The organism is Streptomyces sp. NPDC089424, assembly GCF_044749345.1.
Taxonomy (GTDB): domain Bacteria; phylum Actinomycetota; class Actinomycetes; order Streptomycetales; family Streptomycetaceae; genus Streptomyces.
Genome location: NZ_JBIVHU010000015.1, coordinates 1 through 41,898 on the forward strand (window position 1 = coordinate 1; position 41,898 = coordinate 41,898).

The window sequence follows — 41,898 nt, forward strand, 5'->3', positions numbered from 1 at the left end:
GCCCGCAGCGGTTGGCGCGTCAACACGGGTGCGTCGGTGAGTGACCGATTTCGCGCCGTTCCGAGGACGGACACCCCCCGACCCGCCCCCGACGAGACAACGACGCGCCGCGCGCCACAGGCACCCCCCGCCCACCCGAGTGGCACCCACGCCACACCCACCCACCTACCGCCCGGTTTGTCTGATTAGCGCGTATCGTCGCCGCATGCCCACGCCACACGGATCCCGCGGCGGCATGGCGTTCGGTGCGGCGGAGCTGCGTGTGCTCCGACGCGCTCTCGCCCTCGCCCTCCACCCCGGCCAGACCTCGGCAGAGGACGTCCAGGACTGCCACCGCCTGGCCGAGTCGCTCGACGAGGCAATGCGCGAGGGCGCCCGCCTGAGGGCCTTCCTCGTGGCCGACCTGGCCCGCTACCGCGCCGCCCTCCCCGGCACCGCGGCCGGCTACCTCACGCTCCTGGAGGAGGCCCTCCGGGCCGGCCACCGCCCCCACCCCGACGACCTGGCCGCTCTGCGCGCCCTGCGCGGCAACCCCGAAGCCGCGGCGCTCCTCGACAGCTGCCAGGCGACCGCCCCCCACACCGCCCCCCACACCGCCCCCCTCACCGCCCGCATCCCGGCCTCCCGCACCCACCTCCACGCCCTCCCCGGCGGCCGGGCGGCCCTCCCGTCCCCCCACGCCGACGCGGAGAAGCCGGAGCGCAAACCCGAGAAGCGCCCGGCGGAGAAACCCGCCCCGCCTTCCCCGGCCGGCCCCGCCCCCAGTCCCACCCCCACCCCCACCCCCGGCTCCGCCCCGAAGCCCGCCCGCCGCCCCATCCCCACCCCGGGCGAGGTCTTCCCCCGCCGCAAGCCACCCCAGCCCCCGGCGACGCCTTCACAGCACCTCGCGGCCGTCTGAGACCCAGGGCGCGGCCCCGCGCACCCGGCCCGGCCGCCCGCCACTACCCTGGACCCATGGACTACGTCTCCGCGCTTCTCCCCCCGGTCGTGATGGCCGTGTTTTTCATCGGCGTGATCCGGGTGATCGTGAAGACCCAGGGCGGCGCCAACAAGGCCAAGGAGGACGCGGCGGTCGACGCCGCCCTCGCCCGCACGGAGGGCCCCCCCCGGTCCTCCGCCACGGGCGACGCCTGACAGCCACGGCGGCCCCGGACCGAAGGCGCACGACTCCCACCCCGAGTCGTGCGCCCTTTTTGTGCCGCTTGGCAACCGTTTTGGCAAGATCCGTAAGAAAAGTCCCTGTCCAGCACGCCATAACGCGGTTTTCCCACTATTGTGCTGAACTGTGCCTCGCCCCTTGGGAGAACTCGAAGACTCGGTCATGACGCGGGTGTGGAAGTGGAACCGCCCGGTGACCGTTCGAGAAGTCCTGGAAGATCTTCAGCAGGAACGGTCCATCGCCTACACCACGGTGATGACGGTTCTGGACAATCTCCATCAGAAGGGCTGGGTGCGCCGCGAGGCGGAGGGCCGGGCCTATCGATATGAGGCGGTCTCCACCCGAGCCGCGTACGCCGCGGCCCTCATGAACGACGCCTGGTCGCAGAGCGACAACGCCGCGGCCGCGCTCGTCGCCTTCTTCGGCATGATGAGCGAGGAACAGCGCCAGGCACTGCGCGACGCCGTCCGCATCGTCGGCATCCCGGAAACGCCGCTCCCCCCGGAGCCGGCCGGGAGCACTGAACGAGCCGAACGAACCGAACCGCGGGCCGAACGAACCGAACCGTCCGAAGCCACGAATACGGCCCCCGATACCCGCGACGAGAACCGTCCCGGCAACGCGAAGCGCAAGACACCGGACAACGCGAAGCGCGACATCTCCGCCGAGAACCCCGGCTCCGCCCCGGAGGCCTCCGGGCGATAGCGTCCGCTCATGTCCGCAGAGCGCCCCTCCGCCGAGAACCCCGAAGTCACCGCTAAAGCCCTCACCGTCCGCCGGGCCCGGACCAGCGATGTCCCCGCCGTCCGCCGACTCCTCGACTCCTTCGTCCGCGGCGGCATCCTGCTCGACAAAGCCACGGTGACGCTTTACGAGGACATCCAGGAGTTCTGGGTCGCGGAACGGGACGACAACGCCGAGGTCGTCGGCTGCGGCGCACTGCACGTGATGTGGGAAGACCTCGCGGAAGTCCGCACTCTCGCCGTGAAGCCCGGCCTCAAGGGCGCCGGCGTCGGCCATCAGTTGCTGGAGAAGTTGCTGCAGACCGCCCGGTGGCTCGGCGTTCGCCGGGTTTTCTGTCTGACCTTCGAAGTCGACTTCTTCGGCCGGCACGGCTTCGTCGAGATCGGCGAGACCCCGGTGGACACCGACGTCTACGCGGAGCTGCTGCGTTCCTATGACGAGGGCGTCGCCGAGTTCCTGGGTCTCGAACGAGTGAAACCGAACACCTTGGGCAACAGCCGGATGCTTCTGCATCTGTGATCGCCGGGGTATGCCGAAGGTTTGCCGGGGAGTATGCCAGGGGGATGTCGGCGGGCTATGTCGGGGAGGTATGCCCGGGGGTATGGCCGACCGTATGCCCGGAGTATTCAGCCCGGGCCCGCTGCCCAGGTTCCCTATGTCCGAAACGCGTATGTTTCCGGGCGAGGGCCGTCCCCCGGCCTCTCCCGGGGGTTTGTGTTTTTCCAGCAAAAGCGGTTTGCTTTCCGACGTACTGCAGTACTGCATATAACAGGGGGCGGCGAAACGGCGGACGCCGCAGACCCTCGGCCCTCAACGTTATCGATGAAAGGAAATGCGGTGGCACAGAAGGTTCAGGTCCTTCTTGTCGACGACCTCGACGGCGGCGAGGCGGACGAGACGGTGACGTTCGCGCTGGACGGTAAGACGTACGAGATCGATCTCACGACCTCCAATGCGGACAAGTTGCGCAGCCTTCTTGACCCCTATGTGAAGGGTGGCCGACGTACTGGTGGCCGTGCTTCCGGAGGGCGTGGAAAGGCGCGTGCGGCGTCCGGTGGCAGCCAGGACACCGCTGCCATCCGTGCGTGGGCGAAGGAGAACGGTTACGAGGTCAACGACCGTGGCCGCGTTCCCGCGTCCATTCGCGAGGCTTACGAGAAGGCCAACGGCTGAGTACGAGCGCGTCGCAGCCGGATTCGGTGGCAGTGGGTCGCCACCGTGTCCAGCAGCCGTACGAGATCGGGGGCGCCCCCAACGCCCCCCATGGCCGACAGCGTCGGCAGCGAGGCCTCGACCTCGCACCCCGGCACGGGGGGCCGCAGCCATACAGCGGCCCCCTGCACGAACTCCGGACAGCCCCCGGAACAGCTCAGCGAACGGCCACCGGAATCCCCGGCCCCCCCGCCCTCCGCGGCACCTGAGCCCCCTGAGTCACTCGCGCCTCCCGCGCCTCCCGCGCTTCCCGCACCCCTCAGGCCCCCCGCCCCATCCCCGGTGAGCCCCTCGCCGCCCCGGCAGCCCGCGCCGGCGTCCGGCGGAAGCGGAGCCTCGGTGGAGGCGCCGTCCTCCCCGCCGACGGCGCGCAGGTCCAGCGCCAGGCCGCCCCACTCCAGCCAGTCCAGCACCCCCGGCAGCTCCGCCGCGCTCCCGGCCGCCACCAGCAGCCTCATCCGGTCACCCTGGACGGCCACCGGAGAGCCCGGAACGAGGTGCCGCAGGCCCGCGAGGCCCGCCTCGGCCGGTACGTCCAGGACATCGAAGCGCGAGCCCACCGACAGGTGGAGCGGGGTGCCCGGCACGGTCGCCCACCCCAGCTCGTGCTCGTACCACCGCCTCACCCGATCGCACTGATCGAGAGGGCGCCGTGGGGGCGGAACCCAGGGCATTGCGCCAACCATGCCAAGCGCAACCGTCAGAACAGCGTTCGAGTTACGCTGGGTGTTGCTGTTGATGCACAGAGTGGCGAAAAAGGGGGCGTGTGGGGGTGCGGGGTGGCGCAAGGTTGTTCGCCCGTAGCGGAGGGAACGGGGGCGCACGGCATGGACTGTCCGTGCGAGCGGGTAAGACATCCCTAGTGAGAGGGGGCGACACGCAGGCAAGGCCGTCTCGCGTTCGCCATCGGCGTACTGATGGTGGGGGTAACTGCCTGGCCTGCGGGAACATCGTCTCGCACCATCGGGTTGGAGCAGATGTCGGCGTTCGGGGTCAGGAGGCCATCGACGGTGTCGGCAGTTGGAATGAGCGGTCCCCGCTTGCGGGACTAAGCTGCGGAAGGACAGGGAGGGGAAGTTCCCCCCACTGCCTGACCGCTCTGAGGAGCGATTAACGATGTTCGAGAGGTTCACCGACCGCGCGCGGCGGGTTGTCGTCCTGGCTCAGGAAGAAGCCCGGATGCTCAACCACAACTACATCGGCACCGAGCACATCCTCCTGGGCCTGATCCACGAGGGTGAGGGTGTCGCCGCCAAGGCCCTTGAGAGCCTCGGGATTTCGCTCGAGGCGGTCCGCCAGCAGGTGGAGGAGATCATCGGCCAGGGCCAGCAGGCCCCGTCCGGGCACATCCCCTTCACCCCCCGTGCCAAGAAGGTCCTGGAGCTGTCGCTCCGCGAGGCCCTTCAGCTGGGCCACAACTACATCGGCACGGAGCACATCCTGCTCGGCCTGATCCGTGAGGGCGAGGGCGTCGCCGCCCAGGTCCTGGTCAAGCTGGGCGCTGATCTGAACCGGGTGCGGCAGCAGGTGATCCAGCTGCTCTCCGGCTACCAGGGCAAGGAGACCGCCACCGCCGGCGGGCCTGCCGAGGGCACCCCCTCGACGTCCCTGGTCCTCGACCAGTTCGGCCGGAACCTCACCCAGGCCGCTCGTGAGTCCAAGCTCGACCCGGTCATCGGGCGCGAGAAGGAGATCGAGCGGGTCATGCAGGTGCTGTCCCGCCGTACCAAGAACAACCCGGTCCTGATCGGTGAGCCCGGCGTCGGCAAGACCGCCGTCGTCGAGGGCCTCGCCCAGGCCATCGTCAAGGGCGAGGTGCCCGAGACCCTCAAGGACAAGCACCTCTACACCCTGGACCTCGGCGCGCTGGTCGCCGGCTCCCGCTACCGCGGTGACTTCGAGGAGCGCCTGAAGAAGGTGCTCAAGGAGATCCGCACCCGCGGCGACATCATCCTGTTCATCGACGAGCTGCACACGCTGGTCGGTGCGGGTGCCGCCGAGGGCGCCATCGACGCCGCGAGCATCCTCAAGCCGATGCTGGCCCGCGGTGAGCTGCAGACCATCGGTGCCACCACGCTGGACGAGTACCGCAAGCACCTGGAGAAGGACGCGGCCCTGGAGCGCCGCTTCCAGCCCATCCAGGTCGCCGAGCCCTCGCTCCCGCACACCATCGAGATCCTCAAGGGTCTGCGCGACCGCTACGAGGCGCACCACCGCGTCTCCATCACCGACGAGGCACTGGTCCAGGCCGCCACCCTGGCCGACCGGTACATCTCGGACCGCTTCCTGCCGGACAAGGCGATCGACCTGATCGACGAGGCCGGTTCCCGGATGCGCATCCGCCGGATGACCGCTCCGCCGGACCTGCGCGAGTTCGACGAGAAGATCGCCGGTGTCCGCCGGGACAAGGAGTCCGCGATCGACTCGCAGGACTTCGAGAAGGCGGCCTCCCTGCGCGACAAGGAGAAGCAGCTCCTCGCCGCGAAGGCCAAGCGGGAGAAGGAGTGGAAGGCCGGCGACATGGACGTCGTCGCCGAGGTCGACGGCGAGCTGATCGCCGAGGTCCTCGCCACGGCCACCGGCATCCCGGTCTTCAAGCTGACCGAGGAGGAGTCCTCGCGCCTGCTGCGCATGGAGGACGAGCTCCACAAGCGGGTCATCGGCCAGGTCGACGCCGTCAAGGCGCTGTCGAAGGCGATCCGCCGTACGCGTGCCGGTCTGAAGGACCCGAAGCGTCCGGGTGGCTCGTTCATCTTCGCCGGCCCGTCCGGTGTCGGTAAGACCGAGCTGTCCAAGGCGCTCGCCGAGTTCCTCTTCGGTGACGAGGACGCGCTGATCTCCCTCGACATGTCGGAGTTCAGCGAGAAGCACACGGTGTCGCGCCTCTTCGGTTCGCCCCCCGGTTACGTGGGCTACGAAGAGGGTGGCCAGCTGACCGAGAAGGTCCGCCGCAAGCCGTTCTCCGTCGTCCTGTTCGACGAGGTGGAGAAGGCCCACCCGGACATCTTCAACTCGCTGCTGCAGATCCTGGAGGACGGTCGCCTGACCGACTCCCAGGGCCGGGTCGTGGACTTCAAGAACACGGTCATCATCATGACGACCAACCTCGGCACCCGGGACATCTCCAAGGGCTTCAACCTGGGCTTCGCCGCCGCGGGTGACACGAAGTCGAACTACGAGCGCATGAAGAACAAGGTCTCGGACGAGCTCAAGCAGCACTTCCGGCCCGAGTTCCTCAACCGCGTCGACGACGTGGTCGTCTTCCCGCAGCTGACCCAGGACGACATCCTGCGGATCGTCGACCTGATGGTCGGCAAGGTGGACGAGCGCCTGAAGGACCGGGACATGGGCATCGAGCTCTCCCAGTCCGCCAAGGAGCTGCTGGCGAAGAAGGGCTACGACCCCGTGCTGGGCGCCCGGCCGCTGCGCCGCACGATCCAGCGCGAGATCGAGGACTCCCTGTCGGAGAAGATCCTCTTCGGCGAGCTGCGTCCCGGCCACATCGTGGTCGTGGACACCGAGGGCGAGGGCGACAGCAAGACCTTCACCTTCCGCGGCGAGGAGAAGTCGGCCCTGCCGGACGTCCCGCCGATCGAGCAGGCCGCCGGTGGAGCGGGTCCGAACCTGAGCAAGGACGCGTAACACCGCAGACGTGAGGGGCCGGTGCCGTCAGGCACCGGCCCCTTTCGCATGTCCGGGTGCTACGAGAGCTGGCCGTCGTAGTCCGGGAGCTTGTACGTCTTCTCGGCGTGGCCGCCCGACAGGTCGGTGGTGTTGTTGCCGATGTTGGCGATGATCGTGTAGCCCTTGGACTCGATGTTCACCCGCTGGGCCGTCTTGTAGTCCGCGACGTTCTTGAAGAGGTCGAAGAAGCCGCGCACGTAGAGGCCGTCGACCTCGTAGCCGACCTGCTCCAGGTTCCACTCGGTGGGCAGGTGGATGATGCCCGGGCGAGCGGTGACGAAGAAGATGTCGACGCCGTGCTCCTGCGCGTACCTCGCGACGTTCAGCGCGGGCTTGTTGGCCGGCTGTGGGAAGCTGAAGCCGAAGTCGGTCTCCAGCGTGGTGTTGTCGATGTCGAAGACGATCGCCTGCTTCTCGCCCGGCGTGGCCTGGGCGATCCGCTGCTTCAGGTACGGCAGTGCCTGGTCCATCACGGCCTGGCAGTCCCGCTGCCAGGTGGCGTAGTCGACGTCCGCGGCGGCGGTGGAGGTGGAGGTGGCCGCGGTGGTCGAGGCGGTGCTGGTGGCGGCCTCGGCGGGGGCGGCGACGGCCACGAGGGCGGCCGCGGCGACGGCGGTGGCGGCGGTGCGGCTGGCCCAAGGGCTGCGTCTGGTCATGGGGGGTCCCTTCACGTCCGTACGCGGTGCGTACGGTGACCGGCATGTCGTGTGCATGTTCGTGCGTGAGGGTGGCGCGAGAGGAACCGTAGGGTTACTGAACGGTAGGTGTACAGGGGCGTGCGTCACACAACTGCGCGGATTCTCGCCAGAGTTGGCCGCACCGGGAACGCCCCGAGGACGTGCTCGGGTACGTCGGTGACCCCCGCGGCGAGATGGAGGGTGACCTCGCGCAGGTCCGGGAGCAGGGCCGGGAGGTCCGAAAGGTCCTCGGTGCCCTCGAAGTCGTGCAGACGCAGGCCGGTGACGCCGGGCAGGGACGGCCCGCGCCCGCCGACCGCCCGCCAGTCGAGGCGCAGTTCCTCCAGGGCGGGCAGGCGCGCGATCTCCTCGAAGTCCTCGGACGTCAGCGCCGCGGACGGGCTCGCGAGGCTCAACTGACGCAGTGACCCGAGATGGTGCAGGCCACGCAGTCCGGTGTGCCGGGTGGCGTTCCCGGTGAGCCGCAGGTACCGCAGGGGCAGGCTTTCGGGCAGCGCCGCGTCGAGGGAGTCCGCCGGCAGCGCGATGCCGACGTCGAGCTGGTCCAGCGTCGCGGAGCCCGCCAGCTCCCGCAGGGCTCCCGGCCGTTCCAGTCCCGGCAGCAGGTGGAGCGAGAGCCACCGCAGGGGCAGGCGGGCCAGCGGGGCGACGCTCTGGACGTGCGGGCACCGGGAGAGGTCCAGATGGCTGAGCCGGTGCAGCTCGGCGAGGCGTTCCAGGCCGCGCAGCCGCTCGTTGCCCTTGACGACCAGCTCGGCCACGTCGTCGGGCAGCGCGGCCGGGTCGAGGTCGCCCACCAGCTGCAAAGCCCGCCGTCCACCCAGTTCGCGCAGGATGCGCAGGTGTTCCGCGGAGTGCGCCGCGAAGAAGAGGCCGTCCTCGCGCAGCCGGGCGACGACCTCCGTGCCGTACCGCCGGGCCGGGAAGCGGTGCCAGGTCCAGCTCAGCTGGGCCCGTACCTCCAGGGCGGGGTGGGCACGGTAGCGGGCCAGGACCGGCAGCGCGGCCTCGGTGCCGATGAGCGACGCCGTGACGACCACGGCACGGGCCTCGGCGTCGTCCAGCCCGTCCGGGCCGGGCAGCAGCTCCAGGGCGAGCGGCCCCACCGACGCCAGCGCGCGGGCCTCCTGCGTGGTCCGGGGCGGGATCAGGCTGGCGGCGCTCCGCTCGACCTCCTCGCGCACCCCGGGATCCAGCTGCGTCGCGTGCTCCAGTGACGCCAGGGCGAGCAGCCGCACCCGCGCGCGGGCCGCGCCCTCAAGGCGGTCCGCCGACGCCAGCAACTCCCGTAGCAGTTCGGCCCGTTCCCGGGGGCGGGCATGGGCCACCGCCATCCGGATCACGTCCGCCCACTGCGCGTCCGCCGCGCCCCGCACCAGCAGGCCGAAGTCCCCGTCCTCCACCGCCGCCTTCGCGCCCAGGTAGTCCTGGAAGGTGCGGTGGACGAACTCCAGCGTGCCGGGGGACGGTTCGCGCAGCAGGCCGCTGCGGACCAGGAGATGGCGCAGCACGGCCGGGGCGTCGCCCTGGGAGGCGGCCGCCGGGAGGGACGGGAGGACGTCGGCGATCAGCCGCTCGGCACGCGCGCGGTCCATCTCCGACTGGCCGTTGCGGATCAGCCAGTACGCGAGCCGCTGGAGCAGCTGGATCTGGGGGAGCTCGGTGAGGTGGACGCCGTCGGGTCCGGCCATGTCCCGCTCCTCGTCCCGCCGCGCCAGCAGCATCGCCAGCGCGGCGTCGTACAGCTCCTGGCGGCCGTGCGGGAGGTAGCCCCTCCGGTCCCGGTGCAGGGCGCAGATCAGACCGCACATCAGAGGGTTGGTGGCGAGGTGCCCCAGGTCGGGCTTGGTGCGGACGGCGTCGAGGAGGGAGCGCTCATAGACGTCGAGACGGTCGCGGTCCTCGGGGGCGCCGGTGCGGGCGGCGCAGTGCCAGCGCGTGACGAAGGCGGCCACGTCGTCCGTGGTCATCGGGGTGAGCGTGAGCTCCGTGAAGCCCTCGGGGGCGAGCCAGTCCTCCCGTACGGCGGAGGGGCGGGAGGTGACCAGCCACTGGTTGCCGGGATAGACGTCCAGCAGGTCGCGCAGCCAGCGGCGGGCGCCTTCGCGCTCCCGTTCGGGGATCTCGTCGATGCCGTCCACCAGGAGCAGCCCCCGGCCCGCGCCGAGCACGTGGTCCGCCCAGCCGTCCGGCTGGTTCGCGTGGAAGGGGACGCGTACGGCGGACAGGAAGGCGTCCGGTGCGGGAAGGCCGTCGGGGCGGCGGACCAGGGTGCGCAACGGGAGGACGAACGGGACCCGGTCGCCCCGCGCGCCGCGGGCCGCGGTGACGGCGAGCCACTGGACGAGCGTGGTCTTGCCGGAGCCGGCCACCCCGCGCAGCAGCACGCGGTCGTGCTGGGCGAAGGCCTGTTCGGCGGGGAGCGTGTCGGCGGCGGAGGGCAGGCCGGGGCCGGCCGCCTCGCCGTCGGCGGCCGGGTGCAGGGCCTGGAGGCCGAGGTAGGCGGCGTCGAGGGGCCAGCGGTCCGGGGAGTCGGCCAGGTCGATGCCGTAGATGGTGAGGTGGCCGTGCTTGGTGGTGACGTATGTCATATAGCGCTGCTCGAAGGCGCTGTCGGACGCCGGTGCGGTGCGGGTGAGCAGGGCGTCGATCTTGCCGACCAGTTCGTGCTGGCGGCGGGACTGCTCGACCAGGGTGCGGGTGACGAAGGTCGAGCGCTGCGTGAAGAAGTGCAGGATGTGCAGGCAGGCGGTGGTCAGCGTGCCGAGGTAGAAGTGAGCCGCGTCACGGGAGAGGTCGCGGTCCGGCGTGCCGCTCGCGGCGCGCAGCCGTGCGGCCAGGGCCTCGTGGCCGAGTTCCACCGCCTGTACGTCGGTCATGTCCAGCGCGCCGAGGGCGTACAGGGTGTCGGCGAGGGCGTGCGCCACGGGCTCTTCCTCGCCCGGCGGCAAGGGGCGCTCCCCGCCCCCCTTCAGCGCCTGCCGGACCAGTTCGGTGGCGAGACGGGCGAGGTCTTCGCGCTCCAGCCGCCGCTTCTCGCCGCGGAACGAGACGTACGAGGAGATCCGCACCGGCCGTTCCACCAGCCCGGCGCCTGCGCCCTCGCTCACGAACAGCCTCTTCACGAGCGGCGCGGCCACTGCCGACGCCAGCCGCACGCCGATGACCGACGGTTCCACCCGGCCTCCCCCTGAGCCCTGTTGGCAGGAAACAGCAGAGTAGCGCCGGTCACATTCAGGGGGGCGCGGAGCCGCTCCGCCGGTGACATGCCGCACAGGCGATTTGTCCGGTACTAGCCGGATTAGGAGACGGATAGAGCTGGACAAAAGGGACTTACTTCGCACAACTCGCGTGTCGGATACGCAGACTTGTGCTGTCTTCTCCTGAATGGGTGCTCTGTCAAGAGTTCCGGCTATATGCCGGTAATTACTAGCTTCCGTAGTACATCACACGTTTTGGCCGGACCGGCTGCGACAGGTACCAAGGGATGGCCCGCCCGGCAGAAGGCATATGCGCCGAGCGGTCCTTCTGCCCCCGACCCATGAGGTTTCGCATGTTCTCGCGTGTCACGTCCCGTTCTTCCCGTACGTCCCAGCTCCGCACCCGCGCGGCCGTGCTGGCCGCCGGATTCGGCGCCTCGGTCGTCCTGGGGGCCGGGGTCGCGGCCGCCGCCAACACCTCCACGGCCGCTGCCACGACCGCCACCACGGGTGTCGCGCACGCCGTCGAGGCGCAGGCCGCGGCCCAGGCGAAGGCGGCCACGGTCGCCGCCGCCAAGAAGGCGAACGCCACCTCGGTCGCCGCGAAGAAGGCCGTCGGCTGGACCACCCCGGTCAAGGGCTACAGCCTGAGCGCCAGCTACGCGCAGGCCGGCGGCATGTGGCAGTCCACCCACAGCGGGCAGGACTTCGCCGTCTCCACCGGCACCAAGGTCATGGCCGCGCACGGCGGTACGGTCGTCAAGGCCGGCGGCAACGGCGCCGGTGACGGCCCCGCGTACGGCAACGCCGTCGTCATCAAGCACGGCAACGGCACTTACTCGCAGTACGCCCACCTGTCCCGCATCGACGTGCGGGTCGGCCAGGTCGTCGCGACCGGCCAGAAGATCGCCCTGTCCGGCAACACCGGCAACTCCAGCGGCCCGCACCTGCACTTCGAGATCCGCACCTCCGCCAACTACGGCACGGCGATAGACCCGGTCGCCTTCCTGCGGACCAAGGGCATCACCCTCTGATCCACGGTGACCTAGGACACACCCCTGTGTGCCTGCGTCACCATGTCGACGGCGACTTCGAGGATGGCTTCACGCTTCTCCTCGGGGTCGCCGTCGAGTTCCTGCATCACGAACACCATCCCGGCGTGCAGCGTGAAGATGGCGCTCACGCACCGGACCTGGTCGGCCAGGGTGGCGTCCCGGTCGATGATGATGTGACGCAGGCCCTTCATGCGCTCCTTGAACAGGTCGCCGATGCGCAACTCCCGTACCGTCGCCTGGTTCTCGTGCATGAAGCGGAACAACGGCCCGGCGGCGGTGAGGTACTCGCTGTAGCGCCGTACGATCTCGTGCTTCGTCTCCAGGGTGTGCGGCTGATGGCGGCCCCACTCGATCAGTTCGTCGATCGGCTGCATCACGTCGTCGAAGATGCCGACCAGGATCTCTTCCTTGGTCTTGAAGTGGTAGTAGAGCGCCGCCTTGGTCACGTCCAGGCGCTCGGCGATCTCGCGCAGCGACGTCTTCTCGTAGCCCTGCTCGGCGAAGAGGTCCAGGGCCACGTCCTGGATGCGCTGGCGGGTGTCGCCCCGTCGGCGCTGCTTGGTGCCGTCCATCCTGCCGCCCGTCCTCGCGCTTCCCTGGCCACTCCCTGGCAAAGAAAAACTTACTTGACGCCCGGCTAGTTGGCGAGCTACGTTCTCGCGGTAACTAGCCGGGCGGCAAGTAAGTTGGGGGAAGCGGTGCAAGAGGGGAAGCAACCGAGGAGCGTGCGGGTGGTCCTGCTCGCCCTGATGATCGCGATGATGCTCGCGATGCTCGACAACATGATCATCGGTACGGCGATGCCGACGATCGTGGGCGAGCTGGGCGGTCTGGAACATCTGTCCTGGGTGGTGACGTCGTACACCCTGGCGACCGCGGCCTCCACCCCGATCTGGGGCAAGCTCGGTGACATGTACGGGCGCAAAGGCGTCTTCCTGAGCTCGATCGTGATCTTCCTGCTGGGTTCGGTGCTCAGCGGCATGGCCCAGGACATGGGCCAGCTGATCGCGTTCCGGGCCGTGCAGGGACTGGGCGCCGGCGGTCTGATGGTCGGCGTCATGGCGATCATCGGCGATCTGATACCGCCCCGGGAGCGCGGCAAGTACCAGGGCATGATGGCCGGCGTCATGGCGCTGGCGATGATCGGCGGACCGCTGGTCGGCGGCACCATCACCGACCACTGGGGCTGGCGCTGGACCTTCTACATCAACCTGCCGCTCGGCGCGGTCGCGCTGGTCGCCATCACCGCCGTGCTGCACCTGCCGAAGAAGCGGTCCGAGGCGCGGATCGACTACCTGGGCGCCGCGCTGCTGACCGTCGGCATCACCGCGATCGTGCTCGTGACCACCTGGGGTGGCACGGAGTACGACTGGACGTCGGCCGTGATCCTCGAACTGATCGGGATCGGGGTCGCCGCGCTCGTCGGGTTCGTGTTCCGGCAGACGCGGGCCGCCGAGCCGATCCTGCCGCTGCACATCTTCCGCAGCCGCAACTTCACCCTGATGTCCTTCATCGGGTTCGTCGTCGGCTTCGTGATGTTCGGCGCGACCCTCTTCCTGCCGCTCTACCAGCAGTCCGTGCAGGGCGCGTCGGCGACCAACTCCGGGCTGCTGCTGCTCCCGATGCTGGGTGCGATGCTCGTCACGTCGATGGTGGCCGGACGGGTGACCACGCAGACCGGGCGGTACAAGCTGTTCCCGGTGGTGGGCGGCGCCCTGCTGGTCGTCGGCCTGTATCTGCTGTCCCTGATGGACACGGAGACCTCGGAGCTGACGTCCGGCGTGTACATGGCCGTCGTCGGGCTCGGCATGGGCTGCCTGATGCAGATCACCATGCTGATAGCCCAGAACAGCGTGGAGATGAAGGACATGGGCGTCGCCTCCTCCTCCACCACGCTGTTCCGCACCCTCGGCTCCTCCTTCGGAGTCGCGATCATGGGTGCGCTCTTCAACCACCGCGTCCAGGACGAGATGGCCCGGCGGGCCGGCGCGCTTGGCTCCAAGATGACCGAGCAGTCCGCCCAGCTGGACGCCGCGAGCCTGGCCAAGCTGCCGGACGCGGCCCGCGAGGCCTATCAGTACGCGGTGACCTCCGGGACGCACGGGGCGTTCCTGCTGGGCGCGGCGGTGGCCGTGCCGGCGCTGATCGCCGCGGTCTTCGTGAAGGAGGTCCCGCTGAGGGGCGCGGGACCGAAGGAGGACGGCGCGCCGGCCGTCGCGCCGGTGGCCGAAGCGGTCTGAACGACCGGGGGCGAGCGGCCGGGGCGCCTGGAGCGCCCCGGCCGAGCGGGTCTGAGCGATCGAGGCGGCGCCGACGTGCCGACCGAGGCGGTGCCGGCGATTGGCCGAGGCGGTGCGAGTCACCTGGTCGTGGCGGTGCGAGTCACCTGGTCGTGGCGGTGCGAGCGAGCGGTCGAGGCTCCGGTCTGAGTGACCCGGTCCAGGCGGTTCGAGCGAGCGGACGCGGCGGTCGGAGTGAGCGGCTGCGGGGGTGAGAACGATCGGTCGAGGCTCCGGTCTGAGTGACCCGGTCCAGCCGGTCCGAGCGAGCGGACGCGGCGGTTCGAACGATCGGTCGAGGGTCCGAGCGGCCCGGCGGAGGCTGTCCGAGCGACCCGGGGCGAGGCGTTGCGAGCGCCCCGGCCGACGCGGTCCGAGGAGAGGGCCGTGCGGAGCCGGCGCCGGTCGCGGGCGGGGGAGTGCGGGACCCGGGGGCGATGTCGGTGCCGCGTGCCACCATCGGTCCATGGACAAGATGCGTCAGCTGCGGCTGGCGAAGGACGCGATGGACCGGGACTGGGCCGACCCCGCACTCGACCTCGCCGCGGTCGCCGCGCACGCGGGCTACTCGCGGTTCCACTTCGTCCGCGCCTTCCGGGAGGCGTACGGCGAGACGCCCGGCCAGTACCTCACCCACCGCCGGATCGAGCGGGCCGAGGAGCTGCTGCGCGCGGCCGACCTCACCGTGACCGAGATCTGCCACCTGGTCGGCTTCAGCAGCCTCGGCACCTTCTCCACCCGTTTCAAGGCGCGGACCGGCCTGACCCCGAGCGAGTACCGGAGCAGGTACGTCCGCGCCGGGGCGGCCCTGATACCCGGGTGCTACGCGATGCTCTGGGCCGGCGGGTTTCCGCGCCGCACCCAGGGCGTCGTGCGAACCACCAGTCGGGCGGCGGGAGTTGTGGGCACCGGCGACGGCACGAGCGGGCCGTGACACGCGCGCGAGGCGCCACGGCCGGGCCCCGTGGCGCCGGGCACCCGGCCCGTCAGCGCGGGACCTCCGTCGCGCGCAGCGCCAGCGCCCAGCCCAGGCGGGCCTCCCCCGACTCGGACGGCCAGCCGGTGAGTTCCACGACACGGATGATGCGGTTGAGGACCGTGTTGCGATGACAGTAGAGCTGCTCGGCGGCCCGCAGGGCCGAGCAGCCCGCGTCGAGCCACACCCGCAGGGTCCGCAGCAGCACGGGAGCCTCGGCACCGCAGCTCAGCACGCCGTCCAGATACCGGGTGACCAGGCGGCCGGCCAGCTCCGGGTCGCCGGCCAGCACCGCCTCCACCAGGCGGTCGTCGAGCTCTGCCACCGCCCCGCTGCCCGGCGGCAGCGTACGCAGGGCGCGTTCCGCGAGCCGCAGCGCCGCGTGGGCCGCGGCAAGTTCCTCGAACGGCGGGGAGATTCCCGCCGTCCCGCCCAGCTCACCGCGCAGCACCCGCGCCACCTCGTACGGCTCGGCGGACCCGAGCCGTACGAGTCCCGCGTACCGCGCCGCCCGAGGACGCCAGAACGACCACACGCCGGCCGCCCGGAGTGCCGGTCCCGGGTGCGGCGGTGCCGCCGGGTTCTGATCGGCGACCACCACGGCGAAACGGTCGCGCGGCGGCAGGCCGAGCGCCGCGGCCGCGGCGGCCGCCACCGCCGGATCGCTGCCGCGGCCGTCCAGCAGGGCCTCGAAGAGGGCGCCGCGCCGGGAGTCCTGACGGTGCTGGAGTTCCAGCTGGGTGAGCCGGTACGCCTGCGACATCACCGCCGAGAAGCGGTCGATGGTCTCCCACAGCGCCCCGGCCACCTCGACGACCAGATCCTGGTCGGCCGCCACCGGGCCCCGCAACGGCACGGCCATCGCCTGCCACAGCACCCGCCCGCCGCGCCGGTACGCCTGGAGCACGCTGTCCAGCGGCATGCCCTGCTCGGCCCGTCGCCGCCCGGTCTCGGTGGCGGCGGCCTCGATGTCACCGGCGCTCGCCGGCAGTCCGCCGAAGTCCTCCAGCGCCAGTACGAGGTTGTCACGGCAGACGGCGCGCAGGTCGGCGAGCGGGACGGGATGGCCGCAGGCGTACGCCGGGCTGTGCGCGCGGATGTCCGCCACCACCGTGCCGGTGAGGCGGTCGATGTCCGCGAGCAGCGTGTGCGCCAGCCGGGAGCGCAGCGCCGGTTCCCCATCGGTCATGGCGGCACATTAGGCGTCCGCATCGGCCGGGGAGGGCCGGACGTGCCCCCGCCCACGTCGTGCGCTCCGATGCTGGGCAACCGCACAGGGACCACCCGGGGCAGGGGCAGGGGCAGGGGCCGTGGCTGAGGCGCAGAGCAATTACGGAGAAGCGCCCCGGCCCCCGCGCTGCCTACCGTGACGGGAGAAAGCCGTACCCGACGCAGGAGAGCAGAGCCATGATCACCGGCCTGGGCATCACCACCGTGTGGACCTTCGACCAGCAGCGCACCAAGGCCTTCTTCACCGAGAAGCTGGGCTTCGAGGTGCGCAGCGAGGTGCCGATGGGTGACATGAGGTGGGTCACCGTGGGTGCCAAGGATCAGCCCGACGTGGAGCTGGCCCTGATGAGCCTGGACGGTCCGGGTCTGGACGCCGAGTCGGCCGAGGCGCTGAAGAAGCTGGTCAGCAAGGGGGTCATCGGCGCGGGCGCGCTGCGGACCGACGACTGCCGGGGCGACTACGAGACGTTCCGGGGGCGCGGGGTGGAGTTCCTCCAGGAGCCGCAGGAGCGGCCGTACGGCATCGAGGCGATCTTCCGCGACGACAACGGGAACTGGTACTCGCTGACTGAGCGCAACGAGGAGCTCGACTTCTCGAAGGACTTCGGCTGCTGAGCCGACCCGGGGCCCGGCCGGGCGCCGGTGCGCCTATTCGGCCAGCACGGGATAGCTGCCCGTGTTCGTCGGCGCGTGCTCCGGCAGCCAGAGGACGGCCACCGCGCCCTCGGCCGGTATGTGGTCGGCGGCGCCCGGGGGACGGACGTTGCGGAAGGTCAGCCGGGCGCCCAGCACCCGCGCCTGGCCGGCCGCGATCGTCAGGCCCAGGCCGTGGCCGACCCCGGCCCGGTCCATGCTGCCGGTGCGGAACCGGCTCGGGCCCTCCGCCAGCAGGTCCTCGGGGAAGCCCGGCCCGTGGTCGCGGACCCGGATCACCCGGCCCTCGACGGTGACCTCTATGGGCGGCCTGCCGTGCCGGGCGGCGTTGGCGAGCAGGTTGAACAGCACACGCTCCAGGCGCCGCGGGTCGGTCGTCACCTCCGACTCGTGCACCACCTGTACGGCGATCCCCGCGTCCTTGGCCGCCACCCGCCGGGCGACGAACTCGCCCAGCATGATGTCCTGCAGCTCGGCCCGCTCGGAGGCCCCGTCGAGCCGGGCCACCTCCAGCACGTCCTCGACCAGCGTGCGCATGGCCTTCGCCCGGTCCAGCACCAGCTCGGTCGGGCGGCCCGGCGGCAGCAGCTCGGCCGCGGTCAAAAGGCCTGTCACCGGGGTGCGCAGCTCGTGCGCGATGTCGGCGGTGACCCGCCGCTCCGCCTCCAGCCGCTGCTGCAACGCGTCCGCCATCGCGTCCACCGCCCGCGCCAGGTCGTCGGTCTCGTCCCGGACGACCCCGCCGATGGCCTCGCGCACCCGCACGTCCGGCTCGCCCTTGGCGACCTGGTTCGCCGCGGAGGCGGCCTTGCGCAGCCGGCGCGACAACTGCCCGCCGACGAGCACACCGAGCGCGCTGCCGCCGAGGACCACCGCGATGGAGCCGATGACCAGCGCCTGGTCGAGGTCCTTGAGGATGTCCGTGCTGCGGTCGGTGAACCCGGTGTGCAGGGACAGCACATGCCCGTCCTTGAGCGGCACCGCCGCCCAGATGTCCGGTCCGCCACCGGGCCGGTCGGCCACGTACGTCGCCCGGCGGCCGGCCTCGACCTTGCTCCGCAGGGCGGACGGCAGCGCGGGGTCGTCGATCTTGATGTCGGGGAAGTTGGGCCGCCCCGACAGTTCGTAGTTGCGCTGGGCGATCTGGACCCGCTCGTCGGCGAGGTCGCGCGCGTTGTCCAGCATCGAGACCCGGGCGGCGTTGTGCACGACCAGACTGAGCACGACGGCGATCAGTGCGCCGACCAGCGCGATCGCCGCGCTCAGCTTCCATCTGAGTCCCGTACGGATGCCCGTACGCCGTACGCGCGCCCCTACCAGGCGCCGGGTGATCCCCCGCATCGACCTGTCCCGTCCCGCCCTCAGGCCCTCAGCTTGTAGCCGAAACCGCGGACCGTCTCGATCCGGTCCTGACCGATCTTCGTCCGCAGCCGCTGGACATGGACGTCGACGACGCGGGTGTCCCCGCCCCAGCCGTAGTCCCACACCCGCTCCAGCAGCTTGTCCCGGGACAGCACGGTGCCCGGCGCCGAGGAGAACTCCAGGAGCAGTCGCATCTCGGTCGGGGTCAGTGCCACCGGCCGGCCCGCCTTGCGCACCTCCATGCCCTCGGTGTCGACCTCCAGGTCGCCGAAGGTCAGCACGCCGCCGTTCGCCGAGGAGGCGGCGTCCTCGGGCCGGCCCGCCGTACCGCCGCTCGCGTGCCCGAAGCGGCGCAGCACCGCCCGGATGCGCGCCACCAGCACCGCGCCGTCGAACGGCTTGGTCACGTAGTCGTCCGCGCCCGCCTCCAGGCCGAGCACGACGTCGATCGAGTCGGCCCGGGCCGACAGCATGATCACCGGTACGGTCGACTCGTCGCGGATCCGGCGGCACAGACTGACCCCGTCGAGGCCCGGCACCATCACGTCGAGCAACGCGATGTCGGGCCGGTTCGCGCGGAACGCCTCCAGCCCCGACAGCCCGTCGGGCATCGCGGTCACCGCGAAGCCGTCCCGCTCCAGGGCGAGCTGGGTGGCCTCGCGGATGACGTCGTCGTCCTCGACGAACAGGACGTGGGTCTGGTCTGCCATCCGTGCTCTCAGTCCGTATCCGTGACGTGGTACTCGGTATGCGGTATGCGGTATGCGGTCCTGGGCGCCGGTGCCCGGTCGGGTCAGTTGCTCTCGGGCGCCGGGCTCGGTTCCGCGCCGACGACCGTGCTGTAGTCGTTGCGGGTGCGGTACTCCTCGGTGAAACGGCCCGCCGTCCAGCGGTACGTGATCACGTTCTCGCCGGACGGGCTCGACACCGGGTCGCCGCGCTCGTACACCTGCTTGGTGACCACCAGGTCGCCGCGGTCTATCTCGGCGTAGACGGGCGGCTCCTCGGCCTGGAAGACGTTCTCGTAGGCGCCGTTCTCCTCGCGATACACGTACGAGCCGATGCCGACGACGTCACTGCAGGTCACGACGTTGACGACGACGTCCTCGGCGCTGCCGCCGGTCAGGTCGCCGTAGGAGAGGTCGACCGGGTACTCGTCGGCGACGCACGGCTTCAGGACGCGTTTGACCGCCGCCGAGACCTGCGGATCCGACTGCAGCAGCTTGACCGCCGTGGCCCGGGTCAGGGTGCGGGACGGCGGCACGGCGGAGGCGGGGGCGACGGGGCTCACCGCGGTGCCCGCCACCGGCTCGTCGTGCGCCGGGCCCTCGTCCCGGGCGCCGGTGCCGCCGGTCGCACAGGCGGACAGTGAAAGGCTCAGGGCGGTGAGCACGGACGCCGCCGTGGTCACCGCCTGGAAGGTACCTCGGGCCGGGGTGTGCCCGGGGCCGGTGTCGACACCGGCCCTGCCGGTCAGGCCGCGCAACGCTCCCGCTCCTCACGCTCCAGCGCGCGTGCGTCCAGGTCGCGGGCCTCCAGCTCCTCGCGGAGCCGGGCGAGCGCCCGGTGCAGCGTGCTCTTGACCGTTCCGGCCGACATGCCGAGGGCGGCGGCCGTCTCCTCCGTGGACATCTGCTCCCAGTGTCGCAGGACGACGACACTGCGCTGCTTGGGGGCCAGCACCTTCATGACGTCCATCAGCAGGGCGCGGTCCGCGTGCTGCTCCGAGGAGTCGTCCACGCACGACTCGGGGAGCTGCTCGGTGGGGACCTCCTCCAGCTTGCGGGCCCGCCACCACTCGGTCCGGGTGTTGATCATGACCCGGCGCAGATAGGCGTCCGCGAGCCGCTTGTCGGCTATGCCGTCCCAGCGGCCGAACGTCCGCGCCAGCGCCGTCTGGAGCAGGTCCTGGGCGTCGACGGGGTCCGGGACCAGCCGCCGGGCACTGCGCAGCAGCGCGTCCTGCCGGGTGCGCACGTACTCCTCGAAGCCGAGCACCTCGCCGACGTCACCCTGCGCCATGATCAACCGCCTCCATCCCCGTTTTCCTTGGCTGTGCCCCCCTGCCGGGCACGGAAATGAAGCTACGGAGGGGTTGTCACGGGGCTGTGCGAAGCAGCCTGCGGTGAACGCTCGGCTGTCCGTCGGTTGTGTAACGGAAGTAGGAAACGGTTAAATCCACAGGGTAGTTGAGGATGGTATGGGGTGATTTGCGTGGCGGGAGAAGCGGCCGGCACCGTGACAGGGAGGTGCGCCGGGCCGTGACCCTGCTGCGGGTCAGCTCAGCGGCAGCCGGTACAGACCGCCGGGCAGCGGCTCCACCAGACCGTCGGAGACCAGACCGTCCAGGGCACGGGCACGCTGGACGGGCTCGTGCCACACGCGGTCCAGCCGCGCCTGCGGGACGGGCGCGTGCGCCTCGCGCAGCACGGCCAGCAGCTTGCCCCGCACCTGGCGGTCCGTGCCGGCGTACGTCTGGGCGCGCCGCGGCGGCCCTTCGTGCTCCGGCTTTCCCGCCAGCCGCCACGCGCACTGCGCGGCGATCGGGCAGTGGTGGCAGCCCTCGTTCTTGGCCGTGCAGATCAGCGCGCCCAGTTCCATCGAGGCGGCGGCCCAGCGGGCGGCGACGCCCTCGTCGTCCGGGAGCAGCGCCCTGGCCAGCCTGCGTTCGGCGGCCGTCGTGGCGTTCGGCGGGTACTGCGCGCCGGTGACCGCGCGGGCGAACACCCGGCGGACGTTGGTGTCGAGCACGGCGTGCCGCTGCCCGTAGGCGAACGAGGCCACCGCGGCCGCGGTGTACTCGCCGATGCCGGGCAGCGCGAGGAGTTGTCCGTGGTCGGTGGGTACGTCGCCGCCGTGCCGTTCCGTTATGGCCACGGCGGCGCCGTGCAGCCGCAGCGCGCGGCGCGGGTAGCCGAGCCGGCCCCAGGCGCGGACGGCCTCGCCGGGGGCCTCCTTGGCGAGGTCGGCGGGGCGCGGCCAGCGGGCCAGCCACTGCTCGTAGATCGGCAGCACGCGGTTGACCGGGGTCTGCTGGAGCATGAACTCGCTGACCATCACGCCCCACGCGCCGGCCTCCGGCCGCCGCCAGGGCAGGTCGCGCGCGTGCTCGTCGAACCAGGCGATCACGGGGGAGTGGAGGTCGTCCCCGCTCGGGGAGCCGGCGACGGCCTCGGCGGGGCTGGTGTGCGGGGGCTTCGTGGGAGCAGTCATGGCAGTTCCGATCCTGCCATGCCGGTGCGGATAGGCCGTGCTGCTGCGAAGCGTTTCGCGGGCCGGTGGACGACGGCCGGGGACGCCGGGCCGGGGCGCCCGGACGCCTCCGCGTGCCCCGCGCAGCCAACTGTCGTACGCATGCGCGGCGTTTCCGGGATGATGATCCGGAAAAGTTGTGGCTCCAGGCGGCGGGTGGGGCCAGTGACGGCACCGATCTCTCGTACAGTTTGCGCCGTGGGATCACTGCGCAATCCGGTCGGGCCGCTTCCCTCCTCCATCTACTGGCGACGGAGGGTGATCATGCTGTCCGTGGTCGCCCTGCTGGCCCTGCTGGTCACCTGGGTCGTGACCTCCGGTGGCGGCGGGGGGCGCGACAACGGCGCAGGGGGCTCCGACGGCAAGAATCCCGCGCCCTCCATCACTCCGGGACCGTCCGGTTCCGGCCCCGCGATCAGCGAAGCGCCGGGCGGGCGCGACGAGTCGGACGACGAGGGCTCCGGCGGGAGCGACGCCGGCGACGGTTCGGACGACGGTACGGGCGGCGGCGCCGGCGACGGTTCGGACGAGGGTTCGGGCGGCGGCGCGGGCGCCGGAGGCTCGCAGGGCTCGGACACCGGCGGTTCGGGTGCGGGTTCCTCCGGCGGTGGAGTCGGTACGGGCGACGCGCTGCCGGCCGGGTCCTCGCTGCCCGACTGCGCCCCGGGCAAGGTGACGTTGACCCTGCGCAGCGTGCGCAACTCGTACTCGCCCGACGAGACGCCGGCGTTCCGGCTGACCGCGAAGAACACCTCCGGCGGTGACTGCAAGGTCGATCTCGGGCCCAAGGGCGCGGTGCTGACGGTCACTCAGGCCGGTGGGGACGACGACGCGTACTGGTCGTCGGCCGACTGTCCCAAGGGCTCAGGGAATTTGCTGTACCGGGTGCCGGCAGGGCAGAGCATCACGTACACCGTGGAGTGGGACCGCAAGCCGAGCGCCTCCTCGTGCGGGACGCCTCCGGCGGGGGTGGCCGGGCCGGGAACGTATCTGCTGGAGGGCAAGGCGGCGGGGTACGGGACCTTGCGGGCCTCGTTCGTGCTGGACGCGGACTGAGCGGTGCGGCATCGCCGGAGGGCGGCGGTGGGGGCGGGGTGGCCCGGGCCGCGGGGTGCCTTCGGGTGCGGGTCCGTCGTGGCCGGTCGCGCAGTTCCCCCGCCCCTTTACGGCCGGGTGCGGCAGGGGGTCAGACGTACCGTTCCAGGATGGACGACTCCGCCAGGCGGGACAGGCCCTCGCGGACGCTGCGGGCGCGGGCCTCGCCCACGCCGTCCACCGTCTGGAGGTCGTCGACGCTCGCGGCGAGCAGCTTCTGGAGGCCGCCGAAGTGCTCCACGAGCCGGTCGATGATGGCGCCCGGCAGCCGCGGCACCTTGGCCAGCAGCCGGAAGCCGCGCGGTGAGACCGCGGAGTCGAGGGCCTCGGGGGATCCCGTGTAGCCCAGGGCCCGCGCCACCGTCGGCAGTTCGAGCAGCTCGGCGTGGCTGAGCGCGTCCAGCTCGGCCAGTGCCTCGTCGACCGTGCGCGAGCGCTTGGCCGTGGGCTCGGGGACGTAGTCCCGTACGACCAGTTCCCGCTCGGGCTCGACGCCCGCGATCAACTCGTCCAGCTGGAGCGCGAGCAGTCGCCCGTCGGTGCCCAGCTCCACGACGTACTCGGCGATCTCGGTCGCGATGCGGCGCACCATCTCCAGGCGCTGCGCGACGGCCGAGACGTCCCGGACCGTCACCAGGTCCTCGATCTCCAGCGCGGACAGCGTGCCCGCGACCTCGTCCAGGCGGAGCTTGTAGCGCTCCAGGGTGGCGAGCGCCTGGTTGGCGCGGGAGAGGATCGCCGCCGAGTCCTCCAGGACGCGCCGCTGCCCGTCGACGTAGAGGGCGATCAGGCGCATGGACTGGGAGACCGAGACCACCGGGAAGCCGACCTGCTTGCTGACGCGGTCCGCCGTGCGGTGGCGGGTGCCGGTCTCCTCGGTCGGGATCGTGGGGTCGGGGAGCAGCTGCACGCCCGCCCGGAGGATCTTCGACAGGTCGGAGGAGAGCACGATGCCGCCGTCCAGCTTGCACAACTCGCGCAGCCGGGTCGCCGTGAACTCGACATCCAGGACGAATCCACCCGTACACATGGACTCGACGGTCTTGTCGGAGCCGAGCACGATGAGGCCGCCGGTGTTGCCGCGCAGGACGCGCTCCAGGCCGTCGCGCAAGGGCGTGCCGGGGGCGACGGCGCTCAGCGAGGCGCGCATCAGGCCATCGGAACCGGCACTCCCGCCGTACTTTCCGGGAGCTGCTGCCCGGTCGTTGGCTGCCACTGCACTCCTCCGGTCGCAGGATCTGGGGCGCTCCCGGATCCGCACGCGGTTCGTACGGACGGGCGAGACCAGGGCAAAGTCTACCGGCGGTCCTCCGCGTCCTGGGGGGCCTCTCGACGACGGGAGCGGGGCAGCACCCTCAGGGCGTCCCCTATGTCCGCGACTTCCAGCACCTTCATACCGGTCGGAACCTTCCCGGGGTCGCCCGGCACGAGGGCGTGCGTGAAGCCCAGCCGGTGCGCCTCGGCGAGCCTGCGCTGCACGCCGGTGACCCGTCTGACCTCGCCCGCGAGACCGACCTCGCCGATCGCGACGAGGTTCTTCGGCAGCGGGGTGTCGCTGGCGGCGGAGGCCAGCGCGAGGGCGACGGCGAGGTCGGCGGCCGGCTCGGAGAGCTTCACCCCGCCGACCGTCGCGGAGTAGATGTCCCGCTTGCCGAGGGCGCTGATCCGGCCGCGCTGTTCCAGCACCGCCAGCATCATCGAGACGCGGGAGGTCTCGAGACCGGACGTCGTGCGGCGCGGGGAGGGGATCTGGGAGTCGACCGTGAGCGCCTGGACCTCGGCCACCAGGGGGCGGCGGCCTTCCAGGGTGACGGTCAGACAGGTGCCCGGGACCGGTTCGGCACGACGTGTCAGGAAAAGTCCGCTCGGGTCCGCAAGGCCCGTGATGCCCTCGTCGTGCAGCTCGAAGCAGCCGACCTCGTCCGTGGTGCCGTAGCGGTTCTTGACACCCCGGACGAGCCGCAGGCGTGCGTGCCGGTCGCCCTCGAAGTGCAGCACGACGTCCACGAGGTGCTCCAGCAGGCGGGGGCCCGCGATCGTGCCGTCCTTGGTGACATGGCCCACCAGGAGCGTGGCCATGCCGCGTTCCTTGGAGGCCCGGATCAGGGCGCCGGCCACCTCGCGGACCTGCGCCATGCCGCCGGGCGCGCCGTCGATCTCGGGAGAGGCCACCGTCTGCACCGAGTCCATGATCAGGAGCGACGGCTTCACCGCGTCCAAGTGCCCCAGCACGGCGGACAGATCGGTCTCGGCGGCCAGATAGAGGTGGTCGTCGATGGCGTTGATGCGGTCGGCGCGCAGCCGGACCTGGCTCGCCGACTCCTCGCCGGTCACATACAGGGTGCGGTGCTCGTCGCTCGCCGCCTTGGCCGCCACGTCCAGCAGCAGCGTCGACTTGCCGACGCCGGGCTCGCCGGCGACCAGCACCACCGCGCCGGGCACCAGGCCACCGCCCAGCACCCGGTCCAGCTCGGGCACCCCGGTCGACCGCGCGGTCGCCTGCCGGCCGTCGACCTGGCCGATGGGCAGCGCGGACGTCGTGACCCGGCCCGGCGTCGTGGTCCGCACCGCGGGCGCGCCGTACTCCTCGATCGTGCCCCAGGCCTGGCACTCGGGGCAGCGGCCGAGCCATTTGGCCGTCTGCCAGCCGCATTCGGTGCAGCGGTAGGACGGACGGTCCTTGGTGGACTTCGTACGGGCAGCCATGGACGAAACCGTAGCCGCCGGTACTGACAACCGGGGCGCGGGCCTCGCGAAGCGGTGCGTTGCGGGCCCCCTCCGCACGCCCGGTCGCGCGCCGGTGCGCACCCCCCGCCGGGGGGCCCGTCACGAACGAGCAATGGAATACGGGGTTCCTGTCCCCTTATGAGGGATCGTTTCACCCGTACGGATTAAATGTGCTCAACGGGGCGGAAGCGGCCACTCGCGGCCGCCTACGGTCGCCGGGTGATGAGCAGCAGCCCGGACACCACGACCCGCACCACCGGCGCACATCGTGCGCGCCGTGAGGCGCGTGACCGCGCTGCGGCGCGCACCCTGGTGCAGCGTCCGCCCGCGCGCTACGAGCCTTATGTGGACGGCCTGTTCACGTACTGCCTGTCCGTGCTGTGCGACCACGAAGCCGCCACCGCCGCCCTGGGGGAGGTCCTCGCGCTCGCCGAGCGCCGGGGCCAGCGTGCCCCGGATGCCGCGGGCGACCGCAGGGCCTGGCTCTACGCGCTGGCCCGCTGGGCCTGTCTGCGCAAGCTGGCCGAGGCCAAGCAGAAACGTCAGGCCACCCACGCGGCGGGCCGCCATGGCCCCGACCGGGGGCGCGGTCCGCAGCCCGGCCGGCCCCCCGTCTCCGAGCCCGTCCAGGAACAACGCAGACGCGAACTCGCCCTGCTCGCCTGGCCGGAGGCCGCCGGCACCACGCCCGAGCAGCGCGAGGCACTCGAACTGGCCGTGCGCCACCAGCTGTCCGCCCACGAGGTCGCCGCCGTCCTCGGCATGGACCTCGCCGCCGCCCGCGACCTGCTCTCAGCGGCCGCCTGCGAGGTCGAGCGCACCCGCGCGGCCCTCGCCGTCGTGGAGACCGGTGCCTGCCCGAGCGTGGCCCGGCTCACCGGCGACCACCAACTGGTGCTCAGCAGCGCCCTGCGCCGCGAACTGGTCCGGCACGTCGACGACTGCCCCCACTGCCGCCGCACCGCCGAGCGCGCCCTCCCGGGCAACTGGCCCGGCGGCGGCCCCGCCCCCACCCAGCTGCCCGTCCTGGAGGCGCCCCGCGCGGCCCTGCACATGGCCATGGCGCACCACCCCCGCGCGCGGGCCGCCGCGCCCCGCTTCGACCGGCGCGGCTTTCCGATGGACCCCAAGGACCGCGCCGCCCGGCGGGACCGCCTGCGCGCGCGTGCCGTCACGACGACGGTCGTCGCCACCGTGGTGGCCGCGCCGGTGCTCGCGCTGTGGTCCGCCTACCGGGGCGCGCCGCTCACCGAGGGCGCGGGCGGCCGCGGGACCACCGCAAGCCGGGACGACGGCCACGGCACGTTCGACGGCGAGAGCGCGGACGGCGGCTACGAGAACGCCGGCAACGCCAGCACCCGCCCGGGCGGTCGCTTCTCCCAGGGCGACAAGCCCGACGTGTCGGTGGAGGTCATCAGCGTCGCCGGGGCCGGTCGCAAGGGCGCGGGCCGGCTCGCCGTGACGGCGGACAACAGCGGCGACACCACCTTGATCACCCTCACCGCCTCCGGCTCCGGGCCCGTGCGCTGGTCCGCGACCACGGCCGCCCCCTGGCTCTACATGAGCCGTTCCTCCGGCACGCTACGCCCCGGCGAGACGTCCACGATCAAGGTGTACGTCGACCCGCTGCGCGAGCCTTCCGGGTTCTGGAGCGCACGGGTCGCGATCTCACCGGCCGGCGCGATCGTCTCCATCCAGGGGTACGGCAACGTGCCCACCCCCTCCGACCCGGGCCCAGGCCCGGACCCGGCGCCCAGCACCCCGGGCGGTTCCGGCGAGCCCACCCCGCCCGACCCGGACCCGACGCCCACGACCTCCGCGCCGACCGATCCAACGCCGACCGATCCGACGACGCCGCCGCCCGACCCCGAGCCGACACCGACCGCGTCCAACCCCTCGGCGCCGGGCAGCCCGTCGCCGCCGCCCAGTGACAGCGGCGACCCGAGCCCCAGCACCTCCTAGGGCCTGTCGCGACCGTGGCGTCCGCCGGGTCAGCGCGCGGGATCCGCCGGATGCGGCGCCAGCAGCGGCAACTGCGAGGCGAGCCGCTGCTCGCAGAGCTCGGCCAGCCGGTCGTAGCCCGCCTTGCCCATCAGCTCGGTCAGCTCCGGCCGGTAGGAGACGTACACCGGCTCGCCCGCCCCGTGCGCCGAGGTCGCCGACGTGCACCACCAGTGCAGGTCGTGGCCGCCCGGGCCCCAGCCGCGGCGGTCGTACTCACCGATCGAGATCTGCAGCACCCGTGTGTCGTCGGGCCGGTCGATCCAGTCGTACGTCCGCCGGATCGGCAACTGCCAGCACACGTCGGGCTTGGTCTCCAGCGGCTCGCGGCCCTCCCGCACGGCGAGGATGTGCAGCGAGCAGCCGGCGCCGGCCGCGAAGCCGGGGCGGTTCTGGAAGATGCAGGAGCCCTGGTAGGGCCGGGTCTGGCGGGAGCCCTCGTCGTCCTCGGAGACCCAGCCGTTCCGGGTGCCCTCGGCGTGGTTCTGCCAGACCTCCGGCGTGAGCCTCGCCACATGCTCGGCGACCCGCTGCTCGTCCTCCTCGTCGGAGAAATGGGCGCCCAGCGTGCAGCACCCGTCGTCCGCGCGGCCCGCCTGGATGCCCTGGCAGCCGCTGCCGAAGATGCAGTTCCAGCGAGAGGTGAGCCATGTCAGATCGCAGCGGAACACCTGCTCGTCGTCCGCCGGATCCGGGAACTCCACCCACGCGCGCGGGAAGTCGAGGCCCTTCTCGTCGTCTGCCGGGACGGCCGGGGTCTGCTGTGACGTCTTCGGTGCTTTCGCCTGCGAAGAATCCTGGGAAGAACCCTTGGCCGATTCGGCCTTCTTGTTCGCCTTGTCGGCCCTGTCGACCTTGTCGGTCTTGCCAGTCTTGTCGTTCTTCGCCTTTTTCGTCTTTGGCACCCGTCCAGGGTAAGTCGACCGCGGCCCTTCCCGGGACCGCCTCGGGGGCGGCGCGCGGCGCGACGGGCAGTAGCGTTCCGTACATGAGACTCGGTGTCCTCGACGTGGGAAGCAACACGGTGCATCTGCTGGTGGTGGATGCGCACCCGGGTGCGCGCCCGCTGCCCGCGCACTCGCACAAGGCGGAACTGCGCCTCGCCCAACTCCTCGACGACGCCGGTGCCATCGATGCCGAGGGCGTCGACAAGCTGATCGCGGTGGTCCACGACGCGCTCCAGGCCGCCGAGGACAAGGGCGTCGAGGAGCTCCTGCCGTTCGCCACCTCCGCCGTGCGCGAGGCCACCAACGCCGACGACGTCCTCGCCCGCGTCCAGGAGGAGACCGGCGTCGCCCTCCAGGTGCTCACCGGCGCCGAGGAGGCCCGGCTGACCTTCCTCGCCGCCCGCCGCTGGTTCGGCTGGTCCGCGGGCAAGCTGCTGGTCCTGGACATCGGCGGCGGCTCCCTGGAGATCGCCTACGGCATCGACGAGGAGCCCGACGCGGCCGTCTCGCTGCCGCTCGGCGCGGGCCGGCTCACCTCCGGCTGGCTGCCCGGCGACCCGCCCGCCACCGACGACATAAGGGCGCTGCGCCGTCACGTCCGCGCCGAGATCGCCCGCACGGTGGGCGAGTTCACGCGCTTCGGCACGCCCGACCACGTGGTGGCCACGTCCAAGACCTTCAAGCAGCTCGCCCGCATCGGCGGAGCTGCCCGCTCCGCCGAGGGCCTCTACGTCCAGCGCGAGCTCAAGCGGCAGACGCTGGAGACCTGGGTGCCCCGTCTGTCCGCCATGACCGCGGAGGAGTGCGCCGAACTCCCCGGCGTCTCGGAGGCCCGCGCCGGCCAGCTCGTCGCGGGCGCGCTGGTGGCGGAGGGGGCGATGGACCTGTTCGGCGTGGAGACGCTGGAGATCTGCCCCTGGGCACTGCGCGAGGGCGTCATCCTGCGCCGACTGGACCACATGGGTTCCGATGCGACGGCGGCCGGGGCGTTGCCTTAGGGGGTGCCGGAGGCCTCGCCGCCGAGGGGGCAGCGGAGGGGCGCTGCTGTGGGCGGCGGTGCCCTGCCCTGGGGGGTGCTGTTGTGGGGCGGTGCTTCAGCGGGTGGTGCCGCCTGGCGGTGCCGGGGGTGCCGAGGAGGAGTCCGTCAGCGGGTGGTGTCGCGCAGGGGTGCCGAGGGGGTGGTGCCGTCCGGGCGTTGCTGCCTGGTGCCGCGGGGCGGTCTCGGGCGGTCGTTCTCGTCGGGCGGCGTCGGGCGGCGTCGGGCGGCGTCGCGAGGTGGCGGCGAGGGGGCCGGTGTCGCGGGGCGATGTCGGGGCTGTGAGCGGGATGGCGTCGCGGGCGGCGTCATGGGGGGCGCCCGCGCGCGGGCGGAGGGGGCGCCGTCGGGAGGACGGCGAAATCACGACGGTGGACCGGCGCCCTGGCTCGGCCCGAACGCCGCTCCTCAGGACGCGCCGTTACCCTGTCTCCGTGGCAGAACCAGTCGTACGCATCCCGGATGCGAAGGTCGCCCTGTCGACGGCCTCCGTATATCCGGAGTCGACGGCGACGGCCTTCGAGATCGCCGCACGCCTCGGGTACGACGGCGTCGAGGTCATGGTGTGGAACGAGCCCGTCAGCCAGGACATCGAGGCCCTGCGCAGGCTCAGCGACTTCCACCAGATCCCGATCCTCGCCGTCCACGCCCCCTGCCTGCTCATCACCCAGCGGGTGTGGTCGACCGACCCGTGGGTCAAGCTCCAGAGGGCCCGCGCGGCGGCAGAGAAGCTCGGCGCGACCACCGTGGTCGTGCACCCGCCGTTCCGCTGGCAGCGCCAGTACGCGCGTGACTTCGTCGCCGGGATCTGGCGGATGGCGAACGAGACGGATGTGCGGTTCGCCGTCGAGAACATGTACCCGTGGCGTTACCGCGACCGCGAGATGCTCGCGTACGCCCCCGACTGGGACGTCACCAAGGACGACTACCGGCACTTCACGATCGATCTCAGCCACACCGCGACCGCCCGCTCCGACGCGATGCACATGATCGACCGCATGGGCGACCGCCTGGGCCATGTCCACCTCGCCGACGGCGCCGGCTCCAACAAGGACGAGCACCTGGTCCCCGGCCGCGGCACCCAGCCCTGCGCCGAACTGCTGGAACGCCTCGCCCTGAGCGGCTTCGACGGTCATGTCGTCATCGAGGTCAACACCCGCCGTGCCATGTCGAGCGCCGAGCGCGAGGCGGACCTCGCCGAGGCGCTGGCCTTCACCCGGCTCCACCTGGCCTCGGCGGTGAAGGTGCCCCGCCGGTGACCGGCGCGACCTCCCGCAGACGCGGCAGACCCCCTCGTACGGAGTCAGGCGACACCCGTGACCGGATCCTGGCCGTCGCCCGCGAGGAGTTCTCCGAGCGGGGCTACGAGAAGACCTCCGTGCGCGGCATCGCCAAGGCGGCGGGCGTGGACTCGGCGCTGGTGCACCACTATTTCGGCACGAAGGAGCAGGTCTTCCAGGAGGCGCTGGAGGCGGTCTTCGCGCCCGCCCTGAAGGCGCCCGACGTGATCTTCGAAGGGCCTGCCGAGCAGGTCGGCGAGCGCTTCGCCCGCTTCCTGTTCGGGATCTGGGAGAACCCGGTCACCCGGACCCCGCTGCTGGCGGTCGTGCGGTCCGCCGTGACGAACGAGGTGGCTGCGGCGGTCTTCCGGCGCCTGGTCGCCGCGCAGCTGCTGCGCAAGGTCGCCTCCCAGCTCGGCCTGCCGGACGCGGAGCTGAGGGCGGAGCTCGCGGCCGCGCAGATGGTCGGCGTCGCGATCATGCGATACGTGATCAAGCTGGAGCCGCTGGCCTCCGCCGACCTCGAAGTGATCATCGGGCGCGTCGCACCGGTCGTGCAGGGGCATCTGACCGGTCCCTGACGGGCGGGAACGAATCACCCTGAGACGGACATCCCGCATTTCGGACACCCGGTCCATCCCTTGGAGCACCGGCGTACGCTCGTAGAGGTCAGATTTCTCCGAAGGAGCGAGCGACAATGCCCGAGCTGAGGTCCCGCACAGTCACCCACGGCCGCAACATGGCGGGCGCCCGCGCCCTTATGCGCGCCTCCGGTGTACCCGGCGCGGACATCGGCCGGAAGCCCATCATCGCGGTCGCCAACAGCTTCACGGAGTTCGTGCCGGGCCACACCCACCTCCAGCCGGTCGGCCGGATCGTCAGCGAGGCGATCGTCGAGGCCGGCGGCATCCCGCGCGAGTTCAACACGATCGCCGTCGACGACGGCATCGCGATGGGCCACGGCGGCATGCTGTACAGCCTGCCCTCGCGCGACCTGATCGCGGACAGCGTCGAGTACATGGTCGAGGCGCACTGCGCCGACGCCCTGGTCTGCATCTCCAACTGCGACAAGATCACCCCGGGCATGCTGAACGCGGCGCTCCGCCTCAACATCCCCACGGTCTTCGTCTCGGGCGGCCCCATGGAGTCCGGCCGCGCCACGCTGGTCGACGGCACGGTCCGTACCCTCGACCTGGTCGACGCGATCTCCGACGCCGTGAACGACAAGATCTCGGACGAGGACATACTCCGCATCGAGGAGAACGCCTGTCCGACGTGTGGCTCGTGCTCCGGCATGTTCACCGCCAACTCGATGAACTGCCTGACCGAGGCCATCGGCCTCTCCCTGCCCGGCAACGGCTCGGTCCTCGCCACCCACACCGCGCGCAAGCAGCTCTACGTCGACGCCGCGCACACGGTCATGGACGTGACCCGGCGCTACTACGAGCAGGACGACGAGACGGTCCTGCCCCGCTCCGTCGCCACCCTCGCCGCCTTCGAGAACGCCATGGCGCTGGACATCGCGATGGGCGGCTCCACCAACACGATCCTGCACCTGCTGGCCGCCGCCCAGGAGGCCGAGGTCCCCTTCGGTCTCGAGCAGATCGACGCCGTCTCGCGCCGGGTGCCCTGCCTGGCGAAGGTCGCGCCCAACGTCGCCAAGGACCGCACGTACTACATGGAGGACGTGCACCGCGCCGGCGGCATCCCCGCCCTGCTCGGCGAGCTGCACCGCGCGGGCCTGCTCAACGAGGACGTGCACTCCGTCCACAGCCCCTCGCTCGCGGACTGGCTGAAGACCTGGGACGTGCGCGGCGGCTCCCCCTCCCGGAAGGCGGTGGAACTGTGGCACGCGGCTCCCGGCTGCGTCCGCTCCTCCGAGGCCTTCTCCCAGTCCGAGCGCTGGGAGGCCCTCGACGAGGACGCCGAGGGCGGCTGCATCCGCTCCGCCGAGCACGCGTACAGCAAGGACGGCGGCCTGGCGGTCCTCAAGGGGAACCTCGCCGTCGACGGCTGCGTGGTGAAGACGGCCGGCGTCGACGAGTCGATCTGGACCTTCGAGGGCCCGGCGGTCGTCTGCGAGTCGCAGGAGGAGGCCGTCGAGAAGATCCTCAACAAGCGGGTGACGGACGGTGACGTCGTCGTCATCCGGTACGAGGGTCCCAAGGGCGGCCCCGGTATGCAGGAGATGCTCTACCCGACGTCCTTCCTGAAGGGCCGCGGCCTCGGCAAGACCTGCGCACTCATCACGGACGGCCGCTTCTCCGGCGGCACGTCGGGCCTCTCCATCGGCCACGCGTCCCCCGAGGCGGCCTCCGGCGGCACCATCGCCCTCGTCGAGAACGGCGACCGCATCCGCATCGACATCCCGAACCGCTCGATCGAGCTGCTCGTCGACGAAGCGGAACTGGCCCGCCGTACCGAGGCGTTGAACGGTGCGTACGCTCCGAGGAACCGTGAGCGCAAGGTGTCCGCCGCCCTGCGCGCGTACGCCGCGATGGCGACCAGCGCGGACAAGGGCGCGGTGCGGGACGTCAGCAAGCTGGGCTGAGAGCCGGTTCGGTGAGGGGGCCGCCCGGCGACGGTGCGGCCCCTTTCACCTGCCGGCCCCGAACCGCGTCGACACCGCGGGTCACGCCCGCCTACGGCACACCGCGAAGCGCCACCTCACCACCGCGCCGCGCCGCTCCCGTCCACCGCGAACAGCTCTCCGTCCGGCGCCCCCGCGAACACCTTCCCGTCCGCCGCCACCGGCAACGGCAGCCCCGACACCACGGCCCCCCGCGCCGCTCCCGGCCGCGCCTTCGTCTGCCCCAGCAGCGCGCCCCGGGCCGCGTCGACGGCCACCAGCCGGCCGTCCCCGGCGCTGAAATACAGCCGTTTCCCGGCCACGACCGGCGCCGACGGGAAGCTGACCGACGTCTCCAGCCGCCAGCGCTGCCGCGACGTGCCGGTGTCCACAGCCGTCAGCGCGCCGTCGGCCCCCAGCAGGTACACGCTCTCCTGCGCGACCGCCGCCTGCGCACCCGCCACCGGGAAACGCAGGGTGACCCGGCGCTGGGTGTCCCGGGCGGCGTCGTACCGGACCACGGCGTCCGTGTCGGCGTACGCGGCCGAGGTCGACGTGAACCACAGCACGCCCTCCCGCGCGCCCACCAGACTCAGCGCCCCCGCCAGCCGCCGCTGCCACTGCACCTCGCCGGTCTCCGGGTCGACGGCGGTGACCCGCGTCCCTGCCCCGTCCGCGTCCACGGCGTAGGCGACCCGCTCTCCGTACGACTGGAACACCGGCTGGGCGAGCCCGGCGACCTGATGCCGCCACTTCCGCTCCCCGGTGGCCGCGTCCAGCGCGGTGACGGTCGAGTCGGGGCCGGTGAGGAGGACGACGCCCCCGACGTGCGCGACGCGGCCGTCGTAGCGGGCGATGTCCTCGCTCCACACGGTCGCGCCGGTCAGCGGGTCGAGCGCGGCGAGACGCCGGCCTCCCTCCTCGACGACGTGCAGCAGGCCGCCCGCGAGGACGGGCGGCTGCACGGTCCCCTCGCCGCGGCCGCCCGGGCCCGGCCGGGCCCACTTCACGTCCCCGTCGAGGGGATCGACGGCGGCGGCCAGCACCCCGGGGCGCGTGCAGTACAGCGCGCTGCCCCCGTAGGCGCACTGCGGCATTCCGCTCGCCTCGGCGCCCCGCGCCGTCAGCTCCCTGTCCCAGGCCCGGAACCGCTGGGTCTGCTCCCGTCCACCGGAGGCCTCGGTCCCGCCGGTCCCGGTCAGCGCGACGGCCCCGGCACCGAGCGCGAGCACGGCGATCCCGGCGGCGACGCCCACCGCCCGGCGCCGGGTCGGCCTCGGCGGCTTCTTCAGCTCTTGCGGTGCTGCCTCCGGAAGCGCGGACCCGCTGCGCCGGTGGGTCGGCACCTCCTCGACGGCGGACTCGAACGACCGCTCGCCCGTGCGCTGTTCCGGTATGAACGCCTGGGTGTCGTACGACGCCGACAGCGAGCGCAGCTCCGCCATCAGCTCGTCCGGCGTGGGCCTGTCCTCCGGTTCCTTGGCGAGGCAGCGGGCGACCAGCGGCGCGAGTTCCCGCGGTACGCCTGTCAAGTCCGCCTCTTCGTGGACGACCTGATACGCCACCAGGTACGGGCTGTCCGAGTCGAACGGCCCGCTGCCCGTGGCCGCGTGCACGATGACCGACCCGAGCGCGAACACATCGGCGGCCGGCCCGACGTCCCGTGGCCTGCGGAACTGCTCGGGCGCCATGAACGGCGGCGTGCCGATCAGCTTCCCGGTCTCGGTGCGCAGTTCGCTGTCCGAGGGCCGTGAGATGCCGAAGTCGATGACTTTCGGCCCGTCCTCGGCGAGCAGCACATTGCTGGGCTTGAGATCGCGGTGCACCACTCCGGCCCGGTGGATGTCCCGCAGCGCCTCGGCCAGCCCCGCCATCAACTGCCGTAGCCGGGCCAGGGGCACGGCGCCGTTCCGCTTCACGTATTCGGAGAGGGTCGGCCCAGGGATGTACAACGTCGCCATCCATGGCCGCCCGGCATCCGGGTCGGCGTCGACGACGGGCGCGGTGAACGCGCCGCTGACCCGCCGGGCCGCCCCGACCTCCTGCCGGAACCGGCCCCTGAACTCGGGGTCCTGCGCGAACTCCGCGTGCACGACCTTCACGGCCAGCCGCAACCCCGAGGCCGACCGGGCGAGATGGACCACGCCCATGCCGCCGGACCCGAGCTGGGCCTCCAGCCGGTACTGACCGGCGTACTGCGGAGATTCCGCTTCCGCATCCGTACCGGTGCTGCGCCCTGGCGGCATCTCTCACCCCCGGATGTCCGTCCGCACGCGCGACGCGCTGAGCCTAGTCGATCCTGCGTGCGAAACTCCTGTGGCTTGCTAGCCTCGGTGCGCCACGCGATTTTGGCGTGAACCGTACACAAGCATCCAAAAAACGGGGGAGGCCGACATGGCCACGGAGAACATCGAGATCGCGGGTGCGGGCGAGCAGGAAACGGCACCTACGGCACTCGCCGAGCCCGGGACGCCGGCTGGCACGGAGACGCTGACCGCGACCGAGGACGCGACCGCGACCGCCACGGCCCGGGTCCGCGCCTACCCGGTCGCCCCCGGCGTCCGGCTCAACGTCCGCAGCGGCCCCGGCACCGACTACCGCATCGTCCGCGTCCTGCCCGAGGGCACCACCGTCCCCATCTACTGCCAGCGCCCCGGCGACAGCGTCACGGGCCCCTACGGCACCTCCAACCTCTGGGACTGCATCGCCAACTCCCAGTACGTCTCCGACGCCTACGTCAAGACCGGCAGCGACGGCTACGTCGCACCGCGCTGCGCCTGACCCCGGCCCGGTGACTTCGACGAAGGGCCGCCCCGGGCCCTTCGTCCGCCGGACGCCATAATCGAGCCGTGAGCGACGACCAGAACGGCACCCCGGACCGGCCCAAGGACAGCGGGCCCCGCCCCGAGCCCCTCCGCTTCTTCGGCACGAGCTGGGTCGGCCACGACGACGGCTACACCCTCCGTCGCATCGGCGTGTCCGCCGGCTCCCTCGCCGCGGCGGCCGTGGCCTGCCTGGTGCTCCGCTTCGCCTACGAGGGGATCCAGCTGGCCGACACCGGCAGCTTCGTCCCGCTCCTGGTCGTCGTCATGTTCGCGGTCTGCAGCTCGCTCGCCTTCCGGCACACCTGGGAGGGCTTCACCAAGCGCCACGACCCGGACCGCCAGTCCTCGCTGCGCGGCCTGCTGGCCATCGGTTTCATCGGCTCCCTCCTCGCCTACTTCTTCCGCTCCCTCACCGAGGCCCCCGGCGAGAAGCTCCACCGCCGGGAGTACGAGACAGCCCTCCAGCACCACTCCCAGCGCACGTCCCGCCGCACCGGCAACCCGGCGAAGAAGCGCCGCCGCTGATCCCGTCGTCGCCCGTCCGCCCCGCCCACCCCAAAGCCCCTGTTCCGCCCGCCCCACCCCACGAGACCATGACCCCATGGCCACCTCGACGACGCCGCCGCCCCCACCCCCCTCCCGCGCCCACTCCTTCAACGCCGTCGCGGCCCAGTACGCCGCGAACCGCCCCTCCTACCCGCCCGCACTCTTCGACGCGATCGAGGAGCTGGCAGGGCGCCCGCTCCGCGGTGCGCGCGTGGTGGACGTCGGCGCCGGCACGGGCATCGCGACCGCCCTGCTGCGGGACCGGGGCGCCGACGTCGTGGCGGTCGAGCCGGGGGACGGCATGTCCGCCCACTTCCGCCGCACCCGCCCCGGCCTCCCCATCGTCCGCGGTGACGGCAACGCCCTCCCTCTCGCCGACGGCTGCGCGGACTTCGTCACCTACGCCCAGGCCTGGCACTGGACCGACCCCCAGCTCGCGATCCCGGAGGCCTTCCGTGTACTGCGGCCCGGCGGCGCCCTGGCGCTGTGGTGGAACCGCGACGCCCCTGGCGTCCCCTGGGTCGCCGCCCAGGCCGAGCGGATCAAGGCGCACTACGGCGACCCGATCGCCGTCCAGCCCGGCAACACCGGCTCCGACACGGCGCCCCCCGTCCCGACCCCTCGCTACTCCCGCCGAGTCGTCCGCTGGAGCCGCCGCGTCCCGCTCGACACCCACCTCGCCAACCTCGGCAGCCACTCGATCCTCCTGGTGGGCGGTACCGAACGCAGCGAGGCCTTCCTCACCGAGGAGCGCCGCCACCTCCTGGAGGTCTTCCCCGACGGCCACGTAGAAGAGGTCTACGACGTAGAACTCCAGATAGCCACCACCCCCTGACCCCCACGCCGACCGGTCCATCGCCCCCAGGACCGCGGAGAACTGAGCGCCCCCCCACGCCGGTCGGTACAGCACCCTCAGGGACGCGGAGAACTGAGCGACCCCCCCACGCCGGTCGGTGCAGCCCCCTCAGGGGCGCGGGGAACTGCGCGACAAGCCCCCACGCACCCGCACCCGCCCCCGCACCCCAACCCCCACCCCGGCCCGCGCGCGCCACCCCACACGCAAACCCCCCACCCCAACCGGCAGTTGTCCCGCGCCCGCACCCTCCCCCCACACCACCGCCCCAAGCGCACCCACTTGACGCCGCCCACCCCCACGAGCATTATTCATCGCATGATGAATTACGCCGCCGAGCCACCCGACACAGGCGCACACCCCACCCCGGAGACGACCCCCACCCCCGCCATCCGCGCCGAAGACCTCACCGTCACCCGCGGCCCCCGCAAGGTCCTGCGCGGCCTGAACTTCACCGTCCCGCGCGGCCAGATCACCGGCCTCCTCGGCCCCTCCGGCTGCGGCAAGTCGACCCTCATGCGCGCCATCGTCGGCACCCAGGCCAAGGTCACCGGCACCCTCGACGTCCTCGGCCACCCCGCCGGCCACCGCACCCTGCGCACCCGCATCGGCTACGTCACCCAGGCCCCCTCCGTCTACGACGACCTCACCGTCCGCCAGAACCTCGACTACTTCGCGGCGATACTCGACCCCGGCCGCTCCAGCGCCGACCGCGGCCAGGACGTCGACCGCGTCCTTTCCGACGTCGACCTCACCAGCCACGCCGGCGCCCTCGCGGGCAACCTCTCCGGCGGCCAGCGCAGCCGCGTCTCCCTCGCCGTCGCCCTGCTCGGCACCCCCGAGGTCCTGGTCCTCGACGAACCCACCGTCGGCCTCGACCCCGTCCTGCGCCGCGACCTGTGGAACCTCTTCCACGCCATCGCCGCCGACCGCGGCGCCACCCTCCTCATCTCCTCCCACGTCATGGACGAGGCCGAGCGCTGCCACCGCCTTCTCCTCATGCGCGCGGGCGAGATCCTCGCCGACGACACCCCGGACGCCCTGCGCGCCCGTACCGGCGCCGAGACCGTCGAAGACGCGTTCCTGCGTCTCGTGGACCAGGCGAGCACCGCGGACGACAAGGAGACGACCCGATGACCACGACCACGGCAACCACGCCCGGCGCGCCCACCGGCGCCCTGAACGTCTCGCGCACCGCCGCGACCGCCGCCCGGGTCCTGCGCCAGCTCCGGCACGACCCGCGCACCATCGCGCTGATGATCCTCATCCCGTGTCTGATGCTGATCCTGCTGCGCTACGTCTTCGACGGCAGTCCGCGCACCTTCGACAACATCGGCGCGTCCCTGCTGGGCATCTTCCCGCTGATCACGATGTTCCTGGTCACCTCCATCGCCACCCTGCGCGAACGCACCTCCGGCACCCTCGAACGCCTCCTCGCCATGCCGCTCGGCAAGGGCGACGTCATCGCCGGCTACGCCCTCGCCTTCGGCACCCTCGCGATCGTCCAGTCCGCGCTCGCCACCGGTCTCGCCGTCTGGTTCCTCGGACTCGACGTCACCGGCTCCCCCTGGCTGCTTCTGCTGGTGGCCCTGCTCGACGCGCTCCTCGGCACAGCCCTCGGCCTGTTCGTCTCGGCCTTCGCGGCCTCCGAATTCCAGGCGGTGCAGTTCATGCCGGCAGTGATCTTCCCTCAGCTCCTGCTCTGCGGTCTGTTCACCCCGCGCGACAAGATGCACCCCGTCCTGGAAGCCATCTCCGACGTCCTCCCCATGTCCTATGCCGTCGACGGCATGAACGAAGTCCTCAAGCACACCGACATGACGGCCGCCTTCGTCCGCGACGCCCTGATCGTGGCGGGCTGCGCCGTGCTGGTCCTCACCCTCGGCGCGGCGACCCTGCGTCGCCGTACCACCTGATCCACCGGGCGAGCCCGCCACGTCCCGCCCACCGGACAAACGAGCCCGCCCCCCGCAGCCGGTGCGAGGATGAATCCGGACGACGCAACCTCCGGAGGGCCCCGCACCATGACCCAGAAAGTCGCAGTCCTCGGCACCGGCAAGATCGGCGAGGCCCTGCTCAGCGGAATGATCCGCGGCGGCTGGACCCCCGCCGATCTCCTGGTCACCGCCCGCCGCCCGGAGCGGGCCGAGGAACTCCGCGCCCGCCACGGAGTCACCCCGGTCACCAACGCGGAAGCCGCGAAGACCGCCGACACCCTGATCCTCACGGTCAAACCCCAGGACATGGGCACCCTCCTCGACGAACTCGCCCCGCACGTCCCCGCCGACCGCCTGGTCATCAGCGGCATGGCGGGCATCACGACCGCCTCCCTCGAAGCACGCCTCGCCACCGGCACCCCGGTCGTGCGCGTCATGACGAACACGCCCGCCCTGGTCGACGAGGCCATGTCCGTCATCTCCGCCGGCAGCCACGCGACGGAGGCCCACCTCGCGCACGCCGAGGAGATCTTCGGCGCCGTCGGCAAGACGCTCCGCGTCCCCGAGACCCAGCAGGACGCCTGCACCGCCCTCTCCGGCTCCGGCCCGGCGTACTTCTTCTACCTGGTCGAAGCCATGACGGACGCCGGCATCCTGCTCGGCCTGCCCCGCGACAAGGCCCACGACCTCATCGTCCAGTCCGCGATCGGCGCGGCCACCATGCTCCGCGACAGCGGCGAGCACCCGGTCAAGCTCCGCGAGAACGTCACGTCACCCGCCGGCACCACCATCAACGCCATCCGCGAACTCGAGAACCACGGTGTACGAGCCGCCCTCATCGCCGCCCTCGAGGCCGCCCGCGACCGCAGCCGCGAACTCGCCGCAGGCAACAGCTGACCTCGCTCACCGGGTGGGGGCACCTCCCTCGTGCGCCCCCACCCGAGCGAACCGCCGCCACTGCCCCCGGCCGCCCCGGGCGCCTACCGGACCGCGTTCAGCACAGCCCCCGCACCGGAGCCGCCGGAACCCGCGTCACCCGTCTCCCCTGAAGAGGGAGAAGCCGGCAGCAACCCGATCGCGCGATATGCGGCATCCACCGTCGGCCGGGCCATCGCCCGCGCCCTCTCCGCACCATCCCGCAGCACCCCCTCCACATAGCCGGGATCGGCACACAGCTCCTTGTGCCTCTGCTGCACGGGCCTGAGGAGCTCCACCACGGCCTCCGCGGTGTCCTTCTTCAAGGCGCCGTACGACTCATATACACCGCTCAGGTCCGATGGGTTCCCGTTCGTGGACGCCGCCAGGATCTCCAGCAGATTCGCGAGCCCCGGCCGCCCCTCCCGGTCGTACACGACGTCCCGCCCGCTGTCCGTCACCGCCCGCATGATCTTCTTGCGCATCACGTCCGGCTCGTCGAGCAGATAGACGATCCCCGGCCCGGTGTCGTCGCTCTTGCCCATCTTCGACGCCGGCTCCTGCAGATTCATCACCCGCGCGGCCACGGCCGGATGCGTGGCCCGCGGTACCACGAACGTGTGGCCGTACCGCTGGTTGAACCGCACCGCCAGATCCCGCGTCAGCTGCACATGCTGGGTCTGGTCGTCCCCCACCGGCACCTCGTCGGTCCCGTACGCCAGGATGTCCGCCGCCATCAGCACGGGATAGGTGAGCAGGGACAGCCGCACGCTCCCGCCCCGGACCTGCTCCCGCGCGGCCTTCTCCTTGTACTGGATCATCCGCCGCATCTCACCGTCGGTCGCCACGCACTCCAGCAGGTACGACAGCCGGGTGTGCTCGTCGACATGACTCTGCACGAAGACGGTGCACCGCTCCGGATCCAGCCCAGCCGCCAGCAGCAGCGTCGCCGCCTGCCGCGTCAGTCTGCGCACCCGGGCCGGATCGTGCTCCACGGTCAGCGCATGCAGATCGACGATGCAGAACAGGGCGTCCGCCTGATGCTGGTCCACCTCTGCCCACCGCCGCATGGCTCCGAGGTAGTTGCCCAGCGTTAGATGCCCGGTCGGCTTGACCCCGCTGAAGACCCGCGTCATCTCTCCACCTCCTGGTCGAGACCGCCGCACCCGGTCGGCCGACCCCCCGGAGGGAGAAACAGGAACGGCCGCCGAAGCGGCGGCCGTTGAGTGCATACGTGCGTACGGCCGCCGTCAGGCGGCCCACCAGTACTGGGTGCACGTATGCGTGGTCACGACCTCAGACTACGCCTCCGGGGTGCGCCAGGGGGCCCGAGTTGACACGCCCGTGGCCGGTACGTACTGTTCTCCGAGTTGTCCGACGTGAGCGCCGACTCCGGTCGGTCCCCGGACAGCGATTCCGCGAGTAGCAACCACTCCCGACGAGCAGTCGATACGTCGTACTGCTGTCGTGTTGTCGGTATGCATATTTACGGAATGAGGAATCCGCGTTCGAAAGGACGCAGCCCCGATTAGGCGGGGAGCACGGAATCCGCTAAAGTCTCACTCGTCGGAACGGCCGAAGGGCCGGGAAGACAAACCCCGCTGACTGGGGATCAGGTCGAGAAAAGATCTGATAGAGTCGGAAACGCAAGACCGAAGG

Annotated in this window: 37 protein-coding genes; 22 read left to right on the forward strand and 15 right to left on the reverse strand. The window is 71.8% G+C overall.

Features of this window, described 5'->3' with window-relative positions; all coding sequences use genetic code 11:
- The first annotated feature begins 205 nt into the window (after positions 1–205).
- From ACIP2X_RS38260 to ACIP2X_RS38280, 5 genes are all read left to right on the forward strand, one after another.
- Positions 206–901, forward strand: a complete 696-nt coding sequence (locus ACIP2X_RS38260; RefSeq protein WP_401683170.1) for a hypothetical protein — start codon at positions 206–208, stop codon at positions 899–901.
- Between the two features lie 56 nt (positions 902–957).
- Positions 958–1,137: a hypothetical protein gene (locus tag ACIP2X_RS38265; RefSeq protein ID WP_401683173.1), complete on the forward strand. Its 180-nt coding sequence runs from the start codon at positions 958–960 to the stop codon at positions 1,135–1,137.
- Positions 1,138–1,324: 187 nt separating this feature from the next.
- A complete protein-coding gene (locus ACIP2X_RS38270) occupies positions 1,325–1,867 on the forward strand; it encodes a BlaI/MecI/CopY family transcriptional regulator (protein WP_401683266.1) in 543 nt (180 codons plus the stop codon).
- Positions 1,868–1,876: 9 nt separating this feature from the next.
- A complete protein-coding gene (locus tag ACIP2X_RS38275; protein WP_401683176.1) occupies positions 1,877–2,425 on the forward strand; it encodes an amino-acid N-acetyltransferase in 549 nt (182 codons plus the stop codon).
- A gap of 318 nt (positions 2,426–2,743) precedes the next feature.
- Positions 2,744–3,079, forward strand: coding sequence for an Lsr2 family protein (locus ACIP2X_RS38280; RefSeq protein ID WP_401683179.1), 336 nt, complete (start codon positions 2,744–2,746; stop codon positions 3,077–3,079).
- On the opposite strand, the gene ACIP2X_RS38285 is transcribed toward ACIP2X_RS38280, so the two are convergent.
- Positions 3,058–3,804, reverse strand: coding sequence for an SCO3374 family protein (locus ACIP2X_RS38285; protein WP_401683182.1), 747 nt, complete (start codon positions 3,802–3,804; stop codon positions 3,058–3,060). The two genes, ACIP2X_RS38280 and ACIP2X_RS38285, sit on opposite strands and share 22 nt — an antisense overlap.
- 430 nt (positions 3,805–4,234) lie before the next feature.
- Here ACIP2X_RS38285 and ACIP2X_RS38290 point away from each other — a divergent pair, with 430 nt between their 5' ends.
- Positions 4,235–6,760 (forward strand): ATP-dependent Clp protease ATP-binding subunit, encoded by a 2,526-nt coding sequence (locus ACIP2X_RS38290; RefSeq protein ID WP_401683185.1) that lies wholly within the window; start codon positions 4,235–4,237, stop codon positions 6,758–6,760.
- A gap of 59 nt (positions 6,761–6,819) precedes the next feature.
- Here ACIP2X_RS38290 and ACIP2X_RS38295 read toward each other — a convergent pair whose 3' ends face one another.
- Together ACIP2X_RS38295 and ACIP2X_RS38300 are read right to left on the reverse strand one after the other, a co-directional pair.
- Positions 6,820–7,458 (reverse strand): HAD family acid phosphatase, encoded by a 639-nt coding sequence (locus ACIP2X_RS38295; protein ID WP_401683188.1) that lies wholly within the window; start codon positions 7,456–7,458, stop codon positions 6,820–6,822.
- Between the two features lie 125 nt (positions 7,459–7,583).
- The gene (locus ACIP2X_RS38300) at positions 7,584–10,679 is read right to left on the reverse strand and encodes an NACHT domain-containing protein (RefSeq protein WP_401683191.1); all 3,096 of its coding nucleotides are present in this window, start codon (positions 10,677–10,679) and stop codon (positions 7,584–7,586) included.
- Positions 10,680–11,053: 374 nt separating this feature from the next.
- Between ACIP2X_RS38300 and ACIP2X_RS38305 the strand changes: the two genes are divergently transcribed.
- Positions 11,054–11,734, forward strand: a complete 681-nt coding sequence (locus ACIP2X_RS38305; RefSeq protein WP_401683194.1) for a M23 family metallopeptidase — start codon at positions 11,054–11,056, stop codon at positions 11,732–11,734.
- Between the two features lie 11 nt (positions 11,735–11,745).
- Here ACIP2X_RS38305 and ACIP2X_RS38310 read toward each other — a convergent pair whose 3' ends face one another.
- A complete protein-coding gene (locus ACIP2X_RS38310) occupies positions 11,746–12,327 on the reverse strand; it encodes a TetR/AcrR family transcriptional regulator (protein ID WP_401683196.1) in 582 nt (193 codons plus the stop codon).
- Positions 12,328–12,486: 159 nt separating this feature from the next.
- On the opposite strand from ACIP2X_RS38310, the gene ACIP2X_RS38315 reads away from it, so the two are divergent.
- Together ACIP2X_RS38315 and ACIP2X_RS38320 are read left to right on the forward strand one after the other, a co-directional pair.
- Entirely contained in the window at positions 12,487–13,995 is a 1,509-nt protein-coding gene (locus ACIP2X_RS38315; protein ID WP_401683199.1) for an MDR family MFS transporter, read from the forward strand.
- Positions 13,996–14,509: 514 nt separating this feature from the next.
- On the forward strand, positions 14,510–14,968 hold the full coding sequence (locus tag ACIP2X_RS38320) for a helix-turn-helix transcriptional regulator (protein WP_401683269.1): 459 nt from the start codon (positions 14,510–14,512) through the stop codon (positions 14,966–14,968).
- A 52-nt stretch (positions 14,969–15,020) separates the two neighbouring features.
- Here the strand turns inward: ACIP2X_RS38320 and ACIP2X_RS38325 are convergent, their stop codons facing one another.
- Complete coding sequence (locus ACIP2X_RS38325) at positions 15,021–16,199, reverse strand: PucR family transcriptional regulator (protein ID WP_401683202.1); 1,179 nt, start codon at positions 16,197–16,199, stop codon at positions 15,021–15,023.
- 218 nt (positions 16,200–16,417) lie between these two features.
- Between ACIP2X_RS38325 and ACIP2X_RS38330 the strand changes: the two genes are divergently transcribed.
- Positions 16,418–16,855 carry a VOC family protein gene (locus tag ACIP2X_RS38330; RefSeq protein ID WP_401683205.1) on the forward strand — a complete coding sequence of 146 codons (438 nt, stop codon included), beginning with the start codon at positions 16,418–16,420 and terminating at the stop codon, positions 16,853–16,855.
- Positions 16,856–16,888: 33 nt separating this feature from the next.
- Here ACIP2X_RS38330 and cseC read toward each other — a convergent pair whose 3' ends face one another.
- From cseC to ACIP2X_RS38355, 5 genes are all read right to left on the reverse strand, one after another.
- On the reverse strand, positions 16,889–18,235 hold the full coding sequence (cseC, locus tag ACIP2X_RS38335) for a two-component system sensor histidine kinase CseC (RefSeq protein WP_401683207.1): 1,347 nt from the start codon (positions 18,233–18,235) through the stop codon (positions 16,889–16,891).
- Between the two features lie 20 nt (positions 18,236–18,255).
- Positions 18,256–18,966 (reverse strand): two-component system response regulator CseB, encoded by a 711-nt coding sequence (gene cseB, locus ACIP2X_RS38340; RefSeq protein ID WP_401683210.1) that lies wholly within the window; start codon positions 18,964–18,966, stop codon positions 18,256–18,258.
- Positions 18,967–19,049: 83 nt separating this feature from the next.
- Positions 19,050–19,742 carry a hypothetical protein gene (locus tag ACIP2X_RS38345; RefSeq protein ID WP_401683213.1) on the reverse strand — a complete coding sequence of 231 codons (693 nt, stop codon included), beginning with the start codon at positions 19,740–19,742 and terminating at the stop codon, positions 19,050–19,052.
- Positions 19,730–20,278, reverse strand: coding sequence for a SigE family RNA polymerase sigma factor (locus ACIP2X_RS38350; protein WP_365450901.1), 549 nt, complete (start codon positions 20,276–20,278; stop codon positions 19,730–19,732). Before ACIP2X_RS38350 ends, ACIP2X_RS38345 begins: the two co-directional genes overlap by 13 nt.
- Before the next feature lie 255 nt (positions 20,279–20,533).
- Positions 20,534–21,469, reverse strand: a complete 936-nt coding sequence (locus ACIP2X_RS38355; RefSeq protein ID WP_401683216.1) for an A/G-specific adenine glycosylase — start codon at positions 21,467–21,469, stop codon at positions 20,534–20,536.
- A gap of 237 nt (positions 21,470–21,706) precedes the next feature.
- Between ACIP2X_RS38355 and ACIP2X_RS38360 the strand changes: the two genes are divergently transcribed.
- Entirely contained in the window at positions 21,707–22,564 is an 858-nt protein-coding gene (locus ACIP2X_RS38360; protein ID WP_401683219.1) for a hypothetical protein, read from the forward strand.
- Between the two features lie 130 nt (positions 22,565–22,694).
- Here ACIP2X_RS38360 and disA read toward each other — a convergent pair whose 3' ends face one another.
- Both disA and radA read right to left on the reverse strand, forming a co-directional pair.
- Complete coding sequence (disA, locus tag ACIP2X_RS38365; protein WP_365450907.1) at positions 22,695–23,819, reverse strand: DNA integrity scanning diadenylate cyclase DisA; 1,125 nt, start codon at positions 23,817–23,819, stop codon at positions 22,695–22,697.
- A gap of 80 nt (positions 23,820–23,899) precedes the next feature.
- The gene (gene radA / locus ACIP2X_RS38370; protein ID WP_401683222.1) at positions 23,900–25,309 is read right to left on the reverse strand and encodes a DNA repair protein RadA; all 1,410 of its coding nucleotides are present in this window, start codon (positions 25,307–25,309) and stop codon (positions 23,900–23,902) included.
- 240 nt (positions 25,310–25,549) lie between these two features.
- Here radA and ACIP2X_RS38375 point away from each other — a divergent pair, with 240 nt between their 5' ends.
- On the forward strand, positions 25,550–27,292 hold the full coding sequence (locus ACIP2X_RS38375; RefSeq protein ID WP_401683225.1) for a hypothetical protein: 1,743 nt from the start codon (positions 25,550–25,552) through the stop codon (positions 27,290–27,292).
- A gap of 29 nt (positions 27,293–27,321) precedes the next feature.
- Here the strand turns inward: ACIP2X_RS38375 and ACIP2X_RS38380 are convergent, their stop codons facing one another.
- Positions 27,322–28,236 (reverse strand): hypothetical protein, encoded by a 915-nt coding sequence (locus ACIP2X_RS38380; protein ID WP_401683228.1) that lies wholly within the window; start codon positions 28,234–28,236, stop codon positions 27,322–27,324.
- Positions 28,237–28,319: 83 nt separating this feature from the next.
- Between ACIP2X_RS38380 and ACIP2X_RS38385 the strand changes: the two genes are divergently transcribed.
- From ACIP2X_RS38385 to ilvD, 4 genes are all read left to right on the forward strand, one after another.
- Positions 28,320–29,276 carry a Ppx/GppA family phosphatase gene (locus ACIP2X_RS38385; RefSeq protein WP_401683231.1) on the forward strand — a complete coding sequence of 319 codons (957 nt, stop codon included), beginning with the start codon at positions 28,320–28,322 and terminating at the stop codon, positions 29,274–29,276.
- Between the two features lie 472 nt (positions 29,277–29,748).
- On the forward strand, positions 29,749–30,573 hold the full coding sequence (locus ACIP2X_RS38390) for a sugar phosphate isomerase/epimerase family protein (RefSeq protein WP_401683234.1): 825 nt from the start codon (positions 29,749–29,751) through the stop codon (positions 30,571–30,573).
- The gene (locus ACIP2X_RS38395) at positions 30,570–31,175 is read left to right on the forward strand and encodes a TetR family transcriptional regulator (RefSeq protein ID WP_401683237.1); all 606 of its coding nucleotides are present in this window, start codon (positions 30,570–30,572) and stop codon (positions 31,173–31,175) included. The genes ACIP2X_RS38390 and ACIP2X_RS38395 overlap by 4 nt, the downstream gene beginning before the upstream one ends.
- A gap of 116 nt (positions 31,176–31,291) precedes the next feature.
- Positions 31,292–33,145, forward strand: coding sequence for a dihydroxy-acid dehydratase (gene ilvD / locus ACIP2X_RS38400; protein WP_401683240.1), 1,854 nt, complete (start codon positions 31,292–31,294; stop codon positions 33,143–33,145).
- Positions 33,146–33,261: 116 nt separating this feature from the next.
- On the opposite strand, the gene ACIP2X_RS38405 is transcribed toward ilvD, so the two are convergent.
- A complete protein-coding gene (locus tag ACIP2X_RS38405; protein ID WP_401683243.1) occupies positions 33,262–35,409 on the reverse strand; it encodes a PQQ-binding-like beta-propeller repeat protein in 2,148 nt (715 codons plus the stop codon).
- A gap of 148 nt (positions 35,410–35,557) precedes the next feature.
- Here ACIP2X_RS38405 and ACIP2X_RS38410 point away from each other — a divergent pair, with 148 nt between their 5' ends.
- The 6 genes from ACIP2X_RS38410 (at position 35,558) to proC (ending at position 40,221) form a co-directional block, all read left to right on the forward strand.
- Positions 35,558–35,944, forward strand: coding sequence for an SH3 domain-containing protein (locus tag ACIP2X_RS38410; RefSeq protein WP_401683246.1), 387 nt, complete (start codon positions 35,558–35,560; stop codon positions 35,942–35,944).
- A gap of 68 nt (positions 35,945–36,012) precedes the next feature.
- Complete coding sequence (locus tag ACIP2X_RS38415; protein ID WP_401683249.1) at positions 36,013–36,513, forward strand: EamA/RhaT family transporter; 501 nt, start codon at positions 36,013–36,015, stop codon at positions 36,511–36,513.
- Positions 36,514–36,589: 76 nt separating this feature from the next.
- A complete protein-coding gene (locus ACIP2X_RS38420; protein WP_401683252.1) occupies positions 36,590–37,369 on the forward strand; it encodes a class I SAM-dependent methyltransferase in 780 nt (259 codons plus the stop codon).
- Between the two features lie 336 nt (positions 37,370–37,705).
- On the forward strand, positions 37,706–38,524 hold the full coding sequence (locus ACIP2X_RS38425) for an ABC transporter ATP-binding protein (protein ID WP_401683254.1): 819 nt from the start codon (positions 37,706–37,708) through the stop codon (positions 38,522–38,524).
- The gene (locus tag ACIP2X_RS38430; protein ID WP_401683257.1) at positions 38,521–39,303 is read left to right on the forward strand and encodes an ABC transporter permease; all 783 of its coding nucleotides are present in this window, start codon (positions 38,521–38,523) and stop codon (positions 39,301–39,303) included. Before ACIP2X_RS38425 ends, ACIP2X_RS38430 begins: the two co-directional genes overlap by 4 nt.
- 108 nt (positions 39,304–39,411) lie before the next feature.
- Positions 39,412–40,221 carry a pyrroline-5-carboxylate reductase gene (proC, locus tag ACIP2X_RS38435; protein ID WP_401683260.1) on the forward strand — a complete coding sequence of 270 codons (810 nt, stop codon included), beginning with the start codon at positions 39,412–39,414 and terminating at the stop codon, positions 40,219–40,221.
- Positions 40,222–40,304: 83 nt separating this feature from the next.
- Here the strand turns inward: proC and trpS are convergent, their stop codons facing one another.
- Positions 40,305–41,375, reverse strand: a complete 1,071-nt coding sequence (gene trpS / locus ACIP2X_RS38440; protein WP_401683263.1) for a tryptophan--tRNA ligase — start codon at positions 41,373–41,375, stop codon at positions 40,305–40,307.
- Positions 41,376–41,898 lie beyond the last annotated feature (523 nt).

Bases quoted from the DNA above. Each gene is read 5' to 3' on its own strand.
- ACIP2X_RS38260 (WP_401683170.1), top strand. From the start codon at position 206: ATGCCCACGCCACACGGATCCCGCGGCGGCATGGCGTTCGGTGCGGCG.
- ACIP2X_RS38265 (WP_401683173.1), top strand. From the start codon at position 958: ATGGACTACGTCTCCGCGCTTCTCCCCCCGGTCGTGATGGCCGTGTTT.
- ACIP2X_RS38270 (WP_401683266.1), top strand. From the start codon at position 1,325: ATGACGCGGGTGTGGAAGTGGAACCGCCCGGTGACCGTTCGAGAAGTC.
- ACIP2X_RS38275 (WP_401683176.1), top strand. From the start codon at position 1,877: ATGTCCGCAGAGCGCCCCTCCGCCGAGAACCCCGAAGTCACCGCTAAA.
- ACIP2X_RS38285 (WP_401683182.1), bottom strand. From the start codon at position 3,804: ATGGTTGGCGCAATGCCCTGGGTTCCGCCCCCACGGCGCCCTCTCGAT.
- ACIP2X_RS38290 (WP_401683185.1), top strand. From the start codon at position 4,235: ATGTTCGAGAGGTTCACCGACCGCGCGCGGCGGGTTGTCGTCCTGGCT.
- ACIP2X_RS38295 (WP_401683188.1), bottom strand. From the start codon at position 7,458: ATGACCAGACGCAGCCCTTGGGCCAGCCGCACCGCCGCCACCGCCGTC.
- ACIP2X_RS38305 (WP_401683194.1), top strand. From the start codon at position 11,054: ATGTTCTCGCGTGTCACGTCCCGTTCTTCCCGTACGTCCCAGCTCCGC.
- ACIP2X_RS38310 (WP_401683196.1), bottom strand. From the start codon at position 12,327: ATGGACGGCACCAAGCAGCGCCGACGGGGCGACACCCGCCAGCGCATC.
- ACIP2X_RS38320 (WP_401683269.1), top strand. From the start codon at position 14,510: ATGCGTCAGCTGCGGCTGGCGAAGGACGCGATGGACCGGGACTGGGCC.
- ACIP2X_RS38325 (WP_401683202.1), bottom strand. From the start codon at position 16,199: ATGACCGATGGGGAACCGGCGCTGCGCTCCCGGCTGGCGCACACGCTG.
- ACIP2X_RS38330 (WP_401683205.1), top strand. From the start codon at position 16,418: ATGATCACCGGCCTGGGCATCACCACCGTGTGGACCTTCGACCAGCAG.
- cseC (WP_401683207.1), bottom strand. From the start codon at position 18,235: ATGCGGGGGATCACCCGGCGCCTGGTAGGGGCGCGCGTACGGCGTACG.
- cseB (WP_401683210.1), bottom strand. From the start codon at position 18,966: ATGGCAGACCAGACCCACGTCCTGTTCGTCGAGGACGACGACGTCATC.
- ACIP2X_RS38350 (WP_365450901.1), bottom strand. From the start codon at position 20,278: ATGGCGCAGGGTGACGTCGGCGAGGTGCTCGGCTTCGAGGAGTACGTG.
- ACIP2X_RS38355 (WP_401683216.1), bottom strand. From the start codon at position 21,469: ATGACTGCTCCCACGAAGCCCCCGCACACCAGCCCCGCCGAGGCCGTC.
- radA (WP_401683222.1), bottom strand. From the start codon at position 25,309: ATGGCTGCCCGTACGAAGTCCACCAAGGACCGTCCGTCCTACCGCTGC.
- ACIP2X_RS38385 (WP_401683231.1), top strand. From the start codon at position 28,320: ATGAGACTCGGTGTCCTCGACGTGGGAAGCAACACGGTGCATCTGCTG.
- ilvD (WP_401683240.1), top strand. From the start codon at position 31,292: ATGCCCGAGCTGAGGTCCCGCACAGTCACCCACGGCCGCAACATGGCG.
- ACIP2X_RS38405 (WP_401683243.1), bottom strand. From the start codon at position 35,409: ATGCCGCCAGGGCGCAGCACCGGTACGGATGCGGAAGCGGAATCTCCG.
- ACIP2X_RS38410 (WP_401683246.1), top strand. From the start codon at position 35,558: ATGGCCACGGAGAACATCGAGATCGCGGGTGCGGGCGAGCAGGAAACG.
- ACIP2X_RS38420 (WP_401683252.1), top strand. From the start codon at position 36,590: ATGGCCACCTCGACGACGCCGCCGCCCCCACCCCCCTCCCGCGCCCAC.
- ACIP2X_RS38425 (WP_401683254.1), top strand. From the start codon at position 37,706: ATGATGAATTACGCCGCCGAGCCACCCGACACAGGCGCACACCCCACC.
- ACIP2X_RS38430 (WP_401683257.1), top strand. From the start codon at position 38,521: ATGACCACGACCACGGCAACCACGCCCGGCGCGCCCACCGGCGCCCTG.
- proC (WP_401683260.1), top strand. From the start codon at position 39,412: ATGACCCAGAAAGTCGCAGTCCTCGGCACCGGCAAGATCGGCGAGGCC.
- trpS (WP_401683263.1), bottom strand. From the start codon at position 41,375: ATGACGCGGGTCTTCAGCGGGGTCAAGCCGACCGGGCATCTAACGCTG.